The organism is Brevibacterium sp. CT2-23B, from assembly GCF_013168765.1.
Classification (GTDB): domain Bacteria; phylum Actinomycetota; class Actinomycetes; order Actinomycetales; family Brevibacteriaceae; genus Brevibacterium; species Brevibacterium sediminis.
Map to the genome: position 1 here is coordinate 1 of NZ_JABBYK010000005.1, position 55,875 is coordinate 55,875.

Consider the following 55,875-nt stretch of genomic DNA (forward strand, 5'->3'; position numbering starts at 1 on the left):
GGGTTGCTGAGCCGCCGTCGGGTAGTCCTGGCACGAAATTCCCTCGCCGAGGCGGCCCTCCGTTGTCCGCGAATCCTAAGCTCGAGTGCGATGGTAGTGCCGCAGCGCTTTGTCCCGTCCCCCGCAGGTCTGCATCGAGCACCACCGGCGGCTGCGGTTGCGCGAGGTGTCGAAGAAGAGCCATCGACACCCAGGACAGGACTTAAGTCGGTCGAGTCGGGTTCCGGTGAGTTCGTCGATCGCCGACTGGGCGAATAGAGCGGTCAGCGCTGCAGCGCTCCATTGCCGGGGCCAGTCCCTGGTGATCGGGATGTCCTCTCCTATAGGCGTCGCCAAACCGAATGCGCGCAGACCGCGGGCATGTGCCTCGGCGATGGTGTCGAGACTTCGCTGAGGAACGGGGGTGCCCGAGGCGAGCGCAGCGAAGACGTCGAAGACGTGCTCGCGGAACGTTCGCAGTTCTGCGAGATCTCGCTCTGTCGGTACGCCTTCGGGGGCGAGTTCGAGCGAGCTCATCCACTCCGCAGCAGGCGCGGGCTCACTGAGCCAGTCGCGGTCACCGCTGGCGCGATCGGGGATCGAGTTGGTCAGCTCCAGGCACAGTGCATTGGCCACGTGTTCGAACTCCATGAGTTGACTTTACCACCTATAAGCTATTGACAGGTAAGAATTTTGAGTTGAGACTTGACTATCTAAACGCCTTTCGATGGATAGACAGGAATGTGAGTGCCATGGTCACCCTCTTCGGTCGCCTGTGGGCGAGCGCCTGCTCATCGAACCTCGGCGACGGGATCACTCTCACCGCCCTCCCGCTCATCGCACTCGCTGCGGGAGCCTCTGCCGGCGAGGTCGCTCTGGTGACAACCGCGGCGACGCTCGCCTGGCCGCTGTGCGGCCTGCACGCAGGCTGGATCGTCGACAGGCTCTCTCCGCAGGTGCTGTTGACCCTGGCAAACGGCACCCGGGGCCTCGCTCTCCTCGGCCTCACGCTCGCGATTGCCATCGATGCCTTCGTGGTACCGGCAGTGATGACCACTGCCCTTGCCTACGGCGTCGCTGAGACCCTCGTCGACACCTCGCTCATCGCCGGAATCCCCCGCACCGTGACCCCAGGTCAGCTGACCGGGGCAAATGCGAAGGTGGAAGCGACGATCAGTGTCGCCAACGAGCTTGCCGGACCACCACTGGCAGGCTTCCTCCTCGGCGCGGCAGGACTTGCCGCGGCGGCGGTGGGCAGCGGGCTCTATGCGCTGGCCGCAGTCGCCGGACTCAGTCTGCTGCTGGCGATGCGGCAGCGCTCGATCCCTGCAGCCTCCAGTGACTCAGACGCCGAAGCCGGCGGTGACGAAGAACCGCCGCCTCCCGGGGTCAGGGACGGCCTGCGTTACCTCTGGGCCGACCGCCTGCAGCGCGAGCTGACAGTTCTCACGGCGGCGATGAGCCTCATCTGGGGCGCCTGGACGGCGACCTTCGTTCTCTACGCCGTCGCACCCGGCCCACTGGGCCTGGACACGGTCGCCTACGGGTGGGTCTTGGCCGCCATGGCGGTCGGCGGAATCCTCGCCGCCAGCCTCGTCGAGCGCTTGCAGACTCGCATTTCGACCACCGCTCTCCTCTTCATCGACACGGTCGGCACGATCGGGCTCGTACTTCCCGCGGGGCTCGGAGCTCCGCTTCCGGTCATCGTTGCCGGAGTCGTCTTCGCCGGAGCAGGGTCGACCGTCTGGCGGGTCATCGTCGCGGTGATTCGCCAGCAGGCGACTCCGCTGCCGCTGCTCGGTCGCGTCTATTCGGCCTCACGGGTCATCAGCTGGGGCGCACTTCCCCTCGGTTCCGCGCTGGCGGCCGTGGCCGTCGAGTTCCTCGATATCAGGACGGTCTTCATCATCGCCTCGGCGGCAGCAAGTGCCATCTGCGTCTGGTTCGCATTCAGACTCCGGAGTCTGCACACCCGCGTCTCGGAACTCGAGGCCAACACAGAAACCGAGATATCTATTCAACCAAACAGTTGACTAAGGCATCTCGGCGGGTCTACGCTTTTAATCAACCGAACGGTTAAATATCAGTTTCGACACCAATGCGCAGGAGGCTCAAGTGGCCGATCAGCTGTCCAAGGTCTTCGCCGCTCTGGCCGACCCGACGAGGCGGGACATGGTGGCCAGACTCAGCGTCGCGGACTCGACGGTGAACGAACTCGCCGAACCCTATGACGTCAGCCTGCAGGCCGTATCGAAACATCTCAAGGTGCTCGAGGACTCCGGACTGGTCTCCCGCACCCGTGACGCCCAGCGCAGACCAGTCCACCTCGAAGACAATGTGTTCGATCTGATGACGAAATGGATCGAAAGATACAAGCAACAGGCAGAGGAACGTTACCAGCGCCTCGACGCGGTCCTCGAAGCGATGAACGCGGACGAGTTAGCGAACGACTCGGACCCGAGCGCCGCCTCGGCGAAGGGGTCCGAGGACACATCACCCCACAGAAAATCACGCAAAGGAGCATGACATGACCGCCACAGACACCGCAGCCGACTATTCGACTCTCAAGCTCGACGTCCCCGAGGGGGTGCAGACTGTCTCGATCACCCGCGATTTCGCCGCCTCACCGGACAAGGTGTTCCGGGCCCATATCGACCCCGAACTGTTCGTCAAGTGGTGCGGACCGGACTCGATCACGAACACGATCCGGGAATGGAATGCGACGACCGGCGGGAACTGGAGCTATGTTTCGAACGACGATCGCGGCGAGTACGCGTTCTTCGGCTCGTTCCACGAGGTGAGGGAGAACGAGCGCATCGTCCAGACCTTCACCTTTGAGGGATTCCCGGACGCGGTCAACCTCGAGATCCTCACGCTCACTGACCTCGGCGACGGGCGGACACGGCTGATGTCGACCTCAATCTTCGACTCGCTCGAATCCCGCGACGGCATGGTCGCCTCGGGTATGGAGCACGGCATCGTCGAGGGCTACAACAAACTCGACCGCCTCCTAGACCACCCCTAATTACTACGTGACGGCGGCTCAGCAACTTGGCGCCAGGTTGCTGAGCCGCCGTCAGGTAGTTCGGGAGGGGGCGGACGACCTGGCAATGTACAGGCACAGCTCGTTGATGCCGATGAGGAAGACACCGGAGCCCAGCAGGGCTGCACCCGGGACCTCGTCCGCGAGGATCAGCAGGATGATTCCCGCAACGACGAGCGGATAGCTCAATGCTGTCAGCAGCAGGGAGCGACGGGCGGGTTCCTGCAAGTTTCTGATCACCGTTCCAGTTGATGGGCTGGGCTGACTGGACCGTCATCACGTCCGACGAACCTTCAACGGGCGTCGTAACGGCGACGGGACCACTCAACAGTAGCGGGTCTCCGAGTCGATGTATCTCCCACAAAAGGATGAAATTCGCTCTCCAAGGCACCTGACGGCGGCTGAGCAACCTGGCGCCAGGTTGCTGAGCCGCCGTCAGGTAGTAGTTAGGGGCGTTCGGACATGGTGGCGAAGTAGGAATCGCGGCTGCGGCGCACGTGTCGGGCCATTGTCTCGGCGGCTTGCTCGACCTGGCCAGCATCGATGGCAGCGATGATCTCGCGATGCTCCGGCCACGCCTGCGGGCCTCGACGCATGAGGTTGAGCGAGTACAGCCACTCGATCTTGCCGGAGATCTGACGCAGCAGGCTGATGAACGACAGGCTCCCGCTGAGCTCGGCGACCGCGAAATGGAATCGCATATTCAGCACCGCGAGGTCTTCAAAGCGCTCATCAGCGATGACGGCGTCGCCGGCCTCGAGGATCTCGTTGATCTCTGCGCGGATCTCCGACCACTTCGCATCATGCTCGCCACCGGCACTGAGCTCGGCGGCCCGGCGGGCGGCGCGCTTCGCGGTCGCCGATTCGAGCACGATGCGGATCTCGAACAGATCCTCGGCATCCTCGGCCGGGGAGGGCGCGACAACCGAACCGCTGAACTTCCGGGACTCGACGAGCCCATCGGCCTCAAGAGTTCGCAGCGCTTCCCGAATCGGAATCCGCGACACTTCGTAGCGTTCGGCCAGGGCGACCTCACGCAGCTTGGTCCCGGGCTCGAGCTTGCCCTTGATGATGTCGGTGCGGATCTGCGCGGCGACATCCAGTGGCGCATCGTGCGAATCAGCCATGGTCATCTCCCCGCCGCATAACCCTGCGCTCCACGCGGATTCGCTCCTGCGCTCAGCCGCCCCGTCGCCGGATCCCGGGTCACGCACGACAGCCGACCGAGCTCCCACTCCCCCGCCCTGGTCACGTCATGACCGCGGTTGATGAGCCCGTTGATGACATCCTCGCCGAGGCGGTCCTCGACGACCGCCCCACCCGGAACCCAGGTGCGCGGCCAGAACGATCCCGCCAACGACGTCGTGTGCAGTGCCGGTGCGTCGATGGCCTCCTGCGCACGGTAGCCGCCGACGAGCATGCGCAGGATCAGCAGCAGCTGCCACTGTTCCTGCTGGTCACCGCCGGGTGAGCCGAGAGCGATGACCGGCTGCCCGTCTCGGGAGATCAAGGTCGGGGTCAATGTCGTGCGCGGACGCTTGCCCGGGCGCAGTGCCGAGGGGGCCGCCTCGTCGAGCCACATCATCTGCAGCCGGGTGCCGAGGCAGAATCCGAGTCCGGGGACGGTCGGCGAGGATTGCAGCCACCCTCCGGACGGGGTCGCCGAGATCATATTGCCCCACCGATCGACGACGTCGAGGTGACAGGTGTCGCCGTTGTTCACGCCGTTCTTCTGTACGGTCGGCTCCCCGATGCCGGCTTTGATCAGCGCTTCTTTGTCATCACCTTCGGGAATGAGGGGGGTGGTGAAGACGGGCGCCGCACCGTCCCGGCCGAGGCCGGGCCGGAATTCCGCCGATGCCTTCTCGGTGATGAGTTCTCGGCGGGAGGCCGCATAGGAGTCGCTGAGCAGCCAGTCGAGGTCGACGTCGGCATCGCCGTAGTAGGTGTCGCGGTCGGCCATGGCCAGCTTCAGCGCTTCGAGGATCGTGTGCGCTCCGATCTCGGTCGACGGGTCGAGGCGGTCATCGTCGAAGCCCTCGAGGATCTTCAGAGTCTGCAGCAGCACCGGACCTTGACCCCAGGCACCGATCTTCGCGACCTGATATCCGCGGAAGTCGATGGTGACGGGATCTTCGAACCCAGCGTCGAATACGGAAATGTCCTTCAGAGTCATGACTCCGGCGTGGTCGCCTCCGGTCGAGTGTCTGTGCGCGGTGGTGATGAAGTCGGCGATCGCCCGCGCGACGAATCCGGACTTCCACTCCTGACGGGCCGCTCGAATCCGCTCCTCCCGTGTCGCAGTGCCGTCACCGGCGGCGATGAGTCTGCGCAGCACATCGGCGTAGGCGTGGTTGAACACCAGCTCGCCGGCATCGGGAACTCGGCCTTCGGGCATCCACTGTGCGACCGAGGTCGGCCAGTGCTCAGTGAAGAGTTCGCTGACCTTCGCGATCGTCCCGGCTGTTCGGGCGAGGATCGGATGCCCGTTGTCGGCGTAGTCGATGGCGAAGTCGAGGACGTCGGCGAGCTCCCACGTCCCGTGGTGTTCGAGCAGGTTGAGCCACGAGTCGACGGCTCCGGGAACGGCGGCGGCGAGAGCCCCGGAGCCGGGAACCATATCGAGGCCCTCGCCGCGGAAATGCTCGATCGTCGCCGCGGCCGGAGCCGGCCCTTGACCCATCATCACCTGTGGCCGGGAAGGCTCGGCGGCGGTGGCGAAGATCCCGGTCATGTCACCTCCGGGTCCGTTGAGGTGGGGCTCGACGACGTGGAGGACGAAGGCTCCGGCGACGGTGGCGTCGAAGGCGTTCCCGCCGCGTTCGAGCACCGCCTGCGATGTTGCAGTGGCCAACCAGTGCGTCGATGCCGCCATCCCGAAATGCCCCTCGAGGGTGGGGCGCGTGGTGAATGCTGGGGGCGGTGTAAAGGTCATGAGCGAAGTCCTTCGGCAGTGGTCAGCTGATCGTGGTTCGGCGTGCAAGCCGTGGTCAGCTGTCGATAACGACGATACCCGGACAATTCCGGTTGCCCCTCGATTGCATGCCAACCGTCACCTGATTACAGTTTTGTATACAAATTGCCCCTCATGGCGACATTCCGGCACTGCCGCCGGCTCCACTCGCCCGGAAAGGACACCATGACTCGTCGCCTCGACCTGGCCATGCTCCTGCTGCTGACCTTTTCCACCGGCATGGTCGACGCCATCGGCTACCTCGGCTTCGACAAGGTCTTCACCGGCAATATGACCGGCAACGTCGTCATCCTCGGCATGGGCCTCGCCGGCGCCGACGGCGTTCCCGTCCTCCGCCCCGCCCTCGCCCTCGTGTTCTTCATGGTCGGTGCGGCACTGTCCGGGCGCATCCTCGGCGACATCGGCGAGAACTGGCACCACCGGACGACCGCGATCTTCTCCGGCGTCGCCGTCGGCTGTGCCGCATTATCCGTCTACGTCGCGGTCGTCCCCGACCCCGAGATCGGGCTTGCCGGCACGATCTTCACCTCGGCGCTGTCCGCGCTCATGGGCGCGCAGGCCGCGGCAGCACGGAAGATGAAGATCGCCGACGTCACCACCGTGGTCGTGACCTCGACGATCGTCGGCCTCGCAGCAGACTCGAGCCTGGCCGGCGGCGACAACGTCCGCTGGATCCGCCGAGCCCTCGCCGTCGTTCTCATCCTCATCGGCGCGCTGGCCGGTGCCGCCACGCTCATGCTCAATCAGTGGATCGGCATCGCCCTCGTCGCCGTCATGATCGCCGCCGCAGCCGTGATCGGCCACCTCGGGGAAAAGAAGAGACGAACCCGCGCCGAGGCGGCCGCCGCCGTTCCATCGAACGCCTGAGTTCCGTATCCGCCCAGTCGGGGCCGTGGTCGCAATCGACCACGGCCCCGATCTCACGGCGGCCCCCATACCCTGGGCGTCAGCGCACGCCGAGCTTCTTCCACACCACGAGGATCGCCGCCACGCTCAGCGCTCCGGCAAGCAGCACCCAGTAAGCCGGGGCTTTCGCATCACCGGTGATGCCGATGAGCCAGGCCGCCACCAGCGGGGTCAGTCCTCCGAAGATGGCAACGCCGACGTTGTAGCCCAGAGACAGCCCGGTCCCTCGCACCTCAGTCGGGAAGATATCGCCCATGACGCTGGCCAGCGGCCCGTAATAGGCGGCTTTCAGGATCGAGAAGATGACGACCACGACGATGAGCACCGTCAGCGCATTGGCCGCGACTACCCAGGTGAAGAGAACCCAGGTGAGCACCATGACCGCGAGTGCCGCTGGAATCATGAAGGTCAACCGTCCGACCTTGTCGCAGAAGTAGCCGGCGACCGGTGTGCAGAGGAACAGCACGAGTCCGGACACAAGCGTTGCCCAGAATCCTGCGGAGCTGTTCATACCGAGATTGTCGACAGCGTAAGTCGGCACATACGTGATGAAGTAGTTGAGGCAGGTCGAGACAGCGATCGCACCGATCGCCAACAGCACCGCGAGTTTATGATGTCGCAGCACCCCTCCGATTGCTGCTGCTTCCTTGGGCTTCTCAGCTTGGGTAGCGGCAAACTCGGGAGATTCGGGGACATGCCGACGTATGTAGAGTCCGACCGGGCCGACGAGGAGTCCGACGATGAATGGCAGGCGGAAGCCCCAGGTCTCGAGTTGTTCCTGCGTCAGCGTCGTCGTTACGGCCACACCGATGACGGAGGCGAGAATTGTGGACATCGCCTGCGAGGTGAACTGCCAGCTTGCAGCGAACCCTCGGCGATCGGGCAGGTGTTCGACCATGAGCGAGGTTGCCGAACCGAATTCGCCTCCGGCGGCAAACCCCTGAATGAGTCGGGCAAGCAGTATGAGCAGCGGTGCAGCCAGTCCGATGACATGAGCCGGTGGCATGAGCACGATCATCAGTGTGCCTGCGAACATCAGCCAGATCGTCAGCGTCAGTGCCGGTTTGCGTCCCTTCCGGTCAGCAAAGCTGCCGAGCACGATTGCTCCGACCGGGCGGATGAAGAAGGACAGAGCGAAAGTGCCCAAGGCCAGCATCACTGAGACCGCATGACTCTCGGAGGGGAAGAACGCCACGGAGATGTAGACGGAGAAGTACGCATAGACCGAGATGTCGTACCACTCGAGGGCGTTGCCGATCGAGGCCGCGGTGATGACCTTCCACGATTTCACCGGTTTGTTCTGAGCGGTATTCTGCGCTGACAGCTGTTCTGTCATGACTGGGCTCCTTTGCCTGCAGTGTGGTGGTGGGTCGGCTTGGTTGTCGGCGACATGGGGTCTCCGACAGCTGGCGGGATCATTTCGAGGAGAACCAGTCGCCCGGACGCATGCGCATGTCCCAGAACATTCCCGTCATGATCTCCGCACCCTGTTCGAGGATCGATACCAGCGCATGCTCATTCGGTGCGTGCTGGTTGCATCCCGGGTAGGAATGCGGCACCCAGACGGTCGGCAGTCCGAGCACTTCGGCGAAGACATCATTCGGAATGGTTCCCCCGAGGTTCGGCTCGACGGCGACGTCGAGTCCGGTCGTTTCGCGGATCGAGTCCACCGCTGCCGTGACGACTCGTGCTTCCGGGTCCAGACGTGTGGCCGGCATGCAGTGTTCGAGCTCGACCGCGACCCCATGGATCCCTTGTTCTTCGAGGAAGGTCCGGACCCGGTTCTCGAAATCGCTGACATCCGTGCCCACGACGTATCGCAGCTGCATGCTCGCCGAGGCGGTGCCGGGGATCGCGTTGACGACCTGGGTCGGGTCGCCCGCATCGAGGGCGAGGACCTCGAGCACATTGAACGCGAAGACCCGTTCAGCGGGGCTCAGGCCGGGCTCGCCCCAGTCCGGATCGGTCTCCGGAGCACCTTCCTCGACGATGTCAGGCAGCTTCGCCACTGCATCGAGCACCGAGGCGGGAGGATCGTCAGGGCGCAGTGCAGGGATCCGAATGACGCCGTTGGCATCCACCAGAGCGTTGATCGCGGCGGCGATGACCGTGGCCGGGTTCCGCAGCCGACCGCCCCAGTTGCCCGAGTGGTGGTCGCCGTCGCGCTCGTGGGCGATGAGCCGGAAATTCAGTGCCCCACGGGAGCCGAGGAACAGCGTGGGGACCTCGGCGGCGATCCGTGGACCGTCGGAGGCGAGGAAGAGCTCGGCCGAGAGGTCATCGGCATGTGCGGCCGCAAACGAGCGCAAGCCCTTGGACCCCGCCTCTTCAGCGGTCTCGATGAGGATCGTGATGTTGTAGCCGAGACTGGCTTCGCCGGTTCCGTGCTCTGCACGGAGGCCGTCGAGCACGGTCTTCAATGCCGCCGTGTTCACGCTGTGCTGGCCTTTGTTGTCGGCAGTGCCGCGGCCATACAGGCGGTCACCGTCACGAGTGAGCACCCAGGGGTCGAGGCCCTCGGCCCACTGCGAATCGTGGGCGAACTGCACATCGGCATGGCCGTAGAGCAGCACCGTGGGCAGCTTCGGGTCCTCGACGCGCTTGGTGATGAGAAGCGGGTGTTCGTCCGATTCCGGATTGTCGTGGATGGTCGAAACGAAATCGAGTTCGTCGAGTTCTGGAACCAGCTCTTCGCTGAGGTAGGCCAGCGCTGCCGGCCCGCCTCCGGGTGCTTGGCTTTCGGTGCGCCGGGCGACTCTGCGGGAGAGTCGATCGATGAAGTCTGCGCCGCGGACGAATTCGCCTGCACGCCGGGCAAGGTCAGTTCGGGTTTCGGGGGAATCTTCCGCACCCTCGCGGACAGTGTTCTCTGCGTTCATGACTGTCAGCATCGCCCAGCAGACGACTCGACAACACCCGGATCCGTCCACACCCAGGTGCGTTTCCCGCACCGAGGTGGTGCGTTTGCTGCACCACCGACGTACTCTGGAGTCGCACCCGGCCGAAGGACGACCACGATGACCGATCTCCGCAGTCTCAAGACCCTGCTAGCCGTCGTCGAATACGGGTCGATCCATCTCGCCGCGAGGTCGATCTTCATCTCGCACTCGACAGCGAGCCGTCAGATCAGGAGCCTGGAAGAGCATTACGGCACACAGCTCTTCGAACGGACGAGTGCCGGAGTCAATCCCACAGCACAGTGCCTGGCCGTCGCGGATTTTGCCCGCCGAACCATCGCCGAGTCGGAACTGCTCGCCGACTCGTTCGGGGAGTACTCGGGCGCGGTCGAAACAGTCTCGATCGTGACGAGCACCGGGTTGGGGCAGACCGTGGTGGCCGATGCCATCAACCGACTGATGCGGATGACTGACAGAGTTCAGGTCAGCATCATCGACCGCGGTTCGGTCGAAGCTCTGCAGGTGCTGCGGAACCGTCGGGCCGACCTGTGCGTGAATTTCTCGGTCTCCAGCCACGAATTCGGAACCTTACCGGGGGTCCGCAAAGTCGCCGAAGTGGAAGCGACGAACTTTGCGATTCTCGACGGACACCATCCGCTGGCTGACCGGTCCAGTCTTTTCATCAGCGATATGACGGACTTTCCTGTCGGAACACTTCCCGCCGGGAACACTGCTCGGATGCGCATCGAGCAGGCAGTCCGGGCCCAGGGGCAGGTCTTCTCCCCGTCACTTGAGGCCACATGTCCGGTTCTCATGCTGCGCTCTCTCGTGGGAACGTCGATGATCGCGATGATGGCCGGGCGAACCATTCCGACGAATCTCAATGCAGTTGGCTGCAAAGCGATTCCGATCGTCGATCCGGATATCGAATCGCGCTACATTCAGGTCCTCGAAGCCGATCCGCGCCGCGAATCCCACGGTCTCGATCTCGTAGTGGAGGCTCTGCAGAACAGTTTGTGAGATGTTCCGGGTTCTTCACATTCTTCTTCTCTTAGAACCGTTCATCCCCTCACTCGGAGGGGAATTCCGGAAGCAGGCGTGGGCCCGAACCGCTCGAGCCGAGCGCGTCATCGGGGTTGAGCACTCGGCAGCTGCGCAGTGAGACGCAGCCGCAGCCGATGCATTCGACGAGTTCGCTCTCCATCCGCTCGATCTCCTTGCGACGGGCTTCCAACTTGCCCCTCCAGCGCTCGCTGATCCGTCGCCAATCGGACTTCCCGGGCATCCGATCGGCAGGGAGATCCTCGAACACCTCGGCCACCTCGGCGAGGAGAATGCCCATCCTCTTCGCCACTTGGATCACCGAAACCCGGCGGAGAACATGACGGGCGTATCGGCGCTGGCCTCCGGCAGTACGGACCGAGGCGATCAGGCCCTGCCGTTCGTAGAAATGCAACGCAGAGACGGCGACTCCGGTTCGTGCAGCCACATCGCCCACGGACAGGATATCGGTCGGCGACGGCTTCTTGTCGCTCATGGACATTCTTTTTCCTCGCTCAGCAGAGACCTATTGACCTCAACTTAAGTTGAGGTTCTAGCGTAATCGATATGAGAGACGAACACGAGAGTGCGATTCCCGAACACCCCTCCGAAGGCGCAACCGCGGATGCCGCCGCAGCGCAGTCGACGGGCGGCTGGCGGGAACTCTTCAGCGCCGAGCATGCAAGCGCCTCCCTCGTCCTCGCCGGCGGCATCGCAGTGTTCGCGATGAACACCTTCGTCACGGCAGCCCTTCTGCCGTCGACGATCGCCGACATCGGCGGGCAGCAGTACTTCGCATGGGTGACCACGGCATTCCTCGTCGCCTCTGTGCTCGCCTCAATGCTCGTCGCCAGAGTGCTCGGTTCGATGGGCGCTGCGTGGTCGTACCTGCTCGCGTTCGGCCTCTTCGCTGTCGGCTCGCTCGGCGCCGCGCTCGCTCCTACCATGGAGCTGCTGGTGATCGCGCGGGTCGTTCAGGGACTCGGCGGAGGTCTGCTCGCCGGGCTCAGCTACTCGGTGATCCGCGATGCCCTGCCGAAGCGCCTTTGGACTCGCGCGACAGGACTGGTCTCGGCGATGTGGGGGCTCGGCACACTTATCGGCCCAGCCGTCAGCGGAGCATTCGCCCAGGTCGGGTACTGGCGCGGGGCCTTCGGTCTGCTGACGCTGATATCGGTTGTGCTCGGCCTTATGGCGCTGCGCAGCCTTCCCCGCGAGGCTTCCGGTCAATGGGACTTCGGCCGCCTTCCGATCCCCTCGCTGTCGCTGCTCGTCCTTGCCTCCGCTGCCTTCAGCATTGCCGCGGTGGTTCACACGGGCTGGCCCACGACGATCGCTCTTGTTGCAGGAGCGGCACTCATCATCACCTTCATCGCCGTCGATCGGACTTCCGCTTCTCCAGTCCTCCCACACATCACCTACCAGCGCGGCAATCCGCTCAAGTGGATCTATCTCGTCATCGGGATCCTCAGCTCCGCGGCGATGGTGGAGATCTTTCTGCCGAAGTTCGGTCAAGATCTCGTCGGCATGCCGCCACTGTTGGCGGCTGTGTTCGGCGTTAGCATCTCGGTCGGCTGGAGCTTCGTCCAGCTGTTCAGCGCGAGTATCGATGATACTCGCACCGGCCGGAGGCTCATGACCCTCGGCCCCATCCTTGTGACCGCGGGGCTGGTCATCTACGCCGCGACTCAATTCGTCGACGCGGAGTGGATCGCTTGGGTCTGGGCCGTAAGTCTGGTGCTCGCCGGCTCCGGAATCGGCCTCGCCTTTCCGCACCTCAACGTCGCGGCGATGAGCAGCAGCGATGACCCCGTCGAAGGATCCAAGGCGGCCGCCGGGCTCGGCACCGCCGAGCTCATCAGCAACACGATCGCCTCAGCACTTGTCGGAGTGTTCGTCGCCGTCGGCGGTCCGGGCGCGACCGGTGCGATGACGATGGGTGCCGGCATCGCCGTCCTCGGCGGCATCGGCATCATCGGTACCGTGATGATCATGCGCGGCACCGAGGCGGCCGCCGCCGTTCCGTCAGATGTCTGAGCTCATGTTCCACCACTTGGATCTTCGGCGACACCGGCCCTGGCGCCTGACCATAATCGAGACATGAGCAACGGAGCCGAGACGACAGCACTGCAACAGCCGACCTTCCCGCTGAAGGCACCCGGAACAGCGGTGGTCCACGCGGGTCCACGGCAGAACCCCCGCATCGTCTCCGTCCGGTCCCGCTGCACCGAGCATGTCCTCGAACTGCAGGAGGGCGCGGACCTGTTCGCCTCACTCGAAACATCCCTGACCGACTTCGCCGTTCCCGGCATCATGGCCGAGTTCGTCTCCGGACAGTTCGGCCATATCGACTATGTCCATCCGGCCTACGGCCCCGATGCCGAGCACCCGATGTCCTTCACCGAGGCATTCGCCGTCGACAGCCCCACGAAGCTTCGCCACGCATCTGCGACGATCGGCTTCCGTGAGGGCACACCGTTCTGCCACGTCCACGCCTCATGGACCGGTGCGGACGGCCAAACCAAAGGCGGACACCTGTTGTCGGGCACTCTGGCGGGGCCGGCAGGACTGACGATCCGACTCTTCACCCTTCACGATGCGAAGCTGATCAGTGAGGTCGACCCCGAGACCGGGTTCTCAGCTTTCGCCCCGACGCCCACCGACCGGGCAGTGAGGAAGTCAGAACCGCCCGAGTCTTCGGGCTCCCCCGAAGCCGTCGTCACCCGCGTACGTCCCGGTGAGATCCTCGACGAGGCAGTCCTCGCCGTCTGCCGCACCGCTGGCTTCGACTCCGCCGAGGTGGTCGCGAGTCTCGGCAGTACGACCGGAGCCGTGTTCACCGATGGCACCGCCCCGTGGCCGGCCGTCGAGTTCACCCATCTGAGCGGCGCCGTGATCGGAGCGCGAAACTCAACTCCACGGATCACCCTCTCCGGCGAAGTCGTCGACGTCGCCGGAGACGTCAGCTCCGGCACCCTCAAGCCTCAAGCCAACCCCGTGGCCGTGACCTTCGAACTCTTCGTCCGCCGCACAGCCTGACCGGACACGTCGCCCAGCCAGACAGGTCCGCAGAGACAACGATCCCCGCACCATCCTGAGGATGATGCGGGGATCGTCCGTTCGAGCTCAGAACACTCAAACGCTCACGACATCACGGCCCCGCCGTCGACGCGGAGGATCTGTCCGGTCGTGAACGCGGCACCATCGGTGGCAAGGTAGGAGACCGCCTCGGCGATCTCATCCGGCTGGCCCATCCGATCGAGAGCCTGCCCTGAGGTGTCATAAGTCTGACCGACGGTGAGCGCTGATTCGACCGGCCCCGGTGCCACCGAATTGCAGCGGATGCCTTGGCGTCCGTACTCCTTGGCCACCCATTTCGTCAGGGCGATGATCCCGCCCTTGCTCGCCGCATATGCCGGCCCCGACCGTGCCCCAGCCTCCCCGTCGGAGACCGCTCCGCCGTTGATGCCCGAGATCGATGAGATGTTGATGATCGACCCCTTTCCCGCCTCGATCATGTGCGGGTGCACGGCGGCCTTGATGAAGTTGAACGTCCCGCCCAGGTTGGTCTCGATATCGCGTTGCCACTGTTCGGCGGTGATCTCATCGATGCCGATGCGCGCGGCCGTGCCCGCATTGTTGACGAGGATATCGAGACCCCCGACGGTCGACACGAACGACCCGACCGCGGCAGTCACTTCCTCGGCGTCGCGGACGTCGAGTGCGAACGCGGCGAACCGCTGATCCGGGTACTCCGTGGCCAACGACGCGGCAGCCTCTTCGGCACCCTTGAGATCGACGATGCCGACCGAGGCGCCTCGCTTGGCCAGCGCAGTGGCGATGGCCAAGCCGATGCCCTGGGCGGCGCCGGTGACCAGGGCCGTCTTGTTCGTGAGCAGATACGGTTCCATGTTTCTCCTTCGACAGAGTTGAGTGAGGCCCGAACTACCCGACCCCGAGCAGGTCAGGCAGCCAGTTCGAGATCGCCGGGATGTACGTGATGAGCAGCAGGGCGACGATCGCGCAGACGAGGAACGGCAGGATCCCGCGCACGACCTCCTCGAGTTTGGCCTTCCCGATGCCCGCACCCACATAGAGGTTGAGTCCGACCGGCGGCGTGAACAGGCCGATCGCGAGGTTGACGGTCATGAACACGCCGATCGTCGTCATGTCCACGCCTACACCAATGAGGATCGGCACGAGGATCGGGATGAACAGGTAGAACGCGCTGATCGCGTCGACAAAGGCACCGACGATGAGCAAGATGATCGTGATCGCCGCGAGGATGAGGTACTTGTTGTCCGTCACCCCCAGCACTGCCGTCGAGATCCGGTCGGCCACCCCTTCGACGGTGATGACGTAGGAGAAAAGGCTGGCCACGCCGACGATGAACATGATGACCGCGGTCGAAACCCCGGATTCGAGGAACACCTTCGGCATGTCCTTCCAGGTCAGCTCCCGGTAGACGAACACCCCGACGATGAGCGCGTACACGGATGCGACGGCTCCCGCCTCGGTGGGGGTGAAGACTCCGCCGTAGATCCCGCCGAGGATGATCACCGGAATGAGCAGCCCGGGGATGGCCTTGACCAGCGCGGTCATGATCTCGCCGAACCCGCCCTCGGGGTTGACCGTGGCTGTCGGATCCGCGGCGCCGACGCTCGATCCGGTGGATCCGGAATTCGCCGAGGCGGCCTTCCCGTTCGCCGTCAGCAGCTGGGTCTTGCTCCCTGCCGCACTGTCACCCGAACCGCCGTTCCCGGCGGAGTCAGCACCGACGGAACCGGACGCCGACGTTCCGGTCGACGTCGACCCCGTGACCGCCTCGGCGTCGGGCTTCGTTCTCACCGGCAGACCGGCGAGCTCACGCACCCTGGGGACGAACAGGGCGGCGATGAAGAACGCAACGGCCATGATGATGCCGGGCACGATGCCGGCGATGAACAGTCGAGAGATCGAGATCTTGCCGAACTCGGCGGCGACGACGGCGAAGATGATGAACGCGATCGACGGCGGCACGACGATGCCCATCGAACCGGAGGCCGCGACGAGGGAGACCGCGTGCTTCTTCTGGTACCCGTTGCGGACGAGTGCGGGGATGAGGATCGCACCGATCGCGGCCACGGTGGCCGGTCCCGATCCGGAGATCGCGGAGAAGAAGAACGCGGAGATGATCGTCACCGCGGCCAGGCCGTGGCGCAGGCGTCCGAAGATGAGGTACGCGAGGTCGACGAGTCGCTGCGAGATGCCCGTGTACTGCATGACGATGCCGGCGAGGATGAAGAACGGGATTGCCAGCAGCGTGCCCGAACTCATCGACGGGAACATCACCGAGGGCACGACGTCGAGGACCTGCACACCGTCGGTGGTCACCAGGGTGACGACGGCGGAGAGGCCGAGGGCGAAGGCGACGGGGATCCCGAGGCCGAGGAAGAGGAAGAAGCTGCCGAAGAGCAGAAGCGCGATCATTTCCGGCCTCCTTCGGAGTCGGTTGAGAATTCGGACGAGTCGATGGTCGGGGCGGCTTCGCTGGCGAGCCGCTCGACGACCGCCTCGGCGGAGGTGTCCTCGTGCAGTGCCGTCCGCAGGGCCTGGAGGCTGCGGAAGATTCCGAGCAGCCCGGCCAAGGGAATCGACAGGGTGAACAGCCATTGCGGGATGCCCAGCGACGGCGTCGCCCGGCCGCGCAGCCCCTGCGCGATGGTCATCTCGCCGCCCCAGATGAGGAGGACGGCGAGGAAGACGACGATGAGCGTGGTGCCGGTGATGAGCAGTGCCCGGCGAACGCTGCCCTTCGCGTTCTCCACAAGGTAGGTGAACCCGAGATGCGCGCCGAGGCGGATCCCGACGACGGCTCCCATCATCGTGAGCACGACAAGGAGGTTGATGGTGATCTCCTCGGAGAAGGCCAGCGAGGCCTTGAAGATGTAGCGGGAGAGGACGTTGACGAAGGTGACGAGGACGATCACCATGAACGAGGCGATGACGACCCAGTCCTCGAAGAATCTGATGACTCTCATCTCACAGTCCTTTCGGGATGAACGCCTGGGACATGTCTGGCCCCCAGACCTTGCGGTATTCGCTGTAGATCGGACCCAGCTTGGCGCGGAAGGCGTCCTTCTCCTCGTCGCTGAGTTCGTTGACCTCCATGCCTGAGTCGGCGAGTTCGGCGATGAGCTTCTCTTCGCCGTCCCTATTCTTCTTGATCTGGAAGTCGTTGGCTTCGCCGGCCAGGCGGCTCACGAGCTTCTGGTCCTCCGGAGTCAGTGAGTCATAGAGGTCCTTGTTGATACCGAGGACGAGCGGGTCGTAGGAGTAGTTCCACAGCGTCAGGTACGGCTGGACTTCCTGCAGGTTCGCCGAGTAGATGACGTCGATCGGGTTCTCCTGCCCGTCGATTGCACCTTGCTGCAGGGCGGTGAAGACCTCTCCGAAGGGCATCGTCGTCGGGTTCGCGCCGAGTCCGCGGTAGAGGTCGGTGTACATGCCGAAGCCGGGGATGCGGAACTTCATGCCCTTCATGTCTTCGGGCGTGTGGATGGGCCGATGCGTGTTCGTCAGCTGCCGCATTCCGGATTCGCCGAAGCCGAGCAGGTGCACTCCGCGTTCGGCGAGGTAGTCGCCGTAGACGTCCCCGCCTTTTCCGGCGAGCGCCTTCTGACCGTCCTCGACGGAGTCGAAGACGAAGGGGGCGGTGACGGCGCCGAAGCGCGGGTCGACGCCGGCGTAGATGATCGGCGAGTTGTAGGAGAAGTCCTTCGCCCCGTCCATGAGCTGTTCGACTCCGGCCGTGGCCTCACCGGCCGACAGCCGTTCGTTGGCGAAGACCTTCATGGTGATCCGTCCGTCGGTCTCCTCGTCGAGGTCCTTGGCGAACTTCTCCGCCGCGAGGTACCACGTCGAGGTCGAACCGGTCGTCACCGTCATCTTCCACCGGTAGCGCTGCTTGCCGTCGTCGGTGGTGCCGAAGTTCGTTCCGCACCCTGCCAGCAGCAGGGCGCACACCATCAGTACGGCGGACCAGACGAGCATGGTCCTCGTCGTCCGTATTCTCGGCACCATTGCCTCCTTGATTTCCGTTATGTCACTGTCGTTGAGTTCGGTGGGGTCAGGCCCCGACCGCGGTGGATTCCGCCGTCCGCCTCATCGTTTCGGCATCCCCGCGTAATGGGTCAGTCCCCCATCCACGGGGATGAGAGTGGAGTTGATGTAAGCCGATTCGCCTGATGCGAGGAACACCGCGAGGTCCGCTACGTCCTCGGGCCGACCCATCTTCCCCGTCGGTGACTGCGCATGCCGAGCGGCGAGCATCTCCTCGACCGAGCCGTAGTGGCCCGAGATCGAGCGGTGGATGAGCGGAGTCTCGATGAGGCCCGGGGCGATCGAGTTCGCGCGGATGCCTTCGGAGGCGTACTGCGCGCCGACGACCTTCGTCAGTTCGATGAGTCCGGCCTTCGACGCCGCATACGCCGGATAGTCATACCCCATGTAGCGCATGCCGCCGACCGAGGACACCGTGATGATCGACCCGTGCCCGGCCGCACGCATATGCGGCAGAGCATGCTTGATCGAGGAGAACGCCCCGGTGAGGTTGATATCGAGGGCACGTCGGAAGCCGTCGGTGTCGAGTTCGTCGACTCCCCCGTTGACGACGATGCCGACGTTGTAGTGGAGCACGGTCGGTCCACCGAGGCGGTCGGCGCAGTGCGCGAACGCCGCGGCCAGGGAGCCTTCGTCGCCGACATCGGCGACAACCGTGGTCAGCTGAGAGTCGAGGTCGACCCCGCCGAGGTGGACGCCCGTGCCGGGGACGCGATCGGCACCGGTGTCGCGGTCGGGCTCACCGTCGGCGGCGGCCGCCTCGGCGAGGGCCCGCGTCGCTTCGTCAAGCGCCCTCGGGTCACGGTCGACGATGCAGACCTTCGCTCCCTCGCGAAGGAATCCGATCGCCGCGGCGAAGCCGTTGTTCACCTCCCCGTCCGGAGTGCCGCAGCCGATGGCCATGATCGTCGTGCCGACTAACCTACCTGTCGGCACTGACACGGCTGCCGTCTCTGTCGTGTTCATCGTGCGCTGCCCCGTCCTTGGGAGTATTCGGCCTTGAGTTCCTTGCGCGCGAGTTTGCCGTAGGCGGTGACCGGCATGGTCTCGACGAAGTGGATCTCCTTGGGCACCTTGTATTTCGCCAGCCCCGACTTGCACAGCGCGGTCAGCCGTTCGGCCAGGTCCTCCGCATCGGCATCGGCCAGCTCGTCGGCATCGGCAACACCGGCACCTTCGTTCCCGGTCGACGGCGCGCGTTCGATGACGGCCACGCCGATCTCGCCCCACTGCGGGTCGGGCACGCCCACGACGACGGCTTGGGCCACCTCGGTGTCGGTGAGGAGGAGCTCCTCGATCTCGCGGGGGTAGACGTTCGAACCGCCGGAGATGTACATATCGGACTTCCGGCCGGTGAGGAACAGGTACCCGCGTTCGTCGAGGTAGCCGACGTCGCCGGTGTGGAAGAGCCCTCCGGCGAAGGATTCGGCATTCGCATCGGGGCGGCCAAGGTAGCCGGCGCACACGGTCGGTCCGGCCACACAGACTTCGCCCTGCTCACCGGCGGGCAGCTGCGCGCCGGTCTCGTCGACGATGACGATCTCGACCCCGGTGCGGGCTCGGCCGCAGGTGCCGATGCCGGCGTCGTCGACGGGGATGGCTCCGTGGTCCTCGGGGCGGAGGATCGTGATCGCTCCGGTCACCTCGGCGAGTCCGAAGTACTGGACGAGGCAGGGCCCGAGCCTTTCGAGTGCCTGGGCCTGGTCGGTCGCGAGCATCGGGGCTCCGGCGTAGATGACCCGCTCGAGGGTGTGGTCCTCGGGTCCGCGGCCTTCTGGGTAGCCGGCGGCGATGCGGTTGAGGATGGTCGGGACGGTGAAGGCGTTCGTGATCCCGTAGGCATCGATGGCCGGCCACAGGGACTCCACGCTGGGCTTGCCACCGGGGTGGATGATCGACGGGGTGCCGCCGAAGACCTGACCGAGCATGTGGATGCCCGCACCGTGCGACAGCGGCGCGAGCACGAGGGACGCCCCCGTCTCGTCCTCGTTGGGAAAGAGGTCGCAGCGGTGATTCATCAGCACCGCGCCGAGGTGGCGGTGCGTGAAAGTCGCAACCTTGGGTCGCCCGGTCGACCCGGAGGTGAAGAAGTACCAGCAGGGATCGTCCTCGTCGACTGCCGAGTCGACGGCTTCTGCCGGTGCGGCTGCCGCCTGCGCCGTGGGCATGTCCCCAATCCAGAAGACGGGGCCGGTGAAGCCGGTGTCTTTGAGAGCGGTGACGAAGTCGGCGTGGGCGCGGTCGGCGATGACGGCGGCGGGGGCGACTTCGGCGCTGATGCCGAGCAGCTCCTCGGTCGACAGGGCCGCGTTCGGTGGGGCGATGACGCCGCCGGAGCGCAGGATGCCCCAGAAGGATTGGATCACCTCGGCGTGGTTGGCCGAGACGAGGAGGACGGTGTCGCGGCGGTCGACTCCACCGGTCTGCAGGGCGGCGGCGAGCGCTTCGGCGCGGGCGTCGAGTTCGGCCCAGGTCCACCGCTGCCCGTGATCGTCGTCGACGACGGCGAGGCGGTCGGGGATGCGGCGGGCGGTCTGGGTGAGGAAGTGGGAGACGTTGACCCCGCGCCGAGGCGTGGGCGTGAAGTCCTTGGCCGGGGACGTCTGAGAGATGGCGCGCATCAGCGGACGCGTTCGAGCACGGAGGCGAAGTTCGACACGGCGGCGCCGCCCATATTGAAGACTCCGGCGAGTTCCGGGGTCTCGATCTGGATGCCGGGCGAGCGGCCGGTCAACTGTGCGGCGGCGAGGGCGTGCATGGACACTCCGGTGGCGCCGATGGGGTGGCCCTTGGCCTTGAGTCCGCCGGAGGGGTTGACGGGCAGGCGGCCGCCGACCTCGGTGGCACCGTCGTCGAGCAGGGTGTGTCCCTGGCCGGGGGCGGCGAGTCCGAAGGCTTCGTATTCGAGGAGTTCGGCGATGGTGAAGCAGTCGTGAGTCTCAAGGAAGCCGAGGTCGTCGATGCCGATGCCCGCAGCCGTGAGCGCCTGCTCCATGGCGGCGCGGGCACCTGCCATCTCGAGCGGGTCGCGTTGGGACAGCGGCAGGACGTCGTTGGCGTTGCCCATGCCTCTCCAGGTCACGGCCTGCGATGCGGAGGCGGCGACATCCTCGGCGGCCATGACGAGTGCCACAGCTCCGTCGGAGACCATCGAGCAGTCGGTGCGGCGCAGTGGTTCGGCGACGTACGGGTTCTTCTCGCTCACGGTGTTGCAGAACTCGAAGCCGAGGTTCTTCTGCATGTGAGCGAGCGGGTTGTGTGAGCCGTTGGCGTGGTTCTTCGCGGCGATCTTCGCGAGTGCTTCGGAGTGGTCGCCGTAGCGGTCGAAGTACTGGCGGGCGATCTCGCCGAAGACTCCGGCGAAGGACTTAAAGTGCTCTTCCTCTTCCCGGAAGCTGGCGCTGAGCAGCACTTCGTTGACGTCGTGGCCGGAAGCCTGGGTCATGCGTTCGGCGCCGATGACCAGGGCGGTCCTGTGGCGGCCGGCGGCGATGGAGTCGTGGGCAGCGAAGATCGCGGCAGACCCGGTGGCGCAGGCGTTCTCGTGCCGGTGGGCGGGTGTGCGGGCGAGCTCGGGGAACACGGTGCCCGGCAGTGCGGCTTCGAAGCCTTGGCGGGAGAGTCCGTTGTTGAAGACGCCGACGTGGATGACGTCGATGTCGGCCGGTTCCAGTCCCGCCTCGGCGATGGCGTCGCGGGCGACGTCGGCCATCATCTGGGGCAGCGGTGATTCGGATCGTCCGAACTTTCCGTGGGACCAGCCGATGATCGCAGGTGAGGACATGGACACTCCTTCGGGTACCGGGCTCTGCGGAACGAGCACTGTCCTCTCATACTTTCCCGGTCCCACCAGCTGGTCAAAGAAAATCCACCATATGGAACATTGGTGTCGTTCAGCCGAGCTGGTTGCGCACGGCCTGAGGCGTGGTCCGGTGTGAGTCACTTCGCGACGAGGAACTCCTCGACGACGGCGTTGAACGCCGACGGATTCTCGAGGAACGGAAAATGCGAGTTCGCCTCTTCGACCGGGAACACGTGAATGCGTGCGTCGGGAATCTGTGCGGCAACATAACGTTGGGAATCGGGGTTGACGTGGCTTCCATCGCACCCGAGTACAAGAGTGGGCACATCAATGTGGGGCAAGACGTCTCGCCAGTCCTGAGCGCAATGGTCGAAGAGCAGTGGGACCGCGGCATAGGACGGGAACGATTTGATCTCCTCGGCGACGAAGTTCCATACCTCTGGATCGGGTTCTCCGGAGAACATTCCCCGCACGAAGTCCTCACACACCTGTTCACTGTCAGGTCCGTTGAGTGCACTGCCCAGCTCGAGGAGTCCGTCAACACCGAAGATCGCACCGCATTCGCGTTGTTCGTCCTCAGTCAGCCACGGAACCGCTGCGACGGCAGCTGGCTGGTCGACAGCGATGAAACGTCGAATCCGTCCAGTACCGTACTGATCGATATAACTCCAGGACACGGAGACACCCATCGACCAGCCGAGAAGGTCGACTTCGTCGAGTCCGAGGTCTTCGAGAAGATTGCTGAGATCCTGAGCCAGACGCGCGATACGGTAGCCGTGGTGAGGTTTCCCAGAAAGTCCGTGACCGCGCTGATCAAGCGTGATGACTCGACGGTTCTCCGCCAGTCCGGCGAGCTGGTTGCGGAACATGGCCTGGGTCTGGCCCCAGCCGTGAAGCATGACAAGCGGAACTCCGCTTCCTCCGCTGTCGCGGTAGGTTAGGTTCACTCCGTCATTGGTGGTGAAAACAGGCATGGCACGCTCCTTCAGAAAGCACCGGTCCGGTGAACAGGCAGAGCCGACCCGATGAGTCGCCATTGCACGAAACTCGACGCAGAGAAGACCCCTTTGTGACCTCATTTCGACCCTGTCTCGCTATCGTCATCGTTCACGTTCCGCGAGGCAACGAAAATCCACCATATGGAACATTGGTGTCGGCCTTCTAAACACCACCACTGGCGTAGCCGCCGAAAAACGGGCGGAGCGTCGAGAAACGGGCGCGCACACCCGTTTCTCGACGCTCCGTGCGTTTTTCGATAAAGCCCCGCCAGCTCGGCGGCTAGCCGAGTTGGTCGCGCAAGGCCTGAGCCGTGGTCCGCGGATCGTAGCCCTCGGCCACTCCCTCGACGATGACGATGTCGGTGTCGATATGGCGCGAACGCAGTGGGGCGATGTCCTGATAGGCCGGTGAGTCCCACCATTCGTGAGCGAGCCGAGCGTCGGGGAAGGCGATCATGACGACGTGTCCCGGCCACCGCCCTTCCATCACCTCGTGGGCGGTGCCGTGGACGAGGAACTGTCCTCCGAAGGGTTCGAAGGTCTCGCCGATCCGGTCGATGTACTCGGCGACCTCGGGGTGCGGCGCGAACTGCTGCAGGTGGGCGATCGCGTAGGCGGTCATGGTGTCACTCTCCTGTGTTCTCTGTGTGCTTCGATGAGTTGCGGTGGTGCGATTGATCTCCGTGGTTCGAGGATTTGCTGCCGTGGGACGCCTCGCCAGCAGGCGGCGTCACATCGGTGTCTCGCGCCCGTCCAGCCGGCGGTGACCGCCGGACGAGTACCAACAGAAACAGAGCAGCCAGCCCGAATCCCGCCGCGGCCAGCGGCAGGACCCCGGGACCCGCCTCGGTGAGCACGGCCCCGCCGACGGCGGCTCCGAACGCGATGCCCAGGTAGGTCCCAGAAGTGTTGAGCGCCAGCGCCTGTCCAGCGAGGGGTCCGGCAAGTCTGTGCAGGCGCATCTGGATCGCGGGTGAGTTCCAGAAGGCCATTCCGCCCCACACTGTCGTGACGATGAGCACGAGCCAGATGGGCACTGGCCGGACAGCCCACATCGCCCACATCGCGACCATGGCGGCGATGATGACGCCGATCCCGAAGAACAGTGCCCGCCCCGGACCCCATCGGTCCGCGACCTGACCGCCGAGCCAGATTCCGGCCATGCCCGCGAACCCGGAGAGCCCGAATGCCGCTCCCCGTTCCTCGACTCCCGCTCCGGCGGTCGCACTCAGATAGGGCGCCAGGTAGGTGAGGACCATCATCGTCCCGGCCATGAGCAGGCAGTTCGCAGCGAGACTCACGGCGATCGGGGCGCGCGTGAGGCTGCGCAGCTGTTCTGACAGTCGTGGAGAGCGGTCGCCGCGGGCGCTTCCGGGAACAGTGAGGAGGACTCCGATGAGCGCGAGCATCCCGGCTACGGCCACGGCCAGAAAGGTCGCCCGCCATCCGAATGCGCCGCCGATCCACGTCCCCAGTGGGACACCGAGCGCGATTGATCCGGTCACCCCAAGGGAGACGGTCGCCAGGTAGCGGCCAGTCTTCTCCGTCGGCGCATGGGACGCAGCGAACGCGAAGATGGCCGGGGTGGCGCTGGCTGTCGCCGCGGCCGCCACCACCCGCAGAACCATCAGCACGGCGAAGGACGAAGTTCCCACCGCGCCGAAATTCGCTAAGGCGAAGATGATGAGCGCGACAAGGAACAGCCGCCGAGGCGGGACCTGGGCGAGCGCGACAGCTGCCACCGGCGCGGCCACGGCTACGGTCGCCGAGAATGCCGTGACGAGCTGACCGGCCCGACCTTCGGTCACCCCGAGGTCGGCTGCGATCTCGGGCAGAATTCCGGCGATGACATAGTCGTCCGTATAGAGGACGAACGAGACTGCGAGCAGGACGAAGAGCCAGGGCGGCATCACGCTGACCGATCCGCACCACCGAGCCGGGGCCGGTCCCGGCTCGACGGCAGATGAGTCCGGCCCAGCCTGCGCAGGTGGGTTTTCAGCACAGCGAGACCGAAGAGGCTGGCGCCCGGAGTCGCGAGGGCAGCGATCCCGACGACCACCGGCGCAATCTCTCCGCCCTGAGCGAGAAGAATCTGCGTCGGCCCTTGGAGAGCCACAACGCAGCACCCGGTCCAGGTCACCAGCCACGCCGCGCGCGGCCATCTCCCGAGATAGCGCGAGAACATCGGACACAGCAGGCAGAGAAGGCCGAACAGCGCGGTCACCGCCAAAACCATCCGCTGTGCCGGCTGCTCCATTCCCTGGGGCCCGGTGCTTCCCGGTCCCGTGATCGCCCAGAAGGCCATGGCGCAGCTGAAGGGCAGGATGCCGAGCGCACCGCAGACGATCATGGTCGGCGACGGTGCCGGGGGCGGAGTGTGCAGAAGATCGCCCCAGCGCCGGATCACATAGGCTCCGACGACGATCGCCATCGCCGTGCCCAGAGCGCAGAATCCTGCGTAGACGAGCCCGAACACCCAGGGATGCATTCCCTGTTCGGCCAGTCGCACCTCTCCTTCGATGAGCGCCTGAATGAGAATGCCCGGCGGCAGTCCCAGCAGTATCGGGCCGAGGAGCCCGGCCGCTCCGGCGCCGAGCACGAACACCACGGGTGCCGGAATGCGTCGCGCCCATGGTCGTGTCAGCGCCACCACGAAGACCACGCCCACCACCATCATCGCGAGAGTGATGGTGTTACCGATGAGAAAGCGCGGCGCAAGCATTCCCTCGCCTCCGACCGACGTGGTCGAACCGACCGACGAACCGCTCAGCCACAGGACCTTGAAGACGAGATACGGCAGAACCGCGACGATCGCCGTGATGATGGCGGCGCGCTGCAATGATGTCACAGGTGCAGGTGCTGATATCCGTGCGTTCGTCACGGCGACTCCCGAATTAGAGGACGTTCTCTAGATGCTAGTCTCTAGTTTGAGGTACGGTGGCTCGACGGTCAACCCTTCGAACGAGAATCCCCGATTCGCCGGACTGATCCGAACACCTGGAGCGAGAGGACGTGACAAGCATGGCGAAACGCGCACTCTATTCGCGGGACGATATTCTCTCGGCGGCCATCAGCGCTGTCGGCCGACGCGGCCATGCCGCCACAGTGGCCGATGTGACGCATGAGCTCGGTGCACCGTCGGGTTCGATCTACCACCGCTTCCCGACTCGGGAGTCGCTGTTCGCTTCTGCCTGGATCCGGTGCGTGCACCGATTCCACGACACGTTTGCAGCGATCACGGATGTCGATGACCCGCTCGAGGCGATCGTCGAGACCGGCCTGCTCATCCCCCGGTTCTGTCGAGAGAATCCCGACGAGGCCCGGACTCTCACCCTCTACCGGCACTCAGAATTGCTCGCCGACCCGCCCAAGGGACTGCTCGATGACCTCACAGGACTCAACGATCCCGTGGTCGCTCATATCTCCGAACTCACGCGACGCCGGTTCGGCGAAGTCACCCCTCGCGGCTTGCAGCTCGTCGCCCTGGCCTGCCGAGACACCCCGTACGGCATGGTGCGCGGCTTCATCGGCGGCGAGATCCCCGCCTGGCTCGACCAGCCGATCGCCGCAGGCATCGCCGCGATCGCCTCGTTGGACCCCTCAGCCGACCACTGATCACTGAACCTTCCCGCCGAGAAACTCATGGAGCGTCGAGAAACGGGTGTGTACCCCCGTGTCTCGACGCTCCATGCGCTTTTCGATGAAGTCCGGCGGCGACTCCTCGCTGAGAATTCGAGCCGCCCGGCATCACCCTTTGAGGCGAGTCATCTCCGGGTCGAAGAGCGGCTCGGCGGTGACCGTGGCCGGCAGGCGGCGCCCGAGGTACTCGATCTCCACAGCGTCACCGACCGCCAGAGTGTTCGGCAGCCAGGCGTAGGCGATCGACTTCCCGATCGTGTATCCGTAAGCCGCCGAGGTGACGTAGCCGTCCGCGACTCCCGATCCGTCCGATCCGTCCGACTTCGCCGAGGCGGTCTCGCCGTCCGCGACACCCGACCCACCGACCACGTACACCGGCTCTTTGCCGAGCACCACGTCAGAGGGCACGTCGAGGGTGAGGCAGGTCAGTTTCGTCGTCGCGGCTGCGGCCCTCGACTCCAGCGCGGCCTTGCCGGTGAAGTCGTCGGTCTTCGACGCCTTCACGGCGAATCCGAGTCCGGCCTGAACCGGTTCGTGTTCGCTGGTCATATCGGTGCCGAAGGACCTGAACCCCTTCTCCAGTCGCATCGAGTTGAAGGCTTCGCGGCCTCCGGCGATGATGCCGAATTCCTCACCGGCTTCCCACAGCACGTCCCACAGTCGCGACCCGAGATCCGCCGAAGTGTAGATCTCCCAGCCGAGTTCGCCGACATAGGACAGGCGCATCGCCGTAACCGGCACACCGCCGAGCACCGCCGGCTTCGTGCGGAAGTACTTGAGTCCGGCATCGCTGAAGTCCTCATCGGTGACCTTGGCGATGACATCCCTGGCCAGCGGGCCCCAGAGACCAATACAGCAGGTGCCGGGAGTCGTCTCGCGCACGGTGACCCACTTGGACGGGTCGGCGGCAGACTGGTGCCTGGCCGCCCGCGAGATGGCCGCGAGGTCGATGTTCGAGTTCGCTCCCACCTGGTAGGTCTCCTCGTCGAGGATCGCGACCGTGATGTCGCTCGTGATGCCGCCGGCTTCGTCGAGCAGCAGCGTGTAGCTGACCGCTCCCGGTTTGCGCAGCATCGACGAGGTGGTCATCCCGTGCAGCAGTTCGCCCGCTCCGGGGCCGGTGACCTCGAAGCGCTTGAGCTGGGTCATGTCGAACATCGCCACCGAGGTGCGCGTCTTCCACGCTTCGGCTGCGGCGATGGGCGAGTGGAACTGATCCGCCCAGGCGTCCCGTTCCGGTGCCGCCCACTCGGCCGGCATCTCCGACAGCAGAGCGGCGTTCGCGTCGAACCAGTGCGGCCGCTCCCAGCCGGAGGTTTCGAGGAAGAACGCACCGAGTTCCTCCTGCTGCCTCCGGAACGGGCTCGAGCGCAGGTCACGCGGGGAGACTCGTGGCTGCAGAGGGTGGATGATGTCGTAGATCTCGACGAAGTTCTGCTGGGAGGTCTTGCTGACGTAGTCCGCTGACGTCTGCACATCCTCGAAGCGGTTGAGATCGATTCCCGACAGATCGGTCTTCGACCGTCCTTCGGCGATGAGCTCGGCCACAGCGCGGGCGATGCCGGCGCCATGGGTCACCCACACCGCCTCGGCGACGAAGAATCCGTCGACCTGCCGGGACTGTCCGACCAGCGAACCGCCGTCAGGGGTGAACGAGAAGATGCCGTTGAAGCCGCGCTGGATCTGAGTCTGAGCGAGTTCGGGCAGCAGTGTCTTCGTCGCCTCCCATTCGGGGGCGAAGTCGTCCGGGGTGAACTCGAGGCTCGAGGGCATCCGTTCGCTGGTGATCTCGTCGGGTGAGTAGGTCTGCAGCGTGTCGAGGTCGACGGGCATCGGCCGGTGTGCGTAGGAGCCGATGCCGATCCGCTCGCCCCATTCGCGGTAGTAGAGGTCCTTGTCCTGGTAGCGCAGGATCGGAGCCTGCGCACCGGCGGGCTTCTCGTTCTTCCCCACCAAAGACGGCACCTCGGTGGTCCAGGCGAACTGGTGTCCCAAGGGCAGCAACGGGATCGAAGTACCTACCATCTCACCGATCTTCGGTCCCCAGAATCCGGCGCAGGAGACAACGATATCGGCAGGAATCCGGTCATCGCCGCAGATCACAGCGCTGACGCGACCGCCTGTGGTCTCGACATCGGTCACCGTTGTGCGATCACGGAATTCGACCCCTGCGGCACGGGCACGGTCGATGACGATCTGAGTGCCTTTCGCCGCCAACGCGAGCCCGTCACCCGGGGTGAGCAGACCGCCGTGGACCATGTCCCGGTTGAGCATGGGGAAGAGCTTCGCGCACTCGTCGGCGTCGATGACGTCGGCTTCGACGCCGTAGGAGCGGTTCCATCCGGCTCGACGGTGCAGATCCTGCAGCCGATCTTCGGTGGTGGCGATCTCGAGGCCTCCGACGGGCAGGAACGATCCGCGCCCGTCGGCGTCCTTGAGCGAGGTGAGCTTCTCGATCGTGTACTGCGCGAATTCGGTCATCGACTTCGACGCGTTCGAGGAGAAGACGAGTCCCGGGGCGTGTGAGGTCGAACCGCCGGGGATGTTCAGCGGGCCCTGTTCGATGAGGAGGGTGTTGGTCCAGCCCAGCTGCGCGAGTTCGTCGGCGAGGTTGGCGCCGACGATGCCGGCTCCGATGATAACGACTCGTGGTGATGAGATCGGCACTGAGTACTCCTTGTTGTTAACGGTGGTAGAGGCAGTTGTCGCAGCAGACGCCGGAGCGGAGCTCAGTCGTCCAATGCGGAGTATTTGGTTTCCGGTGCCCAGAAGAGCGAAGCGATGAACCCGACCAGGGGGAAGACCGCCGCAATGAGCAGGGTGCTCGAGACACCCAGGTGTTCGAGCGTGACCGGGAACAGATAGGTCGCTCCGGCCGCACCGACTCGACTGAATGCCGCGGCGTAGCCGACGCCGGTGCTGCGGAACCGGGTGGTGAACATCTCCGGCGGATAGACGTACTGAATGCTGTTCGACGCCGTGATGATGAGGACGAAAGCGCCGAAGACGATGAGCACGACCACTGACGGCAGCTCAGTCCAGCCGCCGAGGAAGACGAGCAGGACCACCATGAGCGCGAAGGTCCAGTTGACGAACGCGCGTCGGGGCAGCAGCCACAGCAGCCACAGTCCCACGCCGGCGCCGAGGAGCTGGAGCCCGTTCATGAGCAGATCCGTGGAGAATCCGCTGTTGAGTCCGAGGTCTTCGAGCACCGGCACGATGAACGTGAAGATCGCGAACAGCGGACCAACCTGGCAGAACCAGAACAGTCCGGAGTAGATCACCGTGCGAACGTCGTTCTCGCGGAAGAAGTCGCGCAGGCGGGTCTTGACTGCCTCGGTCGGCGCCGGCGGCAGTCCGTACTGCGGGCCATAGTGGGCGGCGACGATCGCCTGCGCCTCGGTCGTGCGTCCCTGAGCCTGCAGCCACCTCGGCGATTCGGGCAGGGCCATGCGCAGGATGAGCACGACCAGGGCCGGCACCGCGCTGCTGGCCAGGAGCATTCGCCACGAATCCGCGTCCCAGACGTGGGCGACGACGAATGCCGAGATGAACCCGATGAACCAGAACGCCGCGATCGACCCGAGCAGAACGCTGCGGTGGCGGCGCGGGGTGAATTCGGCCAGCAGAGCGGTGCCGACCGCGTATTCGACGCCGATGAGCAGGCCCAGCAGCAGCCGCATGGCCACGAGGTCCCACGTGCCGACGACGAAGAGCTGGGCCAGCGAGACGACGACGAAGCCGACGAGGTTCCAGAAGAACACCCGCTTGCGCCCATAGCGGTCGGCGATCCGCCCGAAGAACAGACCGGAGACGAAGATCCCGATGAGCGCACTTGCTGCGATCAGTCCCTGCCCTAATGCCGACAGCCCCAGCTCCGCGGCCGCCGGAGCGACGGCACCGCCGATGACGCCGAGGATGTAGCCGTCGATGAAGATCCCACCGAAGGCCGCAACCGCGACGAGGAGCACGAGCCGGTTGAGCGGGGCCTCATCGATCGAGATCCGCCCGGCATCGGTCCGCTGCGCGAAAGCATCACGACGGACCGGCTCGATGCCGTCGATGTCCTTCTGCTGTGTCATGTGGTCTCCTTCGACTCACCGAACGAATATGGTAGTCAGCGCCCGGTTCAGGCGTCGATGACGAGGTCGGTCTTCGCCGTCGAGCAGCACGGCAGGAACTTCCCCGCGTCGATCTCTCTGGCGCGGATTCCGCCCAGATGGTTCATCTCGACATCGCCGTCGAGCTTGACGACCTTGCAGGATCCGCACATGCCCTCCTGACAGTTCGCGGGGATCTTCACCCCCGCCTTCCGCGCGGCCTGGAGGACCGTTTCGTCCTCCCCGACGCAGACGTTGAGGCCGGTGCGCACAAACGACATCGTGTGCTCACCCTGCCCCACAGTAGGCAGTGCGGCCGGGTCGACGACGGCGATTTCGTCATCGTCGCCCGATCCCCCCGCCGAGGCGGCCGCCCCATCCCCAGCCGGGACCGCGGGCCCAGCGTCGGACGCAGATCCGGGCCCCACCTCGGCGAGGTTCTCATCGGTGACCCCGACGACCTCGATCTCGACCTCGTCGTCGACGGGCACGACCGCCTCGGCGTCGACGGCTTCGGTCGGTGCGCCGACCGCCTCGACCGGTCCGTCGGCGTCGTACTCGGGTTCGTACATATCGAGCGCGGCCGGCTGGGACTCGAAGTATTCCTCGGTCGTCGCCGCGATCTCCTCGGCGATCTCGCCGGCGATGGCGACTTCCTCGGCGTATTCGGCCCGGATCTCACGATCGCCCGAGAAGAACTCCATGAACACCGAGGTGTCGTCGACGCCGACTTCGCGCAGCAGTTCGGTCGCGGAGTTGAGGTATCCCTCCGGGCCGCAGGCGAAGACCTGCCGACCGTTGGCGTCGGGGACGAGCTCCTCGAGAAGCGACGTCGACAGCCGTCCCGTCCGCCCTTCCCATTCGTCGCCGCATTCCCGATCGCCGAGGCAGTAGATGACCTTGATCCGGAAATCCACGTTCGCGAGGAAGTCGAGTTCCTCGGAGAAGGCGAAGGAGTCGGGGGCGGCTCCGTGGTAGAGGAGGACGACATCGGCCTGGCCGGGCAGCGAGTGGACGGTGCGGATCATCGACATCAGCGGAGTGATTCCGGCTCCGGCAGCGAGCAGCAGGAACCGTGCTCGCCGGTCATAATCGGCGAGGTGGAACGCACCGACCGGGCCGAGCATGTCGAGGACGGTGCCGGGGCGGATATTGTCATGCGCCCAGGGCGACACCTTGCCCTTGGGGTCGCGTTTGATCGTGATAGAGAACGTCCACGGCTCGGTCGGGGCCGAGGAGATCGAATAGCTGCGCGACACCGGCTCGGCAGTCGGTCCGTCGATGGGGAAGTCGATGTTGATGTACTGCCCCGACCGGAACGCCAGGGGCGCCCCGTCCATGCGACGGAAGACGAAGACCATCATCCCTCCCGCCTCGGGGATGGTCTCCACACATTCGGCGGCGAATTCCTGCGGGTGCCACGGACCCAGCGCGGTGGCGGCTCCGGCCGGCCCCGAGGCGCTCGAGAGCACGCGGTTCCAGGGCATCTCCAGTCCGCGCACCCGCTGGGCCAGCGGCAGCGCGGGCACAGCGGAGGATCTCATCCGACGTGCTCCCGCATCCGCTGCACGTACCAGTTGATGAAGGCTTCGACCTGGTATTCGCTCTTCATATACGGACCCTGCTCATAGAACGGACTCGCCGCTCCCTGCTGGCAGAGTTCGACGAAGGCCTTGTCCTGCAGGTTGGTCTGCTTCCATGTGTGCGTCAGGGTCTCAAGGTCATAGTCGACGCCTTCGACGGCGTCGTCGGCGACGAGCCAAGTGGTGCGCACGAGGGTCTTCGAGGCACTGATCGGGAATGCCGCGAAGGTGATGACGTGATCGCCGAGGAGGTGGAACCAGGAGTTCGGCTGCAGATGCATCGAGCAGCGGCCGAGGCGGAAGTCCGGCAGATCGCCGAGCAGCTTCTTCGACAGCCGGCGCCCGTCTGCCGAGAAGGACTCCCCCGCTCCGTCGAGCGATTCGCGGGAGATGCGGATGCCGCCGACCCGGGTGTCGAGTTCTTCGACGACTTCATAGGGCAGGCCGTAGCGGCGGCAGCGGTATTCGAGGGAGGCCTGCGCCTGCTGGTTGCGGTCCCAGACGTCTTCGAGGTGGGGCGGGATCGTCTCATCGGTCAGGCCCCAGGTCGGGAACAGCGAGCACGCGAGTTCCGGGTGGCCGTCGCAGTGGTAGCACTCGCGGTTGTTCTCCATCACGAGCTTCCAGTTGCCCTCTTCGACGATGTTCTGCTGATAGGCGACTTTCGTCTTCGCCAGCTCATGAGGGGCGATATAAGGTTCGAAGATCTTCGCGGTCTCGTGGAAGTCCGTCGGCGGCTCTTCGGCCAGGCAGATGAACACGAGTCCGGCGGCGATCTTCCCGTGCGCGCGTTTGAGTGCGTAGCAGGACTTGTCGAAGGTCATCTCCCCCGGCGCCGAGGCGTGGATGAGGTCGCCCTCGGGGGAGTACGTCCACGAGTGGTAGCCGCAGACGAGGTTGCCCGTCGTTCCCTGCGCATCGGTGAGGACTCGTGCCCCGCGGTGGCGGCAGACGTTGTGGAGGACGTTGACGCCGCCGTCGTCGTTGTGCAGGACGATGAGGGAGTACGGACCGTAGTCGAGCGTGACATAGTCACCCGGCTCGGGGATCTCGGCGACGCTGCACGCGAAGACCCAGTGCTGACCGAAGATGGCCTGCATATCGAGATTGAAGAGGTTGGGATCCGTGTAGAACGGAGCTTCGAGCGAGAAGCCTGTCCGACGGGTGTCGAGTCGGATTCGGGTCTCGTCGAGCTTCTCCTCGGTGAATCCCGCAGGGAAGCCCTTCTTCGTCGGTGCCAGGTTAGTAGCTGTCAATGCTCATCTCCCTTGATGTCTGCCTGCAGCGGCCCACCGATGGAAGGGGCGAAATCCTCGGCGGAGACCGCGGAGACCGTGTGCTGCCGGAACGATCTCGACAGTCACACTAGCGAGGAACTCCCTGCAGAAAAAGCGCGAGATTTCGTTACATATTCTGCGGATTCACTGCATAATTGTGCGCATGATCGATCCGCGCCTGACGACACTGCGCACCTTCGCCGCCTGCGGCACCATCGCCGCCACCGCCGAGCTCACCGGCTACTCCGCATCGGCGGTCTCCGGCCAGCTCAGAGAGCTGCAGCAGTCCCTGGGCATGACCCTTCTCGTCAAGGACGGTCGCGGTCTGCGACTGACTGCGACGGGGCGCTACCTCGTCCGCCGCTCCGACGAACTGACCGCCGCATGGGAGGACATCCGCGCCGGCGCGCTCGGGGCCGGGGATCAGGCCCCCACTCACTTCGGAATCGGGGGCTTCTCGACCGCATCCTCGAACCTGCTCGCGCCCTTGGCGGCGAACCTGCGGGCTTCACGGCCGAAGGTCCGCGTCCACGTGATCGAGGCGACTCCGACTCGCTGCTTCGAGCTCCTCGTCGCCGAGCGCATCGACCTCGCCGTCATCGTCTCGATGCAGGGCAATGTCCAGGTCGAGGAGGATCCCCGCTTCGAGAGCATCGACCTCCTCGACGATCCCCTCGACGTCATGGTGCCTTCAGGCCACCCTGCGGCGGGCAGGGAGTCGGTGACTCTCAGCGAGCTCGCCGGTGAGGATTGGATCACGGCCGGCCCGGGCTCGCCCTATCATTCGCTCTTCATCGCCGCGTTCACCGCCGCGGGAGTGACGCCGACGGTCGCGCACGAGTCCGCGGAGTGGGAGACGTCGGCGGCCCTGGTCGGCGCCGGGGTCGGAGTGAGCCTGCTGCCGAGGCTGGCCAGCCTCGCCGGAGAGGACAACGTCAGCCGGGTGAGGCTGACGGGCACCGGGAGACTGAGCCGGAAGATCATCGCCGCTGTCCGCGCCGGCAGTCGCAGATCCCCGCTGATCAGGGATTCCCTTCAACATCTGCGCACGACCTCCCAGTACATCCTCTCGACGCGCCTGCGCGAAGACTCCTGAAACGGCACCTCTGCCCGGCCACCGACACGGGGGCTTGACAGAGCTCTCTCACGACGGCGAGACTGCATCTAAGTCTGATGTCAGACTGATATGTCAGAGCTGTCGACGGGTTCCCGTTCGTCGCACTCGCATATCGAATTCCCACGCTTTCGCACCCATGGAGGCTCAACGATGAGCAATAAGGCAATCAGCTATGCAGGTCCCGGGAAGGTCGAGGTAATCGACACCGAGTACCCGGAATTCGTCCTCAAGGACGGGCCTGGAGTCAATCCCGCCAATATCGGCCGCAAGGTCGATCACGGTGTCATCCTCAAGACGGTGGCGACGAACATCTGCGGCTCCGACCAGCACATGGTCCGGGGCCGTACGACTGCCCCGGAGGGTCTCGTGCTCGGACACGAGATCACCGGTGAGGTCGTCGAGGTGGGCCGAGACGTCGAATTCGTCAAGGTCGGCGATCTCGTGTCGGTGCCGTTCAACATCTCGTGCGGTCGCTGCCGCAACTGCAAGGAAGGCAAGACCGGCATCTGCCTCAACGTCAATCCCGATCGTCCGGGCTCGGCCTATGGCTATGTCGATATGGGCGGCTGGGTCGGCGGCCAGGCAGAGTACGTGCTCGTACCGTATGCCGACTGGAACGTCCTGAAGTTCCCGGACAAGGATCAGGCGATGGAGAAGATCCTCGACCTCACGATGCTCTCCGACATCTTCCCCACCGGGTTCCACGGCGCCGTCAGCGCCGGCGTCGGGGTGGGTTCGACGGTCTACGTCGCCGGTGCGGGCCCGGTCGGAATCGCCGCGGCCACCTCGGCGCATCTGCTCGGTGCGGCCTGCGTCATCGTCGGCGATCTCAACGAGGATCGACTGGCTCAGGCCCGCGGATTCGGGTGCGAGACGGTCGACGTGTCCAAGGGTGACCCGAAGGACCAGATCGCGCAGATCCTCGGCGAGCCCGAGGTCGACTGCGGAATCGACGCCGTCGGCTTCGAGGCGCGCGGACACGGCAAGGACGCCAGCCACGAGGCGCCGGCAACGGTGCTCAACTCGCTCATGGACATCACCCGAGCCGGCGGCAGCCTCGGCATCCCCGGCCTCTATGTCACCGGCGATCCTGGCGCGCCCGATGAGGCGGCGAAGGAAGGGTCGCTGTCGATGCGCTTCGGTCTCGGATTCGCGAAGTCGCATGTGTTCGTGACCGGCCAGTGCCCGGTGATGAAGTACAACCGGGGGCTGATGCAGGCGATCCTGCACGACAAGGTCTCGATCGCGAAGAACGTCAATGCGACCCCGATCCGCCTCGAGGATGCCCCGCAGGGCTACGCCGACTTCGACTCCGGTGTCGCGAAGAAGTTCGTCCTCGACCCGCACGGCCTCATCTCCGCCTGAGGCTCTCAGACCTCACGCTGAGCCCGAGCTTCTCATGGCCGAAAGCCGGGTGAAGCGGTGAGAAGTGGTCGCAATCGGATACTTTCAGGACGACCTCCTGAGTATCCGATTGCGACCACTGTTTTGTGCCCCATGGACCGAAAAGAGAGCACCCAAGTGACGTATCTTGCATGGCAGAATTTGCCACGCAGTCGTGTGTAGATGCACTCGAGCCTAGGTCCCAGCCAAAGAAAACATTGCCGTTGCGGCCAAGCGCGAGGATAGACCACATTCGCCTTGACCCTTTTGATGCATGCAACATAGCATCGGGCTATGCAGAATTCTCCCGATTCCCCGCCACCCACGCTTCTCGAGCGTATCCGGTCGAAGATCACCAGCGGCGAACTGGAACCGGGCAATCCGCTCTCCGAGGTCTCCCTCGCACAGGAGTTCGATGTCAGCCGAACCCCGATCCGAGAGGTCCTCAAGCAGCTCCAGCTCGAGGGCCTCATCGAAATCCGCCCAAAGGTCGGCACCTTCATCCGCGAGCCGAACCGACGCGAGATCGTCGAGCTCTTCCAGCTCAAGGAGGTCCTCGAAGGCCTGGCCGCCGCCCTGATGGCTCGCCGCGGGCCCTGCCCGGAACTCGACCAGCTCGAAGAGATCGTCGCAGCATCAGAGGTGTCGTCGAACGCAGGCGACACAGACACCTACGCTTCGCAGGTTCAGGACTTCCACCAGACCCTCGTCGACGGAGCGGACAACAACAAACTCGTCGAACAGTACTCGCGCCTGATGAATCAGCTCGCTTACTTCAGACTCGTGCGCAAAACTCTCAACCATCCGGGCAGGGCAGTGGACTCGAGCCGAGAGCACCGCCAGATTCTCACGATGATCCAGGACAAGGACCCGTTCGGCGCCGAAACGACGATGCGTGCGCACGTGTTCGCCTCGACCCAGGAACTCCTCGTTCCACAGACACGCACCACCCTGTCTCTCGAGCGCGACTCCTGACTTCCAGAAAACGGCCGGACCACCTGATGCTGAGCCGTCGCCACCTCTGACGCACGCCAGCGGGGCCGGGAAACTCTATGTTTCCCGGCCCCGTTGGCGTACGCCGTCAGGCGAACTGGTCACCTCACTGGAAGTTCGGAACCACCTCGTCGATGAAGAGCTGCAGGGACGCCTTCTTCTCATCATGGCTGAGCGCGTTGTCCGACCAGAAGCTGTACTCGTCGTAGCCGAGGTCCTCGTAGTGGCGGATGCGTTCGGTCACCTCCGCCGGGGTGCCGATCATCGCTGACTTGTGCAGCGACTCGAGCTCGAATTCGGGGCGGTCGGCGAAGTTCTCCTCCGGGGTCGGATCGAGGAATCCGTCGATGGGGTCCTTCTTCCCGAAGGCCCACGACGAGAACGTCCGGTAGTACTTGTTCACCCCGGCGGCACCCACCTTCCAACCGTCCGGCTCCTCCGGGGAGTGGACGTAGGTGTGGCGCAGCACCATGATCTCGGGGCGCTTCTCGACCTCGGGATGGGCGGCGACCGCGGTGTTGAATTTGTTCATCAGGTCTTCGACCTCACGGTCGTCCTTCATCAGCGGCGTGACCTGGACGTTGCAGCCGTTGGCGACGGCGAAGTCATGAGTCTCGGGGCTGCGGGCGGCCAGCCAGATCGGAGGAGTCGGGGTCTGCACCGGCTTCGGCACGGCCGTCGAGACGGGGAACTGCCAATGCTTGCCCTCATGGGCGTAGTCACCTTGGAGCAGTTCCTTCATCGCAGGAACGAGTTCACGCAGGTATTCGCCGCCGTCGGCTGCGGGCATGCCGTCGGCCATGCGGTTGAACTCGAACTGGTAAGCACCGCGGGCGATGCCGACCTCGGCCCGACCGCCGCTGAGCACATCGAGCAGCGCGACTTCGCCCGCCGCACGCAGCGGGTGCCAGAAAGGGGCGATGATCGTGCCCGATCCCAGTCGGATCGTCGACGTCTCGGCGGCCAGGTAGGCCAGCTGCGGCATCGGGCTCGGCGAGGAGACGTACTCCATCGAGTGGTGCTCACCGATCCAGACAGTGCCGAAACCTCCGGCTTCGGCGATCTTGACGAGCTCGACGAGGTTCTTCCAATGCTCTTGAGGGCTGACCGAGTCGTCCCAGCGTTCCATGTGCAGGAAGAGTGAAAAGCGCATGATGGTTCCTTTCCCAGCGGAGGCCTCCGTGCCTCCGACATGTTCTTCAGTGATGTGTGATCGCCGTGGCGGTATTCAGCCGTCGGTCTCCCGAACACCGGCCGCGGCACTCTCGCGTTCAGTGATCGTCGTGTTCGTCCGCGACCAGAGGTCCTTCTCTACTTCGCGGACGATCACGGTGATGTTCTCGTCGGCGGCTCCCGTCGTGGATGCGGCAACTTCATGAACTCCGGCGATGAGGGCACGCAGCTGTTCGGGAGTGCGCCCTCTCGCGATCGAGATATCGATGAGCGGCATGATCTCACCTGCCCAGCACGAAGGGATCTGCGACCGGCCCTTCGTCGGTGTTGATCCATACGCTCTTGAGCCTGGTGTACTCGTGCATCGACTCAAGACCGTGTTCGACCCCGACCCCGGAGTTCTTGAAACCCTGCCGAGGAGACATCGGCGACATCGCCCGATACATGTTGATCCACACGGTGCCAGCATCGAGTCGCTGCGACATCCTCATCCCGCGGGCGAGGTTCTGCGTCCACACCCCGGCAGCCAGTCCGTATTCGGTGTCGTTGGCCAGCCCGAGGACCTCCTCCTCGGTGTCGAAGGGCATGATCGCGGCAACCGGCCCGAAGATCTCCTCCTGGCAGATGCGCATATCGTTCGTCGTCTCCGTGAGAACGGTCGGTTCGAAGAAGTACCCGGGCAGACCGACATCGGGACGATTGCCCCCGTAGGCGATCTGTCCGCCTTCTTCCTCGCCGAGGCGGACGTATTCCTCGACCTTGTCCCGCTGAGCCGCGAAGGCGAGCGGTCCGAGCTCGGTGTCCTCGGCCATGGGATCGCCGATGACGATCGATGCCGCCCTAGCGGTGACCTTTTCAAGGAGTTCGTCGTAGACCCCGCGCTGGACGAAGACTCGAGACCCGGCGATGCAGGTCTGTCCGGCTGCGGCGAAGATGCCGGCGATGACGCCCATCGCCGCATTGGACACGTTCGCATCGTCGAAGACGATGTTCGGAGACTTTCCACCCAATTCGAGCGTCGATCCGATGAAGCGGCCGGCCGCGGACTTGGCGATGGCCGAACCCGTCCGGGTCGAGCCGGTGAATGAGATCTTCGCCAGCTGCGGTGCGTCGACGAGGGCCTGTCCCGCCTCGGCGCCGAGGCCAGTGACGACGTTGACGGCGCCGGCGGGGAAACCGGCCTCGTCCGCAAGTTCGGCCAGGCGCAGAATCGTTCGCGAGGTGTATTCGCTCGGCTTGATGACCGTGGTGTTCCCCGCCGCCAGCGCCGGTGCGAGCTTCGAGATCGTCAAGGTCATCGGCGAATTCCACGGCGTGATGAGTCCGACGACGCCGAGCGCCTCGCGCTGGGTGAAGTTGATGACTTCGGGCGAATTCGTAGGGATCTGCGATCCCTGCACCTTATCGGCCAGTCCCGCATAGTAGTAGAGGTATTCGGGCAGGCCCTGCAGCTGCCCCTTCATCTCGCGCAGGAGCTTGCCGTTGTCCTGACTCTCGAAACGGGCGAGCTCCTCGGCGTTCTGCCCGATGAGGTCGCCGAATCGGCGCAGCAGGTGCCCTCGCTGCGTCGGCGTGGTCCGTTGCCAAGCGGTGGAGTCGAAGGCTCGCTGCGCGGCCTCGACTGCCTGTGCGATATCGGCGCCTGTGCCGCGAGCGAAGCTGTAGAGCGTCTCAAGGGTCGCAGGGTTCGTGCTCTCGAGGTATTCCCCGTCGGCGGGTGCGCGATGCTCCCCTCCGATGAAATGGTCGAGTCGCGTAGTCATCATCGACTCCCTTCTGTGTGGTTGATCAGGGCGCGGAGGTGATCGGTGAGCACCTCAGGGTGGGTGACGGGCAGCATGTGGCGTGCGCCGGAGACGATCGCGACCCGTGTGTCCGGAATCCGGTTCGCGATCCTCTCGCTCATCTCCGGAGTCGATCCCGGGTCGAGTTCGCCGGTGATCGCCAAGGTCGGTGAGCTGATCGCATTCAGCTTCGATTCGAGCTCCCGGTCGCCCGCCGCGAAGACGGCATAGGCGTGGCGGTAGGAATCGGGGTCGTTGGCCAGAAGCACAGGCCGCGTCTCGTCCCGCAGCGTTTCGGAATCTCCCTCATCTTCCGGGAACCATCGGTCGAGTGCTCGTTCCATGCTGCCGCGGAAGTCCGACTCCGCTCCTTCGAGTCGCCCCTGCACTGCGGCAGATTCCTCCTGCGTGCGAGCGCACACGGAACTCACGCAGGTGAGGCTGCGCACGCGCGTCGGCTCCTCGATCGCGATCTGCTGGGCGACGAGCGAGCCGAGGGAGAACCCCACGAGGTGCACTTGACCGGCCGGCATCCGTGCGAGCACATCAGATGCCATCGCCGCCAGGTCCGTGGGGCCGGTCAGCGGCGGCTGCGCACCGTGTCCGGGCAGGTCGATCGCCGAGGCGGTCCTGGACAGCAGTGCTTCGACCCGTGACCATACCGTGCGGTCGAGACCGACCCCGTGGAGCAGCACGACCGGGACTTCATCGTCTGTCGGCATCGTCCGTCTCGTTTCCTACTGCTCGGTCGAGAGCGAAGCGAGTCGCTGCTGCGGGCGACCGCCGGTGGAGCCCGCGAGTGCAATGAGGATCTCGCCGGGGTGCGGAGCGTCCGCGACCCTCCACTCGAAGGTCTGGTGATGAGACCGGATCGTCGCGTCGGTGAAGTGCTTCAGAGGGATGTCGAAGACAGCTCCGGCCTCGCCGCGCTTCTCCACAGCCGGCAGAAGAGTCGAGGCCTGCGCGGCGTCGCGGAAGTGGTTGCCGAACTTGAGGGTGTGGATGAGTGCCGAACCGTGCTCGATCTCTCCCGAGAGTCCGACGATCGCGGCCTTGCCATAGGCCTCGAGCGTGCCGCCCAGAGCCTCCATGACCCGTGGAGCGAGAACAGCGCCGAGTTCGCTCGCCGTCGCGTCGATTCCCGGGCCGAGGTCCTCAACGAAGCCCTGCCCATGCCAAGGGTTCTCGATGACTGCCGCCACGGCAGCCACAGTGATGACGGGGTCCGTTCGCCGTCCGCCTTCGGCCAGGATCTCTTCGGTCACCGTCGTGATCTTGCGAATATTCATTTCGTCAGTCCTTTCAGGATTTCGGTGGTCACAGCACCGTCGGTGCGACGGTCGCCGATGCGGGCGAAGGGCCTCGGCCCCGTTGAGGCCGCCGCAATCACACAGAGTTCGTCAGCCTTCGGAGCATCGGCAAGTCGCAGGTCGATGGTCTGATAGTGGTCTCGCGAGGTGGCGTGGGTCTTGTGCCACATCGGCACCCTGATCGATGCCGAAGGACCCGATCGACCGTCGGCGAAGCAGAGAACAGAAGTGCCTTCAAGCATCTCTCGCATGATATTGCCGAAGTACGGAGTGTGGATGAGAGCCCCAGCGTGCTCAAGTTCTCCATCGACACCGACGACGGCACCCTTGCCGAAGGCCTCGATCGCAGAAGCCGGCCCGAGCGCGTCAAGCAGTCTGTCGGTGAGCACTTTTGCGAGCACCGGTGCAACCTGTTCGGCAGCCGGCGCCAGATCGGCCTGCGTGTCCGTGCCCGCCCAGGGATTGGCGAGCACGGCGATGGCGGCCGCCTGCGTCAACGGGGCATCCGGCGAGGCTCCGCCGTCGGCGATGATCTCTTCACGCTGCACGGTGATCGATCGGACACCGAGACGCCAGGCGAGCTCGTCGAAATCAGCCGGCAGCTCATCGAAATCATTCAATCGATCGAGGCTGGGCTTCTGTGCTCCGAGGCCCGGCTTCTGCAGCCGTGTCGGGGTGGTTGTCATGCGTCCTTCTCTCGAGTTTGTTGCATACAAGGAATCTACTTGCATGCATCGAAGCATGTCAATAGCTCTCTTAGATTGCGCGTTTTACGAGTTTTTCACGATCTATTGACGAATGCATCACACTCTATCTACGCTATCTAGCATGCAACAGATCACGATTGAACAGCTCAAGACAGAAATCCGCGCAGTGTGGCACGAGGCCTGGGACAGCGGGCGCACCGATGCGCTCGATTCGCTCTTCACCGACGACTACCAGCGAGTGTCAGCCAACTCCGGTCGGACCATGACCGCCGAGGAGACGAAGGCCGAGATCAATGAGATCCGCGCCGCCTTCCCCGACCTCACAACGACGATCGACCACATCCTCATCGAAGGCGACCAGGGCGCGATCTACTGGCACTCGGAGGGCACTTTCACCCAGCCGCTCAACGACGTTCCGCCCACAGGACAGCCGGTGACGACGCACGGTTCCAATCTCATCCGCCTCGAAGAGGGCCGGATCGCCCGCGAAGAGGTCACCTGGGATGCCCACGAGCTCCTGGCCGATCTGGGCCTGAAGTCCCTGTCCTCGGCATTCGAGGCTCAACCCGAAGTCGTCACCGATGACCTCTCCGGAGAGCCCTCGGCCGATGCCCTCAAGGCCTTCAACCGTCAGTTCATCACCGGCGTCACCGTCGTCACCACCACAGACGAGGACGGCAAGCCGCGCGGCCTCGCGGTCAACTCCTACAATTCGGTCTCTCTCGACCCGCCGCTCGTGCTCGTCTGCGTACAGAAGACCTCGTCGACGTATCCCGCGCTCTTCCGCTCAACGCACATGGGCATCAACATCATGAGCCGGAATCAGCGGGACACCATCGGCACGTTCGCGTCCAAAGCCGCAGACAAGTTCGCCGAGCTCGACTGGCACAAGGGAGCCAGCGGCTCTCCACTCATCGACGGCTCAGCAGCATCGATCGAAGTCGAGATCAAGGAGCGCTTCCAAGCGCTGACCCACACGGTCTTCATCGGACGTGTCCGCAGTGCCGAGGCATCCGAGGACGAGCCGATGATCTACAAAGCCGGTCGCTTCTTCGACAGCGAAGATCTCACCTCTCTCAACTGATCTCGCCCCGCCCTGGCGAACTCCGATGCCGCCCGAACCCCTCTCCCTACGACACACGAAGAAGTGGAGTCCTGATGTATTCCGAACCCGACCATGACCCCAACGTTGACGATGACAGTGGGGAACGGAGCGGACACCGCCGCGCACAGCTGCCCGGCAGCGGTCTCGACTCTCTGACCGGGCCGAGCCCGGCCGTACGCTATGCCGATTCCATGCGGCACCGACCTGGACGCGTCTTCTGGATCTCGATCCTCGGTGTCGGCACATTCACGTTGTGGGGAGTCCTCTCTCCCGACGGCATGGCTGCGGCGATGACCACTGCCATGGATGCTGTCGCAGCGAAGGTGGGATGGGTCTATCTCGTCCTCACTCTCGGGTGCATCGGCCTCCTCGTCTACCTCGGTTTCGGTCGTTTCGGCCGAGTCCGCCTCGGCGCTGACGATGATCGCCCCGAATACAGCACTTGGGCCTGGCTGACGATGATTCTCTCCGCGGTGATGGGCATCGGTCTCATCAGCTACGGTGTGGCCGAACCGATCACCCACTTCACCACCCCTCCGCATGGGCTCGCCGACCCCGGCACCAACGAAGCCGCCGTACGTGCTCTGCAGTTCTCCTACTTCGACTGGGGACCGCATGCCTGGGCCGTGTTCGGTGTCTTCGGCCTCGCCATCGCCTACTCGACTCACCGGCGCGGCAACACCGGACTGATCTCCCCGATGCTGCGGCCACTGTTCGGCAAGGCAATGGACGGCTGGCTGGGAAATGTCATCGACATCCTCGCCGTCATCGCCACGCTGTTCGGCACGACCACGTCGCTCGGCCTCGGTGCCTCGCAGATCAGCGAGGGCCTCAACCGAGTCTTCGGAATCCCGAACGAGCTATTCGTTCAGATCATCATCATCCTCGGCATCACGGTGGTCTTCACGCTCTCGGCACTCTCGGGAGTCAACCGCGGGATCAAGTTCCTCAGCCAGACGACGGCCGTGCTCTCGATCTTCCTCGGCCTCTTCGTCCTCATCGTCGGGCCGACCGGGTTCATCGGAAACCTCTTCTTCCGCTCGACGGGTGAGTACCTCAACGACTTCTTCAAGGTCAGCCTGCTCACTCCGCTGGTCTCGGGTGATGTCGAGTGGTACCAGTACTGGACCTACTTCATGATGGCCTGGTGGCTGAGCTGGGGCGCTTTCGTCGGCGTCTTCCTCGCGAAGATCTCGAAGGGGCGGACCGTCCGCGAATTCGTCCTCGGCGTCATGGGCATTCCCAGTCTTGTCTTCTTCGTCTGGTTCACGATCTTCGGAGGCACCGCGATCAAGATCGACATGGACGGTGATGGCGGGATCGGCGCGGCAGCGGCCGAAGATGTGAATTCGGCGTTCTTCGAGACCCTCGAACATCTGCCCTGGGTGGGCCTCACCTCGGTGATCGCGATTCTTCTCGTCGTCCTCTACTTCGTCTCGGGTGCGGATGCGAACACATTCGTGCTCAGCATGCTCACGTCTCGCGGCACGCTCGAGCCGAGCCGATGGGTGCTCGCCGTCTGGGGTGCGCTCACGGGAACATCGGCGATGGTCCTCTTCTTCGCCGGAGGACTCGCGGCACTTCAGCAAGCGGCGATGCTCTCCGCCCTGCCGTTCGCGGTCATCGTGGCGCTGCTCGGCTACTGCATCGTCAAAACGCTGCACGAGGATCAGACGATGGATGCGTACCGCACGGTGCGGCGCAGGGACCTCGAAACTGGCGGGACAGGCACGCGCGGCGAAGAGTCCGTTGATATCGATGACACCACCGTCAAGCCGGCACCCGCCGCCGACTGACCCCGCTGGCAGACTCCACCGACTCAGACGGAATCTCGAAAAATGGTCGCAATCGGATACTTTCAGGACGACCTCCTGAGTATCCGATTGCGACCACTGTTTTGTGCCAGAGGTGTCAGCGCTTCTCCTCGTCTTCCAGCCGCGCAAACGCCAGGTGGGCGAGCGCTGCAGCCTGATCCCCGAGCAGCCCGTCGTCGAAGACCACCCTGGGTGAGTGGTTCGTCTCGGCGTCCGGGTCGATGCCCTCGGGTGTTGCGCCGAGGAACACGAATGTGCCCGGCACTTTCTGCAAGACGAATGAGAAGTCCTCGGACCCCATCCGCGGATGCTCCATCTCGACGACCCGCTCGGACCCGAATACTGAGCCCAGTCGCTCGAGCACGACCGTCGACTCGGCAGGGTTGTTCACGGTCACGGGGAATCCCACTTGGAAGTCCACCTCGGCGGTGCAGCGGTGAGCCCGGGCGATGTTCTCGGCGATCTCCGTCACCCGCTCCTGCAGCAGGGCCACAGACTCGGCGGAGAGGAAGCGGATGGAGGCGGTGAGCTTCGCCGAGTCCGGGATGACGTTGCTGGCCTGCGCGGCTTCGAGCTGAGTGACCGAGACGACGACGGGATCGAAGATGTCGAAGGACCGACCGGTCATCGTATTCAGGGCCAGCACCACCTCGGCGAGCGCCGGCACGGGGTCGCGGGTCGCCTGCGGTTGACTGCTGTGTCCGCCCGCCCCGTGGATGGTCAGGTTGAGGTCGGCGAAGCCGGCCATGAGCGGCCCGCCCTTCGTCGTGAATCGACCTCGAACGTCGGCTTCGACGTGGATGCCGTAGGCCGCGACGACCGGGACACCGGCGGCTTCGAGCACGCCCTCGGCGATCATCGGCTCGGCCCCGCCTTCGACCTCCTCGGCGGGCTGGAACATGAAGATGATCGATCCGGGGATCTCCTCGCGGTGGGCGGCGAGCAAGCGTGCGGCGCCGACAAGCCCCGCCGTGTGCAGGTCGTGACCGCACGCGTGCATGTTCCCGTTCTCAGAGGCGAAGTCGAGGCCGGTGTCCTCGACGACCGGCAGCGCGTCCATGTCGCCGCGCAGCAGCACCGCGGGCCCGGGTTTCCCGCCCTTGAGGACGGCCACCACCGAGGTGAGCGACTCCCCCGTGGTGATCTCAAGTCCCAGCCCGGCGAGCTCATCGAGCACCGTCCGCTGCGTGAAAGGAAGGTCGAATCCCAGTTCGGGGTTCGCGTGCAGCTTCCGTCGCAGGGAAATGAGATCGCCGAGGTGGCCCTGAGCTTCGGTGCGGAAATCTGGGGTGGTCATGGGGCTCCTCATCGTGTGGGTGGCGTGCGGTTCGGTTCGACCGGTTCCGGTCGACTGCTGTTACCAATCTATGCCCTGCGGTGGTCAACGCACCCTTGTTGCCGGTCTGCACGGGCAAGTAATGTTGATTACCCACGTCACTCAACGAGGAGACCGAGCGTGCGCATCATCATTACTCAGAACATCACCCTCGACGGTCGTGTCGAGATGCTCGACGACTGGTTCGATCCGCAGGCCCAGGACGAAGAGCTCTCGGCCGAACTCATGCGGCAGTCCGCGAACGAGGACGTGCTGCTGCTCGGTCGGCAGACCTTCGAGGACTTCCGCGGCTATTGGCCGAACGCCACCGATGACACCACCGGAGTCGCGGACCACCTCAATCAGGTCGACAAACGCGTCGTGTCTTCGACGTTGACCGAACCGGGCTGGCAGAACACACAGATCATCAGCTCCGATCCGCTGCGCGCGGTCGCTGACCTGCGCGAGGCACCGGGACGCGATGTCATCGTCACCGGCAGCATCACCCTGGCCCACGAACTTATCGCGGAGGGACTCGTCGATGAGTATCGGATGTTCACCTATCCGGTATGGCAGGGTCGCGGACGCGGTTACTTTCACGACGGCGCGCACTCGGCCAGACCGCCGCGCCTCAAGCTCATCGATGCGAAGTCCTTCCCGAGCGGCATCACCTACTCGGCCTACGAGCCGAGCGCCTGAAGCACCATACGGCAGGACCGAGCGCCAGAGCCCGCGGACGGCACTTGCCCCTGTCTTCAGTCCGCGTGAGTGCGTTCGAAGTCCTTGCCCCACTCGTTCATCGCCTCGACGATCGGTTGAAGGCTGCGTCCCAGATCGGTCAGTGAGTACTCGACGCGCGGCGGCACTTCCGGATAGACGGTGCGCAGAACCAGACCGTCCTCCTCGAGCTCGCGCAGCTGCCTGGTGAGAGTCTTCGTGTTCGCCAAAGGCACCAGTCGCCCGAGTTCGTTGAACCGGCGAGTTCTCTCGAGCAGATGCTTGATGACAGTGAGCTTCCAGGTGCCGCCGACCGCCGAGACTGCCACCTCGACAGGGCACACCTCCATCGCGCGCCGGACCGGCAACCGCATAGGCACCTCCACAGGGACAGAAATGTCCGTACTAGACGCTCGTACTCTAAGCACCCACGATGGAGACATGCAATACGATGACACCCGTTCGACCGTCCTCTGGCTGAGTGCCCACCCCGAACCACGTTCGCTCAACGGAAGCTTGCGCACGATCGGAATCGAGCATCTGCGCACACTCGGCCACGCCGTCGTCGAATCCGATCTCTATGCCATGGAATGGGACCCGGTGGTGCGTCCGCGCGATGCCAGCATCCACTCATCGGATCGGTTCCGCATCAGTGCCGACAGCCGCGCTGCGCACCTCGCCGGCACCCAACCTGACGCGATCGTCCGCGAGCAGGAGAAGCTGCGACGGGCAGATGCGCTCGTCATTCAGTTCCCGCTGTGGTGGTACGGGATGCCGGCGATCCTCAAAGGCTGGTTCGACCGAGTCTTCGTCAGCGGCTTCGCCTTCGGCACCGACGAGACTACCGGACGACGGCTCCGCTTCGAGCAAGGACCTTTCACCGGCAAACGCGCGCTCGTCATCACCACACTCGGAGATCGTCCGCACGCCATCGGCCCCCGCGGGAAGTCCGGAGAGCTCAGCGAACTCCTCTTCGGCCTCCTGCACGGGACCTTCGCCTACACCGGCATGAGCGTTCTCGAACCGTTCGCCATTTCCAGCGCCGACCGTATCGACGACCTGACGCCGATCCGCTCCCGACTGACAGACCGCCTCGGCGAGCTCTTCACTGCCCCGACGATCCCCTACCGGCCGCAGTTCACCGGCGAGTACACCACCGATTGGGAACTCGCGCCCCACCTGTGCCCCGGAGAGCACGGGCTGCGGATCCACACCGCCTGCTGACCGGACGCTCAATACAGATCCGCCGCCCGTCGTACGCCGCACTATCGAAAGGCCCACCGAACCCATGAGCACAAGTGCCGTCGAACCCTTCCACCTCCACCTCCCGCAGTCCGAAATCGATGACCTCAACCGCAGGCTCACCTCTGCCCGCCTGCCCGAAGCAGAGACCATCGCGAGCCAGATACCGGCACCGGGACCTGGCCGGTGGTCCCAGGGTGTCCCGCTCACCGACCTCGTCGACCTCGTGGACTACTGGCGAACCGACTATTCGTGGCGAAACTTCGAGACTCGGCTCAACGAGATCGGCCAGTTCCGCACCGTCATCGACGGACTCGGAATCCACTTCCTCCACCGCCGGTCCTCGCGACCCAACGCAACCCCGTTGGTCCTCACCCATGGGTGGCCCGGCAGCATCGCCGAATACGTCGATGTCATCGACGAACTAGCCGAACCGACCGATCCCGAGGCACCGGCGTTCCACTGCGTTGTTCCCTCACTGCCGGGTTTCGGATTCAGCGACAAGCCGAGCAGCACCGGCTGGTCGACGGAGAAGATCGCCGAAGCCTGGGTGACGCTCATGAGCAGGCTCGGTTACGACCGCTTCGCAGCCTTCGGCGGTGACTGGGGAGGGGTGATCACCACGATCCTCGGCGGACGCTTCCCCGATCATCTCATCGGAATCCACACCACCTACGCCCCTGGCGTCCCCGACGCATCACTCGACGAGCTGACAGCAAGCGAGCGCGCATGGGCCGAAGACGCTGCAGACTTCTGGGCCAATCGGGCCGCATATGCCCATCAGCAGGCCACCCGCCCACAGACCATCGGATACGGCCTCGTCGACTCGCCGGTCGGACAACTGGCGTGGATCCTCGACAAATTCGCCGAATGGACGGACACCCGCGACAGCCCCTTCGAGAAGATCTCACGGGACCGACTGCTCGACAACGTCTCTCTGTACTGGCTGATGCGCACCGGTGCCTCCTCGGCGCGCATCTACTTCGAAAGCCACGACTCCCTCGACCCCGATCTGCGAGTCGACGTTCGCACGGCTATCACGATGTACCCCTGCGATATCGAAAGGTATCCGCGCGCATTGTCACAGCATCGCTACCGGCGCATCGTCCGCTGGCAGGCGGCCCCGAAAGGCGGACACTTCCCGTCCCTCGAAGCACCGCACGAGTTCCTCGCTGACCTCAGGGCCGGTCTGACGGCAATCCTCACGCCGTGCCGAACATGACTTTCCGGCCGTCGGGGTCCTCGACCGTGACGACGACATCGTCGACCGCCACGAGCGGAGTGCCGGCATTCTTGATCCGTTCGAGGAACTCCGCCTGATCCGGGATCCGGAAGTACAGGTGCGTGAGATTCGACTCCGTCACCGGCGGGAACGCATAGTCGGCGAACGCCTCGGCCGAGTGCAGAGCCACCTGCACTCCCCCGGCCTCGACGACGAAGTAGGAGTACTCCTCATCGCCCTCGGTCGTCAGCGGCAGCCCCGCGATCTCGCGATAGAAGGCGGCGGTCGCCTCGGCGTCTGTGCAGGTGAGGAACACTCCGCGAAACGTCGATTCCATGGCCAACTCCCTTCGCTGCGGATGGCACGGACCGTGCTCCGTACGATTCCGGTAGCCGCAGTGTATCCGCCGAGGCGGCCGACCGTCAGTGCCCGATCGACGAATCCGAGACGAACAGAGAACACCCGGGGCCTCCCCGATCCTGCCGACCGCAATCGTCCTTGCCAAGCGACGCACATACTCCACACATTCTTCGGGGAGTCGGCACTGTTAGCCTGGCAGGCTGAAACCGATGAGCAGGAGTGAATGTGCGAACGAACCGGTGGCTGCTCGGCCTGGCCATGTCCGTATCCGTGGTGGCGTTGGCCGCCTGCGGCAGTCAGGGCGACGAAGCAAAGCCGAAGGAGTCCTCGGCCGCGGCCGAACAGTCCCCCGGCGCCGACTCTGCTCAAGACCAACAGGGCCAGCAGGGCAAACCGAACACGAAGGACATTCCGAAGGTCGTCGCCGAGGTCAACGGCGAGAAGATCCTCAAGGACGACTTCGTTCCCCTCTTCGAAACCCAGTATCAGCAGATGCAGATGCAGGCTCAGCAGTCCGGACAGCCGGTCGATGAGAAGGGCCTGAAGAAGCAGACGGTCGAGAACCTTGTGAGCACCGAAGTGCTCGTCCAGGAAGCCGACAAGCGCAATATCGACGTCTCGGACAAGGACATCGACAAGGGGCTCAAGGAATCCGCGAAATCGGGACAGATGAGCGAGAAGGACTTCCTCAAAGCCATGAAGGACCAGGGCATGGACGAGGAGAACGTCCGCTCGGAGCTGAAGAACCAGCTGAAGATCGAGCGCCTCGTCGAGGACGAATACGGTGAGTTCGAGGTCAGCGGCGAAGAGATCGGGCAGGCCTACGAACAGGCGAAGTCCCAGCAGGAGCAGATGGCGCAGCAGGGCGGCCAGGGCCAGCAGGAGATGCCGCCGATCGAGGACATGCGTCCCCAGCTCAAGGAACAGGTGAAGAACCAGAAGTCTCAGGAAGCAACGCAGAAGTTCGCGAAGAAGCTGCGTAAGCAGGCCGACGTCACGATCCACCTCTGAGCCCCGAGAGCCACGGACGACATCCCACTTGGCAAGAAATTGCCGCCTTTTCTCAAGAAAATGCTGAGTGTTCCTCGCATTTCTCTTGTGTGGAACTTACTCTGAGGTGGACTCTCCGGTCGGTCAACTGACCGCCGGCCGCACCTGCCGTCCGCTGACCGGTGTCGACGGTGACACGAGTTCCACTGCAGAAAAGGACTTCCCGTGGCTTCCATTCTCACGCGCTCGGCGATCGTCGCGCCGAAGAACTTCAACCGGTGGCTGATCCCACCGGCCGCTCTGGCCATCCACCTGTGCATCGGCCAGGTCTACGCATTCAGCGTCTTCAAGATCCCCTTCATGTCGCACTTCGACGCCGGTGAGGTCTCGATCGGCTGGATCTTCTCGATCGCGATTCTCATGCTCGGCATCTCCTCTGCCGTCTTCGGCCCCTGGGTGGAGAAGAACGGCCCCCGCGCCTCGATGGTCGCGGCCGGAACCTGCTGGGTCGTCGGCTTCTTCATCGCCTCGCTCGGCATCATGACCGGGCAGCTGTGGCTGGTCTACCTCGGCTACGGAGTGATCGGCGGAATCGGTCTGGGCATCGGCTACATCTCCCCGGTCTCGACCCTGATGAAATGGTTCCCTGACCGTCCGGGCCTGGCCACGGGACTGGCCATCATGGGCTTCGGCGGCGGTGCCCTCATCGCCAGCCCGATGTCGAACCAGCTCATGGCCCTCTTCGGCGGCGGCTCCGACCCGGAACACCTCGTCGCCGGTCTGACCCCGACCTTCGTCACCCTCGGCATCGTCTATGCCGTCGTCATCGCCGCCGGTGCCTTCGTCATCCGCGTCCCCCACCCCGAATGGACCCCGAAGGGCTTCGACCCCTCGAAGGTCGAGGCGAAGCCGATGCAGACGAAGGGCAACGTCTCGGTCCGCAATGCCATCCGCACACCGCAGTTCTGGCTGCTGTGGGTCGTCCTGTTCCTCAACGTCACCGCGGGCATCGGCATCCTCGAGAACGCCGCCCCGATGATCCAGTCCTACTTCGGCATCACCGCGGCCGCAGCGGCCGGCTTCGTCGGTCTGCTCTCGATCGGCAATATGGGCGGCCGGTTCATCTGGTCGACGACCTCGGACTACCTGGGTCGAAAGAACAACTACATGATGTACCTCGGCGTCGGTGCGATCCTCTACCTCGTCGTCGCCCTCTTCGGCGGCGGCTCGATCTTCCTCTTCGTGCTCGCCACCCTCATCATCATCTCCTTCTACGGCGGCGGGTTCGCCACGATCCCCGCCTACCTCAAGGACCTCTTCGGCGTCTACCAGGTCGGAGCCATCCACGGTGCCCTGCTCACCGCCTGGTCGGCGGCCGGTGTGGCCGGTCCGCTCATCGTCAACTCCGTCGTCGAGGCCGGCGAGGTGGCAGGGAAGGAAGGCCCCGAGCTCTACACTCCGGGAATGTTCATCATGGTCGGCGCGCTGGCCATCGGCTTCATCGCCAATGTGCTCGTCCGCCCGGTCAGCGAGAAATACTTCGAACGTGAAGAGGACGTCGCCGCCAAGCAGGCCGCCGCCCTCGAAGAGAACTGAAGGAAGGGTCAGATCATGAACGATTCCACCCCCGTAGCCCACGTCCCCGACTCCGGATCGCCGCAGTCCCCCGTCGGCGGCGCCTATAAGGCCGTCGGCTCCGTCCTCACCGTTGTCGTGGTCGGCGGCCTCCTCTGGGGCCTGTCTCTGACCGTGGTCAAGGCCGTCGCGATCTTCACCGGCTGAGACTCCCTCAGACAGGATCCCCGCCAAGGCGGTTCCCCACCCTCACCTAGCCGAGGCGGCCCCTACGCAGCCGCCCACCCGCCGTCCTCGACGCGGGCACCCTTCCGATCCCCGGCAGAACCATGGTTCTGCCGGGGTTCGGTCGTCTTCAGTCATGGTCGGACCGGCCGTGGACAGCCCTGCTGTGACCCCCGACCGTCTTCCTCCCCCTCAGTGAAGAATCTTCGCCGGCCCCTTGCCAGCGACTAACTTAAGTGCTTAACTTACAGCATGGATCTCGCTCATGAACTCCACGACCTGGTCCGCTCACTCGACCGGTGGGCGGAGCAGATGCTGCGCCCCGAGGGACTGACCTACAACCAGTACGTCGCCCTCGTCATCCTCGGCCAGCACCCCGGCATCACCGGGCGCACGCTCTCTAAATCACTCGGCGTCACCGAGGCGGCCGGATCCGGGATCGTCAAAGCCTTGCTGACCGACGGCCTCATCACCAACGGCGCGACTCCGGGATCCGGCAATCGTAGGGAACTGCGCCTCACCTCGGCGGGGGAAGACAAGAGCGGGCACTGCGCACGCCTGCTCGGACACTCCCTCGACGACAATGCCCGAGCGATCGGCATCGACCCGAACTCTCTGGCCTCCACGATCCGCGACCTCCACGACGAGGTCCGCACCATCCGCTCCGAGACCCCGAAGGACCACTCATGACCCTCATCCTCGCCGCCCTCGCGGCCGCCTGCGGATTGGCTCGGCTCGCCCTCTTCATCGCTCTCCACCTCGTCAAGAGCGAGTACTCGATCGTCAGCCACGCCGTCAGCGACTATGCGGTCGGTTCAACCCGGCGCCTGAGCAGCGCGATGACCTGGGTGACGGTGCCGTTCTGGGGATTGCTCGCCGCGGCGGTCGTCGTCGGCTTGCCGGATTGGGAGGATTCGACGTTCGTCAGCATCGCCCTCGCGGTCCTCGCGATGATCTTCCTCGCCCTGCCCTTCGTCCCCACCGATCTGGAAGGCGAGAAGCTGACCACGATCGGGCGACTGCACTATCTCATGGCTATCGCCTGGTTCGCCCTCAGCTACGCCTGCATGGGCAACTTCGTGCGACTCTTCATCGCCGAGGGACCGGCACCCTTGGCACAGCTCCTCCAGGTGATCTCGTGGTTCGCACTCGTGTCCCTCATCGTCAGCGTCGCCGTGCTCATCATCAAGCCCCTGCGCCCGAAGTTCTTCGGCATCGCCGAACGCATCTTCATCCTCTCGGTCAACCTCTTCTACATCGGCGCCGCGATCGGCATCATCGTCATCGCCGGCTGATCGGCTCAACCCTCTCAGCCCTCGACTGACAAAGTCGAAGCTTCGCTCCAGCTGCGCCACAGCTTGGCCACAGCGTGCGGGTACTCAATAGGAATCACAGAGCACTTCCGCAGAACGGAGAAAGGCACAGACCATGAACGAGTCGAAGCGCATGAGGTCAGCACAGATGGCGACCGGCGCTGGGTACAACGGTGAGAACGCATTCGGCACCGAGACGACGGCAGCATCCGTCACCCGATCCCGCCCCCGGAGGCGTCGACTCGCCCTGGCCGTCACCGGAGCGGCAGCGGCGCTGGCGCTGAGCATCGGAACGACTGCAGGCCTGCCGGGCGCCGCGGCGGCCCATGCCCGCACGGTCGCGGGCGTGACCACCGAGTCAGCCATCCCCTTCACCGGGCAGCCGACCGACCCCAGCCAGGGCAGCGGGCAGAACGGCAACAGCCAAGGGGGCAGCGGTCAGAACGGAACACAGTCCCCGAACTTCGGACAGGGAAACGGCGGCCAAGGCAGCTACGGCGGAGGCACCGCTCCCGGCGGCGGCTCGCAGTCCCCTGACACCGGCCAGGGCAGCGACGGCTCTTCCCAGCAGGAGGCCAGCCCGGCGAGTGAGAAGGAGTCGACCGGCGTCGTCCTCATCGACACCGAGCTCGGCTATGAGAACGCCGAGGCGGCCGGCACCGGCATCGTGCTGAGCAAGGACGGTCTCGTGCTGACAAACAACCACGTCATCGCCGATTCGACGAAGATCTCCGTCACCGTAGCCACCACCGGCAAGACCTACGAGGCCTCCGTCGTCGGCTCCGATTCGACGGAGGACGTCGCCGTGCTCCAGCTCAAGGGCGCCTCGGACCTGCAGCCGGCCACGGTCGATGACGACTCGGTCACGGTCGGTGACGACGTCACCGCCGTCGGCAATTCCGAGGGACAGGGACAGCTGCAGGCCGCCGACGGCACGGTCACCGACCTCGGCGCCTCCGTCACCACCACCGCTCAGGGCTCCGAGGATTCGGAGACGCTGAACAACATGATCCAGGTCCAGGCCGATATCGTCTCGGGCGATTCGGGTGGGGCGCTGCTCGATGACGAAGGCGAGGTCGTCGGCATGAATACCGCGGCCTCGTCGGGATCGGCCACGGTCACCGGCTTCGCCATCCCGATCGAGTCGGCGCTGTCCACGGCCGAGTCGATCATCGACGGCGAGCAGACGAGCACGAACACCCTCGGCTATCCGGCGTTCCTCGGCATCGGGGTCCAACAGGATTCGCAGAACGGGCAGTCGAGCCAGTCGGGCCAGGGCAGCCAGTCGATCCAGCCAGGAGACGGCAGTTCGAACGGCCAGTCAGGTCAGCCAAGCCAGTCGGGCTCGTCGTCTCAGGCCGCAGGAGCTGTCGTCGCCGGGGTCTATGAGGACACCCCCGCCGCTGAGGCGGGACTGACCGCCGGAGACACGATCACCCGGATCGGCTCGACCCAGATCACCGACGGCACCGGCCTCTCCTCGGCCATCGCCGAGCACAAGCCCGGTGACACCGTGTCGCTGAGTTGGACGGACGCCAACGGTCAGACCCACAGCGCGAAGGTGACTCTGACCGAGGGCCCCGCAGCCTGAGCCGGAGATTGCCCAACCACCCCGGGCGAGACGTAAGATCGGGCCATGCCCGGACACGAAGACGCCTCGCCCGCGGAGTGGTCGCACCGCCCCCGGTCGGGCCATGGGCGCCTCGACTGGCCGACGATCCTGCGCAATATCGCTCTCGCCCTCGTCGTTCTGGCCGGAGTATGGGCGGTCTTCAATGTTCGTATGCCCTCGGTCGATGTGCTGCAGGCCGATATCGCGGCCGCCGGATTCTGGGGCTTCGCCGTCTTCGTCCTCATCTATATGGCCGTCGCCGCCACCCCGATCCCCGTGACGATCATGGCCACCGCCGGAGGACTCATCTACGGGCTGCCGTTCGGCACCATTCTGTCGATGGTCGGAGTCGTCGCGGGATGCTGGATCGGCTACTGGATCGCTCGGGCGCTCGGCCGGGACACTGTGCTGCGGCTGCTCGGCTCCCATGCCGAGACGATCGAATCCAAGCTCACTGGCGGCGGCTTCTACGCAGTGTGCGCCCTGCGCCTCATGCCCGGGTTCCCGTATTGGCCGGTCAACTACGGCAGCGGAGCACTGGGCATCGACAACCGCACATTCCTCAGCGCCACCATCAT

General features: G+C 64.8%; 54 protein-coding genes (1 of these 54 only partly in view). 23 read left to right on the top strand and 31 right to left on the bottom strand.

Annotated elements, in window-relative coordinates:
* Nucleotides 1-75: 75 nt before the first annotated feature.
* Nucleotides 76-630, bottom strand: coding sequence for an ABATE domain-containing protein (locus tag HIM68_RS12985; protein ID WP_172172840.1), 555 nt, complete (start codon nt 628-630; stop codon nt 76-78).
* Between the two features lie 101 nt (nt 631-731).
* Here HIM68_RS12985 and HIM68_RS12990 point away from each other — a divergent pair, with 101 nt between their 5' ends.
* The 3 genes from HIM68_RS12990 to HIM68_RS13000 all read left to right on the top strand — a co-directional run bounded on the left by HIM68_RS12990 (nt 732) and on the right by HIM68_RS13000 (nt 3,004).
* On the top strand, nt 732-2,012 hold the full coding sequence (locus HIM68_RS12990; protein WP_172172842.1) for an MFS transporter: 1,281 nt from the start codon (nt 732-734) through the stop codon (nt 2,010-2,012).
* 82 nt (nt 2,013-2,094) lie between these two features.
* Nucleotides 2,095-2,505 (top strand): metalloregulator ArsR/SmtB family transcription factor, encoded by a 411-nt coding sequence (locus HIM68_RS12995; RefSeq protein ID WP_172172844.1) that lies wholly within the window; start codon nt 2,095-2,097, stop codon nt 2,503-2,505.
* Nucleotide 2,506: 1 nt separating this feature from the next.
* The gene (locus tag HIM68_RS13000; RefSeq protein ID WP_172172846.1) at nt 2,507-3,004 is read left to right on the top strand and encodes an SRPBCC family protein; all 498 of its coding nucleotides are present in this window, start codon (nt 2,507-2,509) and stop codon (nt 3,002-3,004) included.
* 51 nt (nt 3,005-3,055) lie between these two features.
* On the opposite strand, the gene HIM68_RS13005 is transcribed toward HIM68_RS13000, so the two are convergent.
* From HIM68_RS13005 to HIM68_RS13015, 3 genes are all read right to left on the bottom strand, one after another.
* On the bottom strand, nt 3,056-3,262 hold the full coding sequence (locus HIM68_RS13005; protein ID WP_172172848.1) for a hypothetical protein: 207 nt from the start codon (nt 3,260-3,262) through the stop codon (nt 3,056-3,058).
* 206 nt (nt 3,263-3,468) lie between these two features.
* Nucleotides 3,469-4,149: a GntR family transcriptional regulator gene (locus HIM68_RS13010; RefSeq protein WP_172172849.1), complete on the bottom strand. Its 681-nt coding sequence runs from the start codon at nt 4,147-4,149 to the stop codon at nt 3,469-3,471.
* Between the two features lie 2 nt (nt 4,150-4,151).
* Nucleotides 4,152-5,957 carry a gamma-glutamyltransferase family protein gene (locus HIM68_RS13015; RefSeq protein WP_172172851.1) on the bottom strand — a complete coding sequence of 602 codons (1,806 nt, stop codon included), beginning with the start codon at nt 5,955-5,957 and terminating at the stop codon, nt 4,152-4,154.
* 204 nt (nt 5,958-6,161) lie between these two features.
* Between HIM68_RS13015 and HIM68_RS13020 the strand changes: the two genes are divergently transcribed.
* On the top strand, nt 6,162-6,863 hold the full coding sequence (locus HIM68_RS13020; RefSeq protein WP_172172853.1) for a YoaK family protein: 702 nt from the start codon (nt 6,162-6,164) through the stop codon (nt 6,861-6,863).
* A gap of 79 nt (nt 6,864-6,942) precedes the next feature.
* Here the strand turns inward: HIM68_RS13020 and HIM68_RS13025 are convergent, their stop codons facing one another.
* The gene (locus HIM68_RS13025; RefSeq protein ID WP_172172855.1) at nt 6,943-8,238 is read right to left on the bottom strand and encodes an MFS transporter; all 1,296 of its coding nucleotides are present in this window, start codon (nt 8,236-8,238) and stop codon (nt 6,943-6,945) included.
* A gap of 79 nt (nt 8,239-8,317) precedes the next feature.
* Nucleotides 8,318-9,781: a M20/M25/M40 family metallo-hydrolase gene (locus tag HIM68_RS13030; RefSeq protein WP_172172857.1), complete on the bottom strand. Its 1,464-nt coding sequence runs from the start codon at nt 9,779-9,781 to the stop codon at nt 8,318-8,320.
* Nucleotides 9,782-9,919: 138 nt separating this feature from the next.
* Here HIM68_RS13030 and HIM68_RS13035 point away from each other — a divergent pair, with 138 nt between their 5' ends.
* Nucleotides 9,920-10,819, top strand: a complete 900-nt coding sequence (locus HIM68_RS13035) for a LysR family transcriptional regulator (RefSeq protein WP_139906565.1) — start codon at nt 9,920-9,922, stop codon at nt 10,817-10,819.
* A gap of 49 nt (nt 10,820-10,868) precedes the next feature.
* Here HIM68_RS13035 and soxR read toward each other — a convergent pair whose 3' ends face one another.
* Nucleotides 10,869-11,336, bottom strand: coding sequence for a redox-sensitive transcriptional activator SoxR (gene soxR / locus HIM68_RS13040; RefSeq protein ID WP_172172858.1), 468 nt, complete (start codon nt 11,334-11,336; stop codon nt 10,869-10,871).
* Between the two features lie 71 nt (nt 11,337-11,407).
* On the opposite strand from soxR, the gene HIM68_RS13045 reads away from it, so the two are divergent.
* Nucleotides 11,408-12,877 carry an MFS transporter gene (locus HIM68_RS13045; protein WP_172172860.1) on the top strand — a complete coding sequence of 490 codons (1,470 nt, stop codon included), beginning with the start codon at nt 11,408-11,410 and terminating at the stop codon, nt 12,875-12,877.
* A gap of 63 nt (nt 12,878-12,940) precedes the next feature.
* Nucleotides 12,941-13,879, top strand: coding sequence for a DUF296 domain-containing protein (locus HIM68_RS13050; RefSeq protein WP_172172862.1), 939 nt, complete (start codon nt 12,941-12,943; stop codon nt 13,877-13,879).
* A gap of 104 nt (nt 13,880-13,983) precedes the next feature.
* Here the strand turns inward: HIM68_RS13050 and HIM68_RS13055 are convergent, their stop codons facing one another.
* The 11 genes from HIM68_RS13055 to HIM68_RS13105 all read right to left on the bottom strand — a co-directional run bounded on the left by HIM68_RS13055 (nt 13,984) and on the right by HIM68_RS13105 (nt 25,589).
* The gene (locus tag HIM68_RS13055) at nt 13,984-14,751 is read right to left on the bottom strand and encodes an SDR family NAD(P)-dependent oxidoreductase (protein WP_172172864.1); all 768 of its coding nucleotides are present in this window, start codon (nt 14,749-14,751) and stop codon (nt 13,984-13,986) included.
* A gap of 34 nt (nt 14,752-14,785) precedes the next feature.
* The gene (locus tag HIM68_RS13060) at nt 14,786-16,309 is read right to left on the bottom strand and encodes a TRAP transporter large permease (RefSeq protein ID WP_172172866.1); all 1,524 of its coding nucleotides are present in this window, start codon (nt 16,307-16,309) and stop codon (nt 14,786-14,788) included.
* Nucleotides 16,306-16,860: a TRAP transporter small permease gene (locus tag HIM68_RS13065; protein ID WP_139467788.1), complete on the bottom strand. Its 555-nt coding sequence runs from the start codon at nt 16,858-16,860 to the stop codon at nt 16,306-16,308. Before HIM68_RS13065 ends, HIM68_RS13060 begins: the two co-directional genes overlap by 4 nt.
* Nucleotide 16,861: 1 nt before the next feature.
* Nucleotides 16,862-17,902 carry a DctP family TRAP transporter solute-binding subunit gene (locus HIM68_RS13070; RefSeq protein ID WP_253903964.1) on the bottom strand — a complete coding sequence of 347 codons (1,041 nt, stop codon included), beginning with the start codon at nt 17,900-17,902 and terminating at the stop codon, nt 16,862-16,864.
* Nucleotides 17,903-17,983: 81 nt separating this feature from the next.
* Nucleotides 17,984-18,907, bottom strand: a complete 924-nt coding sequence (locus HIM68_RS13075; protein WP_216657142.1) for an SDR family NAD(P)-dependent oxidoreductase — start codon at nt 18,905-18,907, stop codon at nt 17,984-17,986.
* Nucleotides 18,904-20,562 carry an AMP-binding protein gene (locus tag HIM68_RS13080; protein WP_172172868.1) on the bottom strand — a complete coding sequence of 553 codons (1,659 nt, stop codon included), beginning with the start codon at nt 20,560-20,562 and terminating at the stop codon, nt 18,904-18,906. Before HIM68_RS13080 ends, HIM68_RS13075 begins: the two co-directional genes overlap by 4 nt.
* The gene (locus HIM68_RS13085) at nt 20,562-21,725 is read right to left on the bottom strand and encodes a thiolase domain-containing protein (RefSeq protein WP_172172870.1); all 1,164 of its coding nucleotides are present in this window, start codon (nt 21,723-21,725) and stop codon (nt 20,562-20,564) included. Before HIM68_RS13085 ends, HIM68_RS13080 begins: the two co-directional genes overlap by 1 nt.
* A 155-nt stretch (nt 21,726-21,880) precedes the next feature.
* A complete protein-coding gene (locus HIM68_RS13090; protein WP_172172872.1) occupies nt 21,881-22,717 on the bottom strand; it encodes an alpha/beta fold hydrolase in 837 nt (278 codons plus the stop codon).
* A gap of 304 nt (nt 22,718-23,021) precedes the next feature.
* Nucleotides 23,022-23,363 carry a DUF1330 domain-containing protein gene (locus HIM68_RS13095; RefSeq protein WP_139906557.1) on the bottom strand — a complete coding sequence of 114 codons (342 nt, stop codon included), beginning with the start codon at nt 23,361-23,363 and terminating at the stop codon, nt 23,022-23,024.
* Between the two features lie 4 nt (nt 23,364-23,367).
* Nucleotides 23,368-24,651: an MFS transporter gene (locus tag HIM68_RS13100; RefSeq protein WP_172173480.1), complete on the bottom strand. Its 1,284-nt coding sequence runs from the start codon at nt 24,649-24,651 to the stop codon at nt 23,368-23,370.
* Complete coding sequence (locus HIM68_RS13105; RefSeq protein ID WP_172172874.1) at nt 24,651-25,589, bottom strand: hypothetical protein; 939 nt, start codon at nt 25,587-25,589, stop codon at nt 24,651-24,653. Before HIM68_RS13105 ends, HIM68_RS13100 begins: the two co-directional genes overlap by 1 nt.
* A gap of 173 nt (nt 25,590-25,762) precedes the next feature.
* On the opposite strand from HIM68_RS13105, the gene HIM68_RS13110 reads away from it, so the two are divergent.
* Nucleotides 25,763-26,356 carry a TetR/AcrR family transcriptional regulator gene (locus tag HIM68_RS13110; protein WP_172172876.1) on the top strand — a complete coding sequence of 198 codons (594 nt, stop codon included), beginning with the start codon at nt 25,763-25,765 and terminating at the stop codon, nt 26,354-26,356.
* Between the two features lie 132 nt (nt 26,357-26,488).
* Here the strand turns inward: HIM68_RS13110 and HIM68_RS13115 are convergent, their stop codons facing one another.
* From HIM68_RS13115 to HIM68_RS13130, 4 genes are all read right to left on the bottom strand, one after another.
* Nucleotides 26,489-29,047, bottom strand: a complete 2,559-nt coding sequence (locus HIM68_RS13115; RefSeq protein ID WP_172172878.1) for an FAD-dependent oxidoreductase — start codon at nt 29,045-29,047, stop codon at nt 26,489-26,491.
* Nucleotides 29,048-29,109: 62 nt separating this feature from the next.
* Nucleotides 29,110-30,462 carry an MFS transporter gene (locus HIM68_RS13120; protein WP_172172880.1) on the bottom strand — a complete coding sequence of 451 codons (1,353 nt, stop codon included), beginning with the start codon at nt 30,460-30,462 and terminating at the stop codon, nt 29,110-29,112.
* 47 nt (nt 30,463-30,509) lie between these two features.
* Nucleotides 30,510-32,024 carry a flavin reductase family protein gene (locus HIM68_RS13125; RefSeq protein WP_172172882.1) on the bottom strand — a complete coding sequence of 505 codons (1,515 nt, stop codon included), beginning with the start codon at nt 32,022-32,024 and terminating at the stop codon, nt 30,510-30,512.
* Nucleotides 32,021-33,241 (bottom strand): SRPBCC family protein, encoded by a 1,221-nt coding sequence (locus tag HIM68_RS13130; protein WP_229664036.1) that lies wholly within the window; start codon nt 33,239-33,241, stop codon nt 32,021-32,023. Before HIM68_RS13130 ends, HIM68_RS13125 begins: the two co-directional genes overlap by 4 nt.
* A gap of 262 nt (nt 33,242-33,503) precedes the next feature.
* On the opposite strand from HIM68_RS13130, the gene HIM68_RS13135 reads away from it, so the two are divergent.
* The 3 genes from HIM68_RS13135 to HIM68_RS13145 all read left to right on the top strand — a co-directional run bounded on the left by HIM68_RS13135 (nt 33,504) and on the right by HIM68_RS13145 (nt 36,815).
* Nucleotides 33,504-34,436: a LysR family transcriptional regulator gene (locus HIM68_RS13135; RefSeq protein WP_139906551.1), complete on the top strand. Its 933-nt coding sequence runs from the start codon at nt 33,504-33,506 to the stop codon at nt 34,434-34,436.
* Between the two features lie 171 nt (nt 34,437-34,607).
* Complete coding sequence (gene fdhA / locus HIM68_RS13140; protein WP_172172884.1) at nt 34,608-35,822, top strand: formaldehyde dehydrogenase, glutathione-independent; 1,215 nt, start codon at nt 34,608-34,610, stop codon at nt 35,820-35,822.
* Between the two features lie 312 nt (nt 35,823-36,134).
* Complete coding sequence (locus HIM68_RS13145; protein ID WP_172172886.1) at nt 36,135-36,815, top strand: GntR family transcriptional regulator; 681 nt, start codon at nt 36,135-36,137, stop codon at nt 36,813-36,815.
* A gap of 124 nt (nt 36,816-36,939) precedes the next feature.
* Here HIM68_RS13145 and HIM68_RS13150 read toward each other — a convergent pair whose 3' ends face one another.
* From HIM68_RS13150 to HIM68_RS13175, 6 genes are all read right to left on the bottom strand, one after another.
* Nucleotides 36,940-37,986: an LLM class flavin-dependent oxidoreductase gene (locus tag HIM68_RS13150; RefSeq protein WP_172172888.1), complete on the bottom strand. Its 1,047-nt coding sequence runs from the start codon at nt 37,984-37,986 to the stop codon at nt 36,940-36,942.
* Between the two features lie 75 nt (nt 37,987-38,061).
* The gene (locus HIM68_RS13155) at nt 38,062-38,283 is read right to left on the bottom strand and encodes a tautomerase family protein (RefSeq protein ID WP_139467772.1); all 222 of its coding nucleotides are present in this window, start codon (nt 38,281-38,283) and stop codon (nt 38,062-38,064) included.
* A 4-nt stretch (nt 38,284-38,287) separates the two neighbouring features.
* Nucleotides 38,288-39,772 carry an aldehyde dehydrogenase gene (locus HIM68_RS13160; RefSeq protein WP_253903965.1) on the bottom strand — a complete coding sequence of 495 codons (1,485 nt, stop codon included), beginning with the start codon at nt 39,770-39,772 and terminating at the stop codon, nt 38,288-38,290.
* Complete coding sequence (locus HIM68_RS13165) at nt 39,769-40,512, bottom strand: alpha/beta fold hydrolase (RefSeq protein WP_172172890.1); 744 nt, start codon at nt 40,510-40,512, stop codon at nt 39,769-39,771. The genes HIM68_RS13160 and HIM68_RS13165 overlap by 4 nt, the downstream gene beginning before the upstream one ends.
* Nucleotides 40,513-40,527: 15 nt before the next feature.
* Nucleotides 40,528-41,079, bottom strand: coding sequence for an amino acid synthesis family protein (locus HIM68_RS13170; protein WP_172172892.1), 552 nt, complete (start codon nt 41,077-41,079; stop codon nt 40,528-40,530).
* Entirely contained in the window at nt 41,076-41,786 is a 711-nt protein-coding gene (locus HIM68_RS13175) for an amino acid synthesis family protein (protein ID WP_172172894.1), read from the bottom strand. Before HIM68_RS13175 ends, HIM68_RS13170 begins: the two co-directional genes overlap by 4 nt.
* Nucleotides 41,787-41,928: 142 nt before the next feature.
* Here HIM68_RS13175 and HIM68_RS13180 point away from each other — a divergent pair, with 142 nt between their 5' ends.
* Nucleotides 41,929-42,891, top strand: coding sequence for a flavin reductase (locus HIM68_RS13180; protein ID WP_139467767.1), 963 nt, complete (start codon nt 41,929-41,931; stop codon nt 42,889-42,891).
* A gap of 74 nt (nt 42,892-42,965) precedes the next feature.
* The gene (locus HIM68_RS13185; RefSeq protein WP_172172896.1) at nt 42,966-44,708 is read left to right on the top strand and encodes a BCCT family transporter; all 1,743 of its coding nucleotides are present in this window, start codon (nt 42,966-42,968) and stop codon (nt 44,706-44,708) included.
* Between the two features lie 115 nt (nt 44,709-44,823).
* On the opposite strand, the gene HIM68_RS13190 is transcribed toward HIM68_RS13185, so the two are convergent.
* Nucleotides 44,824-46,023 (bottom strand): M20 family metallopeptidase, encoded by a 1,200-nt coding sequence (locus HIM68_RS13190; protein ID WP_172172898.1) that lies wholly within the window; start codon nt 46,021-46,023, stop codon nt 44,824-44,826.
* A 159-nt stretch (nt 46,024-46,182) separates the two neighbouring features.
* On the opposite strand from HIM68_RS13190, the gene HIM68_RS13195 reads away from it, so the two are divergent.
* Nucleotides 46,183-46,740 (top strand): dihydrofolate reductase family protein, encoded by a 558-nt coding sequence (locus HIM68_RS13195; protein ID WP_139467764.1) that lies wholly within the window; start codon nt 46,183-46,185, stop codon nt 46,738-46,740.
* A gap of 56 nt (nt 46,741-46,796) precedes the next feature.
* Here the strand turns inward: HIM68_RS13195 and HIM68_RS13200 are convergent, their stop codons facing one another.
* Entirely contained in the window at nt 46,797-47,132 is a 336-nt protein-coding gene (locus tag HIM68_RS13200) for a helix-turn-helix domain-containing protein (RefSeq protein WP_172172900.1), read from the bottom strand.
* Between the two features lie 67 nt (nt 47,133-47,199).
* Between HIM68_RS13200 and HIM68_RS13205 the strand changes: the two genes are divergently transcribed.
* Nucleotides 47,200-47,982, top strand: coding sequence for an NAD(P)H-dependent oxidoreductase (locus tag HIM68_RS13205; protein WP_172172902.1), 783 nt, complete (start codon nt 47,200-47,202; stop codon nt 47,980-47,982).
* A gap of 64 nt (nt 47,983-48,046) precedes the next feature.
* Nucleotides 48,047-49,222: an epoxide hydrolase family protein gene (locus HIM68_RS13210; RefSeq protein WP_172172904.1), complete on the top strand. Its 1,176-nt coding sequence runs from the start codon at nt 48,047-48,049 to the stop codon at nt 49,220-49,222.
* Here HIM68_RS13210 and HIM68_RS13215 read toward each other — a convergent pair.
* Nucleotides 49,203-49,559: a VOC family protein gene (locus HIM68_RS13215; protein WP_139906545.1), complete on the bottom strand. Its 357-nt coding sequence runs from the start codon at nt 49,557-49,559 to the stop codon at nt 49,203-49,205. The genes HIM68_RS13210 and HIM68_RS13215 overlap by 20 nt on opposite strands.
* Nucleotides 49,560-49,807: 248 nt before the next feature.
* Between HIM68_RS13215 and HIM68_RS13220 the strand changes: the two genes are divergently transcribed.
* The 7 genes from HIM68_RS13220 to HIM68_RS13250 all read left to right on the top strand — a co-directional run.
* Entirely contained in the window at nt 49,808-50,593 is a 786-nt protein-coding gene (locus tag HIM68_RS13220) for a SurA N-terminal domain-containing protein (RefSeq protein ID WP_367647533.1), read from the top strand.
* Nucleotides 50,594-50,797: 204 nt separating this feature from the next.
* On the top strand, nt 50,798-52,168 hold the full coding sequence (locus tag HIM68_RS13225) for an OFA family MFS transporter (protein WP_172172906.1): 1,371 nt from the start codon (nt 50,798-50,800) through the stop codon (nt 52,166-52,168).
* Nucleotides 52,169-52,183: 15 nt separating this feature from the next.
* A complete protein-coding gene (locus HIM68_RS13230; RefSeq protein ID WP_172172908.1) occupies nt 52,184-52,354 on the top strand; it encodes a hypothetical protein in 171 nt (56 codons plus the stop codon).
* Between the two features lie 270 nt (nt 52,355-52,624).
* Nucleotides 52,625-53,062 carry a MarR family winged helix-turn-helix transcriptional regulator gene (locus tag HIM68_RS13235; protein ID WP_172172910.1) on the top strand — a complete coding sequence of 146 codons (438 nt, stop codon included), beginning with the start codon at nt 52,625-52,627 and terminating at the stop codon, nt 53,060-53,062.
* Nucleotides 53,059-53,667: a DUF998 domain-containing protein gene (locus HIM68_RS13240; RefSeq protein ID WP_139467758.1), complete on the top strand. Its 609-nt coding sequence runs from the start codon at nt 53,059-53,061 to the stop codon at nt 53,665-53,667. The genes HIM68_RS13235 and HIM68_RS13240 overlap by 4 nt, the downstream gene beginning before the upstream one ends.
* A 133-nt stretch (nt 53,668-53,800) precedes the next feature.
* Nucleotides 53,801-55,276 carry a S1C family serine protease gene (locus tag HIM68_RS13245; protein WP_172172912.1) on the top strand — a complete coding sequence of 492 codons (1,476 nt, stop codon included), beginning with the start codon at nt 53,801-53,803 and terminating at the stop codon, nt 55,274-55,276.
* Between the two features lie 45 nt (nt 55,277-55,321).
* Nucleotides 55,322-55,875 carry the 5' portion of a TVP38/TMEM64 family protein gene (locus HIM68_RS13250; RefSeq protein ID WP_172172914.1) on the top strand. 196 nt of this gene lie beyond the right edge of the window, so 554 of the gene's 750 nt are visible here — the first part of the coding sequence; the start codon lies at nt 55,322-55,324; the stop codon falls past the right edge of the window.

Bases quoted from the DNA above. Each gene is read 5' to 3' on its own strand.
- HIM68_RS12985 (WP_172172840.1), bottom strand. From the start codon at position 630: ATGGAGTTCGAACACGTGGCCAATGCACTGTGCCTGGAGCTGACCAAC.
- HIM68_RS12990 (WP_172172842.1), top strand. From the start codon at position 732: ATGGTCACCCTCTTCGGTCGCCTGTGGGCGAGCGCCTGCTCATCGAAC.
- HIM68_RS13000 (WP_172172846.1), top strand. From the start codon at position 2,507: ATGACCGCCACAGACACCGCAGCCGACTATTCGACTCTCAAGCTCGAC.
- HIM68_RS13010 (WP_172172849.1), bottom strand. From the start codon at position 4,149: ATGGCTGATTCGCACGATGCGCCACTGGATGTCGCCGCGCAGATCCGC.
- HIM68_RS13015 (WP_172172851.1), bottom strand. From the start codon at position 5,957: ATGACCTTTACACCGCCCCCAGCATTCACCACGCGCCCCACCCTCGAG.
- HIM68_RS13020 (WP_172172853.1), top strand. From the start codon at position 6,162: ATGACTCGTCGCCTCGACCTGGCCATGCTCCTGCTGCTGACCTTTTCC.
- HIM68_RS13025 (WP_172172855.1), bottom strand. From the start codon at position 8,238: ATGACAGAACAGCTGTCAGCGCAGAATACCGCTCAGAACAAACCGGTG.
- HIM68_RS13030 (WP_172172857.1), bottom strand. From the start codon at position 9,781: ATGAACGCAGAGAACACTGTCCGCGAGGGTGCGGAAGATTCCCCCGAA.
- HIM68_RS13035 (WP_139906565.1), top strand. From the start codon at position 9,920: ATGACCGATCTCCGCAGTCTCAAGACCCTGCTAGCCGTCGTCGAATAC.
- soxR (WP_172172858.1), bottom strand. From the start codon at position 11,336: ATGAGCGACAAGAAGCCGTCGCCGACCGATATCCTGTCCGTGGGCGAT.
- HIM68_RS13045 (WP_172172860.1), top strand. From the start codon at position 11,408: ATGAGAGACGAACACGAGAGTGCGATTCCCGAACACCCCTCCGAAGGC.
- HIM68_RS13050 (WP_172172862.1), top strand. From the start codon at position 12,941: ATGAGCAACGGAGCCGAGACGACAGCACTGCAACAGCCGACCTTCCCG.
- HIM68_RS13055 (WP_172172864.1), bottom strand. From the start codon at position 14,751: ATGGAACCGTATCTGCTCACGAACAAGACGGCCCTGGTCACCGGCGCC.
- HIM68_RS13060 (WP_172172866.1), bottom strand. From the start codon at position 16,309: ATGATCGCGCTTCTGCTCTTCGGCAGCTTCTTCCTCTTCCTCGGCCTC.
- HIM68_RS13065 (WP_139467788.1), bottom strand. From the start codon at position 16,860: ATGAGAGTCATCAGATTCTTCGAGGACTGGGTCGTCATCGCCTCGTTC.
- HIM68_RS13070 (WP_253903964.1), bottom strand. From the start codon at position 17,902: ATGGTGCCGAGAATACGGACGACGAGGACCATGCTCGTCTGGTCCGCC.
- HIM68_RS13075 (WP_216657142.1), bottom strand. From the start codon at position 18,907: ATGAACACGACAGAGACGGCAGCCGTGTCAGTGCCGACAGGTAGGTTA.
- HIM68_RS13080 (WP_172172868.1), bottom strand. From the start codon at position 20,562: ATGCGCGCCATCTCTCAGACGTCCCCGGCCAAGGACTTCACGCCCACG.
- HIM68_RS13085 (WP_172172870.1), bottom strand. From the start codon at position 21,725: ATGTCCTCACCTGCGATCATCGGCTGGTCCCACGGAAAGTTCGGACGA.
- HIM68_RS13090 (WP_172172872.1), bottom strand. From the start codon at position 22,717: ATGCCTGTTTTCACCACCAATGACGGAGTGAACCTAACCTACCGCGAC.
- HIM68_RS13095 (WP_139906557.1), bottom strand. From the start codon at position 23,363: ATGACCGCCTACGCGATCGCCCACCTGCAGCAGTTCGCGCCGCACCCC.
- HIM68_RS13100 (WP_172173480.1), bottom strand. From the start codon at position 24,651: ATGCCGCCCTGGCTCTTCGTCCTGCTCGCAGTCTCGTTCGTCCTCTAT.
- HIM68_RS13110 (WP_172172876.1), top strand. From the start codon at position 25,763: ATGGCGAAACGCGCACTCTATTCGCGGGACGATATTCTCTCGGCGGCC.
- HIM68_RS13120 (WP_172172880.1), bottom strand. From the start codon at position 30,462: ATGACACAGCAGAAGGACATCGACGGCATCGAGCCGGTCCGTCGTGAT.
- HIM68_RS13125 (WP_172172882.1), bottom strand. From the start codon at position 32,024: ATGAGATCCTCCGCTGTGCCCGCGCTGCCGCTGGCCCAGCGGGTGCGC.
- HIM68_RS13135 (WP_139906551.1), top strand. From the start codon at position 33,504: ATGATCGATCCGCGCCTGACGACACTGCGCACCTTCGCCGCCTGCGGC.
- fdhA (WP_172172884.1), top strand. From the start codon at position 34,608: ATGAGCAATAAGGCAATCAGCTATGCAGGTCCCGGGAAGGTCGAGGTA.
- HIM68_RS13145 (WP_172172886.1), top strand. From the start codon at position 36,135: ATGCAGAATTCTCCCGATTCCCCGCCACCCACGCTTCTCGAGCGTATC.
- HIM68_RS13150 (WP_172172888.1), bottom strand. From the start codon at position 37,986: ATGCGCTTTTCACTCTTCCTGCACATGGAACGCTGGGACGACTCGGTC.
- HIM68_RS13155 (WP_139467772.1), bottom strand. From the start codon at position 38,283: ATGCCGCTCATCGATATCTCGATCGCGAGAGGGCGCACTCCCGAACAG.
- HIM68_RS13160 (WP_253903965.1), bottom strand. From the start codon at position 39,772: ATGATGACTACGCGACTCGACCATTTCATCGGAGGGGAGCATCGCGCA.
- HIM68_RS13165 (WP_172172890.1), bottom strand. From the start codon at position 40,512: ATGCCGACAGACGATGAAGTCCCGGTCGTGCTGCTCCACGGGGTCGGT.
- HIM68_RS13170 (WP_172172892.1), bottom strand. From the start codon at position 41,079: ATGAATATTCGCAAGATCACGACGGTGACCGAAGAGATCCTGGCCGAA.
- HIM68_RS13175 (WP_172172894.1), bottom strand. From the start codon at position 41,786: ATGACAACCACCCCGACACGGCTGCAGAAGCCGGGCCTCGGAGCACAG.
- HIM68_RS13180 (WP_139467767.1), top strand. From the start codon at position 41,929: ATGCAACAGATCACGATTGAACAGCTCAAGACAGAAATCCGCGCAGTG.
- HIM68_RS13185 (WP_172172896.1), top strand. From the start codon at position 42,966: ATGTATTCCGAACCCGACCATGACCCCAACGTTGACGATGACAGTGGG.
- HIM68_RS13190 (WP_172172898.1), bottom strand. From the start codon at position 46,023: ATGACCACCCCAGATTTCCGCACCGAAGCTCAGGGCCACCTCGGCGAT.
- HIM68_RS13200 (WP_172172900.1), bottom strand. From the start codon at position 47,132: ATGCGGTTGCCGGTCCGGCGCGCGATGGAGGTGTGCCCTGTCGAGGTG.
- HIM68_RS13205 (WP_172172902.1), top strand. From the start codon at position 47,200: ATGCAATACGATGACACCCGTTCGACCGTCCTCTGGCTGAGTGCCCAC.
- HIM68_RS13210 (WP_172172904.1), top strand. From the start codon at position 48,047: ATGAGCACAAGTGCCGTCGAACCCTTCCACCTCCACCTCCCGCAGTCC.
- HIM68_RS13215 (WP_139906545.1), bottom strand. From the start codon at position 49,559: ATGGAATCGACGTTTCGCGGAGTGTTCCTCACCTGCACAGACGCCGAG.
- HIM68_RS13230 (WP_172172908.1), top strand. From the start codon at position 52,184: ATGAACGATTCCACCCCCGTAGCCCACGTCCCCGACTCCGGATCGCCG.
- HIM68_RS13235 (WP_172172910.1), top strand. From the start codon at position 52,625: ATGGATCTCGCTCATGAACTCCACGACCTGGTCCGCTCACTCGACCGG.
- HIM68_RS13240 (WP_139467758.1), top strand. From the start codon at position 53,059: ATGACCCTCATCCTCGCCGCCCTCGCGGCCGCCTGCGGATTGGCTCGG.
- HIM68_RS13245 (WP_172172912.1), top strand. From the start codon at position 53,801: ATGAACGAGTCGAAGCGCATGAGGTCAGCACAGATGGCGACCGGCGCT.